Origin of the sequence: Vibrio sp. D54, assembly GCF_021728075.1 — a bacterium.
In the GTDB taxonomy this organism is placed as follows: domain Bacteria; phylum Pseudomonadota; class Gammaproteobacteria; order Enterobacterales; family Vibrionaceae; genus Vibrio; species Vibrio alginolyticus.
Genome location: NZ_JAKKCS010000016.1, coordinates 1 through 57,671 on the forward strand (window position 1 = coordinate 1; position 57,671 = coordinate 57,671).

Below are 57,671 nucleotides of genomic sequence, written 5' to 3' on the forward strand. Positions count from 1 at the left end.
ATGGTAGCAGAGTCCGTAGATATCTATAATCAAATGAGGCCTCATACGGCTTTACAATACAAAACGCCCGATGAAGTACATCGAGCGTTTTAGTTAAAAAGTGTCAACCCATATCAGGACGGGTCATATCACTCTTTTTTCTTCGTCGCTCTTTCTAGTGACTTGGCGAAACGTTGCTTTGTTCTGCCTCTTCTTTATCATCTATTATCTCGCGTAAAAAACTTGCAGCGTTTAGATTACTTTTATGCTCTAATACCGCGCTTACCAAGGGATGGTGTTAAACAGCTCAGCTTAGATGGAGTTATCAAGTTGACCGAATCCCTGATTGATCCCTAAATCCCTTAGGAAATGAAAGAAATGTCTAAGAATCCAAAATTTGCTATCCGCGTCACTGAAAAACGTAACGGCTGGAGCGCAGAAATCACTCGCCAAGTGACATCTCGTAAGACTGTAGTATCAAAGCGTGAAACAGGCTTTGACAGCGAAGAGAAAGCACAAGCTTGGGCTGAACAAGAACTGGCTGGATTTATCCAAAACCAAGTGGTTCGTAACGAGCGTAAAGCAGCGCAACGTCAAGAGCGTGAAGCAGAACAACTAGCGGCAAAAGTTCGTAAAGAAGAAGCCCGCAAAGCACGTGAAACCGAAGTAGACACTGACGAAGAATAAGTTTAAATCGGTGAGATGGTGACGTTACCCATCAAACAAATAGTGAAAATGCCCTGAGTTTTGTCTCAGGGCATTTTTTATTTATATCGGCTAAAAACAATCCGACGATACGGACAAGCTAAACGTGCCGTCTTCAGGGGCTGCAAATTGTTTATTGCCAGGAAGAAGGTGAGGGTTATTAGCATAAGTGCGATGTGTCGATTTGACCTTTGCAGAATGTCTCTCTGGTAAATCAAAGTGTTGTAAGCCGTCAGATAGATCGTTTGCTTCACCGTAGTCGAAATGTGTTGCGACGTCTTTGGGCTGCTTGGCGTAACGACAGTGATCCGGCTTACCATCTTCGTGCCAAGTTAAAGAGTTAGTTTTTGCATCTAGATTCAGGTTATTTGCTGTTGGCTGTGCGTAAAAATCTTCTGAAACTTGGTGCTTGCTTTGTTCTTGTAAGTAGTCTGCAATGTTCTCAGAAGCTTGCGCTAGGCTACCTAGAGGGAAGAAGCAAATCAGAAGAAGCCGTGTTTTTAGATTGTTCATAATGTGTATGCAAGCAAAAGGAAATGATAATACTGATAAATAAAACGGCGTGCAATTATGGCCATTGGATACGATATAACAGGGCAGTTAATGTCTGCCCTGCATCTTTTAGGTATGGTTAGTATTGATAAGTGAGGTGCAGTTTGACTTCGCGACCAGGCGAAGGCACGCCATTAGATAGGTATGCTTCGTAGTAACGATCGGTTAAGTTTTTCACAACCGCGCCAACGCTCAAGCCTTCGACTTGTTGTATTTCCCAAACCACGTAAGCGTTTTGTAGCGTGTATTGCTCACTTGGCGATTTCACTTTTAAATTATTACCGCTTGCCTTGGTTTTGGTTTGCGCATCATACCAACGGACTTCCCAGCCCGTACGTAAACCAGGAATCCATTCGTAACCTAAACCCAGATTAATGTTTAATGGCGGTACATCAGGATGATCATCATCTGAACCTGTAGAGTCAGATAGGCTACCTTTGTTTTTGCCGCGAATGTAACTTGCTGAGAAATTACTGTAGAAATCTTCAATCCGGTATTGTGAAATTAGCTCAAAGCCATAGTTTTTAAAGCCATCTAGGTTTGTATTCCAGCTTTGTAACTCAGTAGTATTTTTGTCGAGGTTTTCGCCCGTTCGTATATCAACTGTGTCGCTAACATCGTTATAGAACATAGTTAACTCTGTTGCGAGGTTATCGCGAGAGTTCACCAGCCCTTCCGTTAAGTTGATAACGCTTGCTTGATAAGCATGGATACGAGACACGTCCAGATTCAAAGCAGTAGCCGTAGCGGTAGCTCGCGCATATTGCACTGAGTAGATGTTATCAACGGTTGGTGCTTTTAAAGCGTAGGCGTAGGAGGCGTTTAAACGCGTATTATTGCTCGCATCAAAGTCGATATCCAAACGTGGGCTAAAGCCTTTATGCGTCGTTTCACCATAGTCATGTCCGGCAGCTGGATCATTATAATCCGGCGCTGCGTTCCCTTTTCCTTCACTCTTGATGTATTCGTAACGCAGAGAAGGTGTGATTGTTAGGCGGTCTGTTGCTTGATAGTGATCAGCAATGTAAGCGGCATAAATTGACTGCGTGCCAGATGGTTCGTAGTAAGGGGTGTACCAACCGTAGTTTTTCGCTTCATTACTGTCGTATGATGCGTTGAATACTAACGAGTCTCTATCGGTTTTTTGATATTGAAGCCCAGTGACTAGAGTGTGGTCTCCGAATTGTGCTTGGTTAAACACATCAACGTAGTCACGCTCGTAACTCAGCCATGACTCATGACCGTAACTGCCAACAGAAACGAACATTTTCTCGAATGCTACGTCAGGGCGAACCCAATGACGATCGTTTTCGGAACGTGCCATTTTGATATTGAAATCAATATACGGGTTAGTCGGCATGTAGTGGTAAGAGATGGTTGTGGTGTTGTCCGTGTATTTGTTATCGACGGTGTAAGCGTATTGGGCTTTTTCTAATGAGCCTTATTTCTTGATATTGTATTCGGTGATGTTAGGCATTTTTCCGCGGCGGTTAGCCCAAGGTTTACGACCTTCATCTTTGTAGCGAGTGTGGCTAATTTCAAACTCGTGATCGTTGTTTTCATAACCGACCTTTACGAGCATGTTTTCTTGCTCATAACCTGAGTAATCCAACGTTTCACCACCTCCGACTTTAATGTCATCAGAATCTTTTACCGAGCCATTCGCTAGAAAATAAAAACCAGTATCGTTTTTACCATAGAGTGTTAGCGTGTAGGCGTTCTCATCACCGTTAGTGTTGTATGCACTTGAGATGCGAGCACCAAAGTTTCTGTCGCCGTAAAGGAGATCATCGACACTTTTGGTTTTAATGCGAATGGAGCCACCAAACTTCCCGTTGAGTGCTCGATAGTCGTGCGCGCCCTTGATAATTTCTGCTTCGCCAATTAAGAACGGATCAAAAAAGAAGGTACCGTAGCGGTATTGTTGAAAGCCAATTGGAGCGCCATCGACAAAGACGGCGATATCGCTTGGATCATCAAAACCACGAATGTTAATACGTTCGCCACCAGAACGACCGCCACCATCTATTGATGCACCGGGAACGGCATCGATCATTGAGGCAAAATTAGAGTACTGTTGCTCTTCAATCTCTGACCAATTAATGGTGGTTTGCGCAGGCTCAGCAATGGTAATAGGTTTGGCATAACGAACGCCTATGACTTCAAGCTCTTCATTTGGCGCTGTCTCGGCATATGAATAAAGAGGGAAGAGCAAAGCCAGTGAAATGAGATTTACTTTGAATGGATGACTTTTTAATCGTTTCATATTGATGATTTATAGTGTTTTTATGAAGCTGGGATTATAAGAACATTATTACGATTAATAAATGATAATGAGATTAATTATCAAATGTGTTTTTGCGACGGATTGTAAAGTTTTTTATCCATTCGTGGAAACTACGATAAGTATCGTTAGCGTACATAAAACAAAAAGCCCAGCATCATGGACGCTGAGCTTATTGGCTTTAAACAAGATAGTGCGAGCACTGTTGCTCCTTTTGAGCTAATCAGGCGCCTACTTGATAGGAATTACTGAGTTTCTAACGGTATCTGTCCGGTTGTCAGCGGCTCGGCATCGAATTCAGTGAGGCCTTCAATATAGCTTTCGACTGCTTGCTCTAAAGCATTATCACCTTGGTTAAAATAGGCAAGGTGGAAAATTGCATCGCCTTCGTTCACCAATGGTAATGTTTGTTGACCGATAACCAAACCACGCTTCGGGGCTTTTAGTTCTATCTCATCATGACCAAGAGGAGAGCTAATATAAGCGAGTGTTTCCCCCTGTTCTACTTTGTCTCCCAGATTAACGACAGTACGCAAAATGCCGTTACCTGACGCGCGAACCCAGCTGGTGGACTTCGCTATGATAGGCTCAGGCAGCTTTTTCCTGCTCGCACGCAACATACCAATGGCTTGCATTACGCGCCGAACCCCGAACACACCAGCGCTGATCGAAAGTGGATCAAAGCGCAATGCTTCGCCAGCCTCGTAGGTGAGCACTGGAATATCACATTTTTCTGCTTCACTGCGTAAAGAGCCATCACGCAATGCTGAATCAACAATCACTGGCGTTGCAAATGCTTGAGCAATACGCAGAGTTTCTGGGTTGCTTAAGTTTGCGCGAATCTGTGGCAAGTTCGTGCGATGAATGGCCCCTGTGTGTAGATCCAAAATGTAGTCACAACGCTTGGCAATGTTGTTAAAGAACCCGTGTGCCATACGAGATGCAAGTGCGCCTTTTTCACTGCCAGGAAAGCAACGGTTGAGATCTCGTCGGTCGGGCAAGTAACGAGATTTATGGATGAAACCAAAAACGTTAACGATAGGTACTGCAATGACAGTGCCTTTCAGTTTTTGTGGATCCAGTTGGTTAATGATCTGACGAACGATTTCTACGCCATTAAGCTCATCACCATGGATAGCAGCATTCACCATTAACACTGGTCCTTCTTGTTTCCCATGGATGATTTCCACAGGAATAGATAAAGGCGAATGTGTATATAGCTTCGCTGCTTCAAATTCGATCTCTAATCGTTGCCCTGGTTGTATTTGATGTCCTAAGAGCTCAAACACTTTGCTTTTTTTACTTCTGGCCATAAACCATCTCTGTCAAATGCGTCATCAGCAATGTAACAATTGCTGCAAAATCGCACTAATCATTCTCATTAAGGACACGACAAATTACTTTAATCGTCATGCGTGAAATTTTGGTATGTGTGAAGTTTTTGTTTTCAATATGATCTTTTCTATCAGTTTAATACATAACAAGACATAGAGAAGAGTGCGCAATAATAGCCTTAAAAAATGTGACTGTATTAAAAATAATACTGTTCATGGAGGACAAAAAAACGGACTTTTAACCCTACTTTTTATCCGATAATATCCGCGCCGAATTTGAGGTTTCACACTTTCTAACTAGAGGTTTTGATGAAAAAGGCAATTGCTAAAATTGGTGCATTGACTGCGGTAGCAGTTTCACTTTCAGGTTGCGTAGGTAGTAATGCCGTGACAGGTTATGTCATGGGATTTAACTTGAAAGCTGTTGACAACCGTTACGCTCGAGGTGGCCTAAATATGCTTTTAGCGCCTGTTTATGGTGTCGCGATCGCAGCGGATTATATCGTGTTTAACTCTCTAGAATTTTGGACGGGTAAGAACCCGTTAAATGGTAAGCCACATATCTTCGATACAAAGGTAGATACTTACATTGATGTCAATCACCAGTTAGATAAGTCGTTAACGACGGCACCAATCGCACCATTAGCGGATAACCGTGTCATTGAGCAGGGGCGAATGCAGCAAATCGATGAGAACACTGTTCAAATGGATATTACTTACAGTAACGGTGAAAAGGCGACACTCATGGGTGTACGCGATGGTGAGTTTGTCACTTACTACATTGATGGTGAAGTTGTTGCACAAACCTCTATGGATGAATTAGCCGCTTACGCGCAAAACCGTGTGTAGTTGGGTTCAACTAAACCAAAAAAAGGGTGCCGTATGGCACCCTTTGTCGTTTTTCGTGATTGAATTATGCTTTCTCTGGAATCGCTTCTAAAAGCGCGACCATCTGATCCCAGTACAACTGAACAGTATCAATCTTCACTTTCTCATCTGGAGAGTGAGGGAATTTTATTGTTGGACCGAAAGAAACCATATCCATGTGTGGGTATGGTTCTTTAAATAGGCCACACTCAAGACCAGCATGGATGACCATGATGTTCGGCTTATGACCGTAAATGCCTTCATACATATCACGGAAAATTGCCATGATCTCGGAATCTGCATCTGGCTTCCAGCCAGGGTAAGCGCCTGAGAACTGAATTTGTGCGCCTGCTAGCTCAGTAATCGAGCGCAGCATGCTTTCCACTTGGCTACGGCCAGAGTCAATGAGAGAACGAATCAAGCAAAGCACGGTGACTTTATTTTCTTCTGTGCTGATCACACCAACGTTTAGAGAAGTTTCAACAACGCCTTCCACCTCATCACTCATACGGAGTACGCCGTTTGGACAAGCGTTAAGTGCCGCGATGAATCGTTGCTGATCGGCGATTGAAAATACTTGCGCGTCAGTCGTGATCACTTCATTAAAGGTTACGATACCTGTTTCGATTTTACCCAATTCAGTTTTAAGCAGCTCAGTGTAGTGGTTGAACAGCTCAGCAAGCTTGTCTTGGTTTTCGACAGGAAGCGCGACAGTAACAAACGCTTCGCGAGGGATTGCATTACGTAAGCTACCACCACGGAATTCGACTAAACGTAAATCAAGCTCTTGAGCATGACCGGCAAGGAAACGACCAAGTAATTTGTTGGCATTACCGCGACCTGTGTGAATGTCACAACCTGAGTGACCACCTTTTAGGCCTTTCAGCGTCAGTTGGCGTGTTACAAAACCTGCAGGCGTTGATTCTCGAGAAATATCGAAAGTCATGGTGCCATCAACGCCACCTGCACAACCCATGTAGACTTCGCCTTCTTGCTCAGAGTCTGTATTTAGAAGAATCTCACCCTCTAACCAACCAGCTTCAAGGCCAAATGCGCCAGTCATGCCTGCTTCTTCATCAATCGTCAGCAGAACTTCGAGTGGACCGTGCTTAATATCTTTAGATGCCAATACAGCAAGGCAAGAAGCCATACCAATACCGTTATCTGCACCAAGCGTTGTGCCTTTCGCAGTTACCCATTCGCCATCTATGTAAGGTTGGATTGGATCTTTGGTGAAGTCGTGTTCAGTGTCTTCGTTTTTCTGCGGCACCATGTCGATGTGTGCTTGAAGTACAACAGCCTTCTTATTTTCCATTCCTGGTGTCGCGGGCTTTTTGATGAACACGTTACCGGTTGGATCACGGCGAACGTCAAAGCCTTGCTCTGTTGCCCAGTTGATAATGTACTGTGCTAATGCTTCTTCATGTTTCGATGGATGAGGGATAGAACAAATCTTATCGAAAAACTGCCAAAGTGGAGCAGGTGATAAGGTACTGATCTCAGAATGGAACTCAGACACGGAGGACTCCTTTTGATGTGCTTTGCCAAATATATACCGTAAAAATATTGTCAAGGTAGCATTAAATGCTAGACGATTTGGCCTTCAAATTGCCGTTAGCATACCACCAGATAAGGAGTACGAGTAGTCGCGATCACAAGGATTTCTCTCAGAACTGTCACAGTTTGTGAATACAATAACAAGCACTATGTGTTCTCTATCATACATTCTGAAAGTGGCTTTATTTTTTAATTCATAAAATTGTAATTTAATTACATATAAACTTTGATAAAGGTCAATTTATGTATTTTTTGTGATTTTAATCACCAAAATGCTTGTAATTAAATTTCTTGGTGGTATATTTGTAACCAGCTTCTGAGAGAAGAATGAAATGCTCAAAGGATGAGTCCGTTTTATCGCCTCCAAGGAACCGAGAAATCAACGAATGTTTAATTGATTTAAAAGGTGATAGTTATGAAAGGTTTACCAAGTACAATGTTCTGGAATAGCAAGTCTGTTTACACCGGTAACTTTGTATACCCAACAAGCTTTGGCTACTAAGTGAAGTCAACGCATGTGACTCGAACAGTTTGTTCACCCCTATAAATTGGAATTTTTTTTCAGTGATAGTGCTGACATGATTCACCGCCACCCAAATTGGGTGGCGTTTTTTTATCTCTATTTTCTCTTCCTGACTCACTTATTGCCATCAAAGCCTTCTTCTATTCCCCATTCTTCGGTTTTATCGACTTTTCCATCAAATCTGTTAGATACCATGTTTAAAATGGGCCTTTTTCATCTGAAAGTTTAGTACATTGCTCAGTTTTCATTCTCTTTTAGGGAACTGTCTTATCTGGGTTACCTATTGTTTTATAAGAATATATTTCTTTACTTGCTTTGATGGGTTAGAGAATGTGTTTCATATCCAAAGAAAAAAAACGCATTAGAGTGAAGATTCTATCTAGAATTTGCTATTTGATAACTTTATAATTCCCGCCAATCGATTACGCAACCGTTTACTTTTTACCTTTACAGGATTCGATCATGCTCGAGAGGCTTTTTAAACTCAGTGAAAATGGCACAAATGTGCGCACTGAGATCATTGCAGGTGTTACGACCTTCCTAACTATGGCTTACATTATTTTTGTAAACCCAGCGATCCTGTCGGACACCGGTATGGACCGTGGCGCCATTTTTGTCGCGACTTGTCTTGCTGCCGCAATCGGCTGTTTTATTATGGGATTTGTTGCCAATTACCCAATCGCACAGGCACCAGGAATGGGCCTGAACGCATTTTTCACTTACTCTGTTGTATTGGGAATGGGTTATACGTGGCAAGTTGCGTTGGCGGCTGTATTTGTTTCTGGCCTTCTGTTCATTCTTTTAAGCGTATTTAAGATCCGTGAGTGGATTATTAACTCGATCCCGCATTCTCTACGAACAGGTATTTCAGCTGGTATTGGTCTTTTCTTAGCGTTTATCGCATTAAAAAATGCAGGTATCGTCGTTGATAACCCAGCGACATTAGTTTCTATGGGAGAGATCACATCATTGCCATCTGTATTGGCCGCGATTGGCTTCTTTCTTACGATTGCACTGGTTCACCGTGGTGTGAAAGGTGCGGTGATGATCGCCATTCTTGGCGTTACAGCGCTTGGTCTTCTATTTGGTGATGTGCAGTGGGGCGGTATTATGTCAACGCCACCAAGCATTGCGCCAACTTTCATGCAACTGGATTTCTCTGGTTTGTTTGAAGTAGGCATGATTTCCGTCGTATTTGCTTTCCTATTTGTCGATTTATTTGACACCGCAGGTACGCTCGTTGGCGTTTCTCAAAAAGCAGGTCTAACTGATGAGAATGGCAACATCCCTCGTTTAAACAAAGCGTTACTTGCAGACTCAACAGCAACGTCAGTAGGTGCATTACTTGGTACCTCTAACACGACATCTTATATTGAAAGCGTTTCTGGTGTGGCTGCGGGTGGGCGTACTGGTCTAACAGCTGTGGTTGTTGGTGTACTCTTCCTACTTGCTCTATTGTTCTCACCACTTGCGGGTATGATCCCTGCTTATGCAACGTCAGGTGCGCTATTCTATGTGGCGATCTTGATGCTGTCTGGGCTAGTAAGCATTGATTGGCGTGACTTAACTGAAGCGTCGCCAGTTGTTGTGACTTGTTTGGTGATGCCGCTAACATTCTCGATTGCAGAAGGTATCACGTTAGGCTTTATCGCATACGCGGCGATCAAATTATTTAGCGGCAAGGGCCGTGAAGTGTCGATGAGTGTATGGGTGATGTCAGCCATCTTCATCGTTAAATACCTCGTCGGTTAATTTCTCGAGCAAAAAGCCAGTGTGGATTTATTCACGCTGGCTTTTTCTTTTTTTACGTTGTTCACAGAAGACGGTTTTTCTGCGGAATAGGCAGAGAATTTTGATATCACCGTTGGTATTAGCGGTGTGTTTCGGTAGAATAATCGTTTGCGCAGCTTGAAATCCTCGTCTCCAAACATTTTGGAGAAGTTAGTGAGCATTCCGCTTTTGAGTGACTTCGCTAGATTTTGAGGATGCATATTTTCAAATTATTAGGTTATTACAATGAGTAAAAAATTCATTATCACTTGGGATGCAATGCAGACTTACTGCCGTGAACTGGCTGAAAAACAAATGCCAGCTGAGCAATGGAAAGGAATTTGGGCGGTAAGCCGCGGCGGTTTGGTTCCTGGCGCTATTTTGGCTCGTGAACTGGGTATTCGTTACGTTGATACAATCTGTATTTCAAGCTACGACCATGATCATCAGCGCGACATGACGGTACTAAAAGCACCTGAAGGTGATGGCGAAGGTTACCTAATCGTTGAAGACCTAGTAGACAGTGGTGATACAGCGCGCAAACTACGTGAGATGTACCCAAAAGCGAAAATGATCGCTGTGTGTGCGAAACCATCAGGCAAAGAGCTGCTGGATGATTACGTTGTAGATATTGCTCAAGACACTTGGATCGAGCAGCCTTGGGATATGTCAATCCAGTATGCTGAGCCAGTAAACCGCAAGCAAAAATAAGCGCGGTTAAAGAATATTGAGAAATGCCCCTTTATAGGGGCATTTTTTTTATTATGATATTAAATCATGCTAATAGCCTAGGGTTCTTCCTATGTCTGAAGACGTCAGTAAAAATCTTTCCGAAACTTTGTTCGTGAAACATAAGCAAGCAAAAGAAACCTCCGCACTTACCCAGTACATGCCGACCAGTAAAAAAATACTTGATGAACGAGAAGCGCAGGGTGATCGTGCTTGGTATCGTCATTTGCGTCGCTTGCAATGGGCTTGGCAAGGATTGTCTCCGATCGAAATGGAAGGCGTACTGTCCAAAATTGCTTCATCTTCTCACTCGCGAACCAATGATGATTGGTTAGACACTGTAATGGGTTATCACAGTGGTAACTGGACATTTGAGTGGATCAAGCTTGGTATGGATCATCAGAAGCGAGCAAATGAAATGCAAGGAGAAGAGGCAGCGGATGAACTCTTCACTGCTTCTTTGTGTTTTAGTATTGCAGGCTACCCACATTTAAAAAATGACAACTTGGCATCGCAGGCTCAAGTACTGGCAAACAAAGCGTATTCTGACGGCGCAGAAAAAACTAAGTACACCATCAAGCAAATTGAAGTGCCTTACCAAAATCGCAAAATCATCGCGAACCTCCATTTACCAAGAACGGATAAACAGTTGCCTGTGGTCATGGTGAGCGCTGGTTTGGATACTCTACAAACCGACATGTGGCGTTTGTTCCGTAATCGTCTTGCTCCGCGAGATATTGCGATGTTAACCGTGGACATGCCTTCAGTAGGGCATAGCTCTCATTGGCCCTTGACCGAGAATTCAAGTTGCCTACATCAAGCGGTATTGAATGAGCTTTACTCGCTACCTTGGGTTGATCATCACAAAGTGGGGTTAGTTGGGTTTCGTTTTGGTGGTAATGCCATGATCAGACTCTCTTTTGTCGAGCAAGAAAAGATCAAAGCTTGTGTCGCTCTAGGCGCACCCGTACATGATATTTTTACTTCCCCTCAGAAGTTACAAAAGATGCCGAAGATGTACCTAGATCTTTTGGCTTCCCGTTTGGGGAAAAATGCGGTTGATATTAATAGCATGGCTGGTCAGATGATGGCGTGGTCATTGAAGGTTCAGGGCTTCCTGAGCAGTCGAAAAACCAAAGTGCCTATTTTGGCTTTGAGTCTTGAGGGCGATCCAGTGTCGCCACACAGTGATAATCAACTTGTTGCTCTATTTAGCCAGTATGGTAGAGCGAAAAAAATCAGTTCCAAAACAATTACAAAAGGATATGAGCAATCCCTCGATTTAGCCATAAAGTGGCTAGAAGATGAATTATTAGGGTGACAATTCTCCTAAATTAGTTAAGAGTGATATATCTGAGCAAAAAATAAGCTCATGATAATTAAAAATAATAATCATTCTTGGGTGTTTACTTTTAACTATGAAAACGGAGATTCATATGTCAGAGACGACTCAGGGCCCGACTCACTTTCGCTTGATGTCAAAGTTGAAGGCGATAGGGCCTTACCTGCGCGAACCACAATCGCAAGAAGGGCGCTATTATTTTGATTGTCTATCTGTTTGTGTAGACGACAAAAAATCGCCTGAGAAGCGTGAATTTTGGGGCTGGTGGATGGATTTAGAATCCATCGAAGGAGGCTTTACTGCCAAATATCATATCGGCAAGTACAACAAAGAAGGGCAATGGGTATCTGAAGCCCTGCCTAAAAAAGCGGTAGAGGAAGTGTATCTGACGCAGAGCACATTCCATCAAAAGCTGGTTGATACTTTAGAAGAACACTTCAAATTAGAAGTCGAATATCACACGGAGTCTTTCGATTTCGCTTAATTTGGTTGTTTTCATTTAATACCAAACAAAAAGGTGCGAAAACGCACCTTTTCTCTTGTTAATTCCCTCTTTGATTGTTAAAACATCCTCTCTTTATTTGTTTTTCACTTCAGAAGACATCATGACAACGAATCAACAAAATGCAGTTGTTTCACAACCACAAACTGTCGTTGTGAAACTGGGTACAAGTGTGCTGACAGGCGGCACTCTGGCACTCGACCGTGCACACATGGTTGAGTTAGCACGCCAGTGTGCTGAGCTTAAAAAACAAGGCCATTCAATCGTAATGGTTTCGTCTGGTGCGATTGCAGCAGGCCGTGAGCATCTTGGTTACCCCGCATTGCCCAACGAGATGGCGAGTAAGCAGTTACTTGCCGCGGTGGGGCAGAGTCGCTTGATTCAAACATGGGAGTCTTTGTTTGGTATTTATGGTATCAAGATCGGCCAAATGCTACTAACCCGTGCCGATTTAGAAGATCGCGAGCGATTCCTTAACGCGCGTGACACTATTAATGCGCTCGTTGCGAACGATATTGTTCCTATCGTAAACGAAAATGATGCCGTTGCGACTAGCGAGATTAAAGTTGGCGATAACGACAACCTTTCCGCTTTGGTAGGCATTTTATGTGGTGCAGATAAGCTCTTGCTTTTAACGGACCAAAAAGGTCTATTTACTGCTGACCCTCGTAAAGATCCGAACGCAGAGCTTATCAAGGAAGTAAAAACCATCGACGATACGCTGCGTAAAATCGCAGGTGGAAGCGGTACAACATTGGGTACTGGTGGTATGGCAACGAAGCTTCAAGCCGCAGACATCGCTCGCCGCGCAGGTATAGAGGTTATTATTGCTGCTGGTAGTGCGCCGAATGTTATCTTTGACTCTTTAAGTGCTGAACCTCAGGGCACGCGCTTCCTACCTTGCGCTGAAGCCTTAGAGAACCGTAAACGCTGGATTCTAGCGGGGCCTGCGGCATCGGGCGACATCGTTATTGATGATGGTGCAGTCAATGCTGTGGTCGGCAAGGGCAGTAGCCTACTTGCTAAAGGGGTCATCAAAGTTAGTGGTGACTTTGCACGAGGCGAAGTGGCGCGTGTAACGAACGCTCACGGTAAGTTGGTGGCTCGTGGCATCAGCGCCTACTCAAGTGATGACCTAACTAAAATTACTGGTAAGCACAGTAAAGATATCATCTCTATTTTGGGTCATGATTATGGCTCTGAGGTGATTCACCGCGATGATTTGGTCGTCATTCAGGAATAGAATTAGAGGGAAGCAAAGTGGATTTAACGAATATGGGTAAAGCTGCTAAAGGTGCAGCTTTCGAATTAGCGACAGCGTCAACTGCGCAAAAGAACCAAGCATTAGCCATCATTGCTGATGAGCTAGAAGCAAACTCTGCTGCTATTTTGGCGGCAAACGCTAAAGACATCGAACTTGGCCGTGAAGCGGGTTTAACCGATGCGCTGCTCGATCGCCTTTTGCTTAATGAAGAACGATTGACTGCAATTGCGAATGATGTTCGCAACGTCATTAGCTTGAACGATCCTGTAGGCAGCGAAATAGACAGTAAGGTACTGGAAAATGGGATGTCACTGTCTCGTCGTCGTGTGCCACTTGGTGTCGTGGGCGTAATTTATGAAGCGCGTCCAAACGTAACCATTGATATTGCAGCGTTGTGCTTGAAAACCGGCAACGCAAGTATTTTACGTGGTGGCAAAGAGACATTTTTCTCGAATATGGAATTAGTGAAGGTTATTCAGTCTGCGCTCGCAAAGGCGAACCTTCCAGCCGCTTCTGTGCAGTACATTGAAAAACCAGATCGTGAGCTTGTTTCTCAATTGCTTAAGTTGGACGATTACGTCGACATGATCATTCCACGCGGTGGTGCTGGCCTACACAAAATGTGTAAAGAAAACAGCACGATTCCGGTGATTATTGGTGGCTTTGGTATCAGCCATATCTTTGTCGACGAATCCGCTGATCTAGAGAAATCCCTGAATGTGGTTGAGAACTCTAAAGTTCAACGTCCATCTGCGTGTAACTCATTAGATACGCTGCTCGTGCATGAAAAAATTGCAGCGCAATTCCTACCAATGATCGTAGAGCGCATGAACGATAAAGTGACCTTCGTGACAGAGCCTAAGGCAAAAGCACTGATGGCTCAAGCAACACAAATTCGCGATGCTGTTGAAGGTGACTTTGATACGGAATGGTTGAGCTACACTCTTGGTGTAAAAGTTGTGTCTGATGTGAAAGATGCCATTGATCATATGCGTGTCCATAACGCGAGCCACTCAGATGCGATCATGACCAATAGTTTGGAAAACTCAGAACTGTTCATCAATTCTGTCGGTTCGGCGGCGGTTTATGTGAATGCTTCAACGCGCTTTACAGACGGTGCGCAATTTGGCCTTGGCGCAGAAGTCGCAGTATCTACACAAAAGCTACATGCACGCGGTCCGATGGGCTTAGAAGAGCTAACTAGCTACAAGTGGGTTGGTAAAGCGAACTACTTAGCACGCAGTTAACACATTCGACGAGATCTTGAGTGAAAAAGGGGCCTTTGCGCCCCTTTTTGTTTTGTCTAACATACCAATTCCGCTACACTACATGAGCTTTTATTTCGGTTTGAAAGCGTTATACCCAAATAGCTTTAATAGAGTCCGTATAACCATGAACGCGTGGTTATCCGTGATTGCTCATGAGGTTATTTTGGTATAGATATGGAGGTGATATGCATTGTCCTTTTTGTTCCGAGAACGATACCAAAGTTATTGATTCCCGCTTAGTGGCTGATGGCCATCAAGTTCGACGTCGCCGTCAGTGCTTGGCGTGTAGCGAGCGTTTCACTACGTTTGAAAGCGCAGAGTTAGTGATGCCTAAAGTGATCAAATCGAATGGCAACCGTGAACCATTTGATGAAGATAAAATGGTTGGCGGTATTCAACGCGCTTTAGAGAAACGCCCAGTGAGTGCCGATTCTATAGAGTTAGCGATCAGTATGATCAAATCACAACTGCGTGCGACGGGTGAGCGAGAGGTTCCGAGTGAAATGATTGGTAATTTAGTCATGGACCAGCTCAAAGAGCTCGATAAGGTGGCTTACATTCGTTTCGCTTCCGTTTACCGCAGCTTTGAAGATATTCGCGAGTTTGGCGAAGAGATTGCCCGCCTAGAAGACTGAGTAGCTCATGACTCAACACTCTCCTGAAAGAGCGTTTTCTGATTTAGATTTCGCCATGATGTCACGAGCTATTAAGTTAGCGAAACGTGGCATTTATACCACCGCCCCTAATCCAAATGTAGGGTGTGTCATCGTTCGTGATGAAGAAATTGTCGGTGAAGGCTATCACCATCGTGCTGGTGAGCCGCATGCCGAAGTGCACGCGATGCGCATGGCGGGTGAAAAAGCAGTTGGTGCAACCGCTTATGTGACGCTAGAACCTTGCTCTCATTACGGCCGTACACCGCCATGTGCCGAAGGGCTGATTAAAGCCAAAGTGGCACGTGTGGTTTGCGCCATGGTAGACCCAAACCCGAAAGTTGCAGGTCGCGGCATCCAGATGTTACGTGATGCCGGAATTGAAGTACAAATCGGCTTGTTAGAGCAAGATGCCCTTGCCCTTAACCCTGGTTTTATAAAGTACATGCGCACAGGCATGCCGTTTGTTCAATTAAAAATGGCAGCCAGTTTGGATGGGCAAAGCGCACTCAATAATGGTCAGAGCCAATGGATCACCTCCCCTGCGGCCCGCCAAGATGTGCAGCGTTATCGAGCGATGAGTGGTGGTATTCTCTCTACCAGCAAAACGGTGATTGATGATAATGCGTCACTCAATGTGCGTTGGGATGACTTACCTACCAGTGTTCAAGCGCAGTATTTACGAGAAGAACTTCGTCAACCAGTACGTGTAATCTTAGACCGTCAGAACCATTTAACGGGTGCGCTCAAGCTGTTCCACACCGATGGAGAGCGAGTTATTATTCGCTCTGATGGAGACTGTATCCCTCTATTGGACAGCGCTGACCAAATTGACTTATCAACGACATTAAAACGTATCTCGGATGAGCACCACATCAATCACTTATGGGTTGAAGCTGGAGCTACGCTAGCGAGTGCGATGATAAAGGCTAATCTTGTAGATGAGCTCATTGTTTACCTTGCGCCAAAACTCATGGGCAGCGATGGTCGGGGGCTTATCGGTGCTTTAGGGTTAAGCGCTATGGCTGACGTCATAGATTTAAACATTACAGACGTTCGTATGGTTGGGGTAGACATTCGCATCACCGCCACCATAAAACGTAATGAAATTAGATAAGAAATAGTATGTTTACAGGAATAGTAGAAGCAGTTGGCAAGTTAGCTGCGATTACGCCGAAGGGCGAAGACATCACCGTCACGGTTGAAACGGGTACGCTTGATATGTCAGACGTTAAGTTAGGCGATAGCATTGCGACCAATGGTGTTTGCTTAACGGTAGTTGACTTCGGAAGCCACTATTACAGTGCTGATCTGTCATTAGAAACCTTGAAGAAAACTGGGTTTGCTGATTACCAAGTAGGCGATAAGGTGAATCTAGAAAAAGCCATGTTGCCAACAACGCGATTGGGTGGACATATCGTTTCTGGCCATGTCGATGGGGTTGGTGAAATTGTCGAACGCAATTCAGTTGGCCGTGCGATAGAGTTTTGGGTTGCAATGCCTGCGGAAATTAGCAAGTACGTTGCAGAGAAAGGCTCGATTACTGTTGATGGTATTAGCCTAACCGTCAACGACTTACGTAAAAATGCTTTTAAGCTGACGATCGTTCCTCATACGAGTGAAGAAACTACGATTGACCAGTTTCAAGTGGGGCGCAAAGTCAACTTAGAAGTTGATGTACTTGCGCGTTATATGGAGCGTTTACTGCAAGGACAACAAGAAGATAAGGCCGAGTCTCGTATCACGATGGACTTTTTACAGCAAAACGGTTTTGCATAAGTCTTGGGAGTGGCTGCGTGAGGCATGCGATAAAGAGCAGACTCACAGAACACCGCGAGATTCATTGACTTGCTTAATGCAAAGCTCAAACTATTGACCTAACTAGCATTCACTGCAACGTAATTTTTCATTGCTGTCGCAATAACAAATTTAGAATAACGGGATAACAGACTATGCCAATCAGTACGCCACAAGAAATTATTGATGATATTCGCGCAGGCAAAATGGTCATCCTAATGGATGATGAAGACCGCGAGAATGAAGGTGACTTGATCATGGCTGCCGAGCATATTACGCCGGAAGCCATCAACTTTATGGCAACCTATGGCCGTGGCCTGATTTGTTTAACCATGACCAAAGATCGTTGCGAAAGTCTAGGTCTGCCACCAATGGTGCAAGACAATAATGCGCAATACACCACCAACTTTACTGTTTCGATTGAGGCAGCAGAAGGGGTAACGACTGGTATTTCAGCCGCAGATCGCGCACGTACCGTTCAAGCAGCAGTCGCGCCAAACGCTAAAGCTGCGGATTTGGTGCAGCCTGGTCACATCTTCCCTCTCGCAGCTCAAGACGGCGGTGTACTGACTCGCGCAGGTCACACTGAAGCTGGCTGTGATTTGGCTCGTCTTGCTGGTTTAGAGCCAGCATCGGTGATTGTTGAGATCTTAAATGACGACGGCACGATGGCTCGTCGCCCAGATCTAGAGATCTTTGCAGAGAAGCACGGTATTAAATTGGGCACTATTGCCGACCTAATTGAGTACCGCAATAACACTGAGACAACGATTGAACGTGTGGCAGAGTGCAAGTTACCGACAGAGTTTGGTGAGTTCACGTTAGTCACTTACAAAGACACCATTGATAACCAAGTGCACTACGCAATGTGCAAGGGCGATTTGAAAGAAAAAGCGCCACTGGTTCGCGTACATCTTCAAGACGTTTTTACCGACTTACTACGTAGCGATCGTAATGCAGAGCGCAGCTGGACACTAGATAAGGCAATGAAACGCATTGGTGAAGAGGGCGGTGTGTTGGTTGTTCTTGGCCATGAAGAATCGACTGATCTACTTATTCATCGCGTGAAGATGTTCGAAGCGCAAGACAAAGGTGAAGCACCAACGCTTGCTAAAAAACAAGGCACGTCTCGCCGTGTTGGCGTTGGTTCACAGATTCTTGCGGATCTCGGTGTACATGATATGCGTCTTCTGTCATCGACCAACAAAAAGTACCACGCGTTAGGTGGTTTTGGTCTGAACGTTGTTGAGTACGTCTGCGAGTAACAACCGAACAATAAGTTCCTAGTCTTTGACGTGCTTAACTCGTCAATGGCTAGGAACCGGTGATTTGCCTCCAATTTCCATTAGATATTGCTCACAAATTTGTGCTAGAATCCGGCGATTCTCACTTGATGAACATATTTCACTTATAAATAGAGTTAAAGGAAAGCTTATGAAAGTGATCGAGGGTGGCTTCCCAGCGCCAAATGCAAAAATTGCTATCGTTATTTCTCGTTTCAACAGTTTTATTAACGAAAGCCTACTTTCTGGTGCGATCGATACACTAAAGCGTCACGGACAAGTAAGCGAAGACAACATCACGGTTGTGCGTTGTCCAGGTGCCGTAGAACTACCTCTAGTAGCTCAGCGTGTTGCTAAAACTGGCAAATTCGACGCTATTGTTTCTCTAGGGTCTGTTATTCGCGGTGGAACGCCTCACTTTGACTATGTTTGTAGTGAAATGAACAAAGGTCTAGCACAAGTGTCTATGGAATTCAGCATTCCAGTAGCATTTGGTGTTTTGACTGTTGATACGATCGATCAAGCGATTGAACGCGCAGGAACCAAGGCTGGTAATAAAGGTGCAGAGGCTGCACTAAGCGCACTTGAAATGATTAATGTACTATCTGAAATTGATTCCTAATGGGGGCCAGTGTGAAACCAGCCGCACGTCGTAACGCACGTCAATTCGCTCTACAGGCGATCTACTCATGGCAAATTACTAAAGAGAATGTTGCCAAGATTGAAGAACAGTTTTTGTCTGGCGACAAATACGATGAAGAAGAACTTCATGCATCTGAGCCAGCGCTTGCTGCTCCAGAGACAGACGTAGCTTACTTCCGTGAACTATTAAGCGGTGTTGTACTTAGCCACGCTGAGCTAGATAGCAAAATTCGTCCATACATCTCTCGTCCTATGCAGGATTTAGATATGATGGAACTTGCTCTTCTTCGCCTTGCTATGTACGAGATGACTCGTCGCGAAGATGTTCCTTACAAAGTTGTTATCAATGAAGCGATTGAACTTGCAAAAGTTTTCGCAGCAGAAGATAGCCACAAGTTTGTGAATGGTGTACTTGATAAAGCAGCACCTCACATTCGTAAGAAATAACGATTTCTTCAATGAAAAGGTCAGCACATGCTGACCTTTTTTGTATCAAAAGCTTTTACATCAAAAAGTAAGTGAATTATGTCTGGTGAATTTAATCTGATAGACAAGTACTTCGTCGGTCGTCAGAGCCAACGTAAAGATGTCCATCTAGCCGCTGGTGATGATTGCGCTTTGGTCAAAGCGCCAGCTAATGTTCAGATTGCGATTAGCACGGATACATTGGTAGCTGGAACGCATTTCTTAGCCGACGCGAACCCAGCATGGGTCGCACACAAAGCATTGGCTTCTAACATTAGTGATTTGGCGGCGATGGGTGCAACGCCTGCGTGGGTGAGCTTTGCATTAACGATGCCTGAGCCAGATGAAGAATGGCTTGCTCCTTTCTGTGATGCATTTTTCGAACTGGCTGATTACTATGGTATTCAGTTAATAGGCGGTGATACCACCAAAGGGCCATTGTGTCTGACACTCACGGTGCAAGGTTTTGTACCTGAAGACAAAGCGCTCACGCGATCCGGAGCCAAGCCTGGGGATTGGGTATACGTAACGGGAAACCTTGGCGATGCAAAAGCTGGCTTGGATGTGATTCTAGATGACTCTCTGCGCAGCAGAGCCGGCGCGGAAGCACTAGAGCGAGCTCATTACCTTAGTTCTCCGCGTGTGCTTGCTGGACAAGCTCTTGTTGGCTTAGCCTCGTCGGCGATAGATATTTCAGATGGTTTAATCTCTGATATTAAGCACATTTTACAGCGATCTCAGGTTGGGGTTAGTATTGATGTCTCTCAGCTACCGATCTCTTCAGAATTAGTCCAGTTTTTAGATGATAAGATCAGCGCGCAGCAGTATGCTTTAGCAAGTGGCGAAGAATACGAGTTGTGTTTTACCGTGCCGGAGCAAAATCGAGGCTCGTTACAAAGCGCTTTATCTCATACTGGCTGTAAGGTCACATGTATTGGTCAAATCCGACCAAATGGAACCTTCGAGCTGCATGATAACAATCAACCACTTGATTGGGACTTAAGTGGCTTCGACCACTTTAAATGATCTGAGCTAAGCTCTAGCCAAGAGCCTGTTACTATTGAGCAACTCACAGGCATGACGATTGAAACCAAACTAGCAGTATAGGTTTAAGGATATGACCAACCCTCTTTCTCTGATTTCATTAAAGAACCCGTGGCATCTATTGGCGACGGGTTTTGGCAGTGGATTATCCCCGTTTATCCCTGGAACAATGGGCACACTGGCGGCCGTGCCTTTCTTTTTGTTGTTGGCACAATTACCATTTACGGCGTATGTCATTGTTGTTCTGATTTCGTGTGTGATCGGCATTCAAATATGCCAAGTGACGTCTGCAGACATGAAGGTGCATGATCATGGTTCAATCGTATGGGATGAGTTTGCAGGCTTTTGGATTACGATGAGCATTGTACCTGCACTGAATATTCCACTCACTGAATGGAAGTGGTTGATCACTGGCTTCATCTTATTTCGTTTTTTCGATATGGTAAAACCTTGGCCAATTGGGTGGCTAGATAAGCGAGTTCACGGTGGGCTGGGTATTATGGTTGATGATATCGTGGCGGGAGTTATGGCCGGTGTTGCCCTGTTTCTAGTCGCAAAATATGCGGGCTGGATGAACTAAACACTGAACGTAAAAAAGGGATGCTATGAACATCCCTTTTTACATTCTATTTTGCTAAATAATCCAAGATGGATTTTTCAATTCCTTTTGCATCGAGACCAAGCTCTTCATGCAGTTCATCTTGTGTTCCCTGATGAATAAACTCATCTGGTAAACCTAGGTTCAACACAGGTTTAATGATTTTATCTTTCATCATGAACTCAACGACACCAGCGCCAGCACCACCCGCGATAACATTTTCTTCTAACGTCACGAGCACGTCATGATCTGCGGCTAGTTGACGAATCAATGCCTCATCGAGCGGCTTCACAAAGCGCATATCAGCAACAGTGGCGTTAAGGTATTCTGCCGCTTCTAGCGCGTTGCCCAAGAAAGTACCAAAGTTCAGAATAGCAACTTTTTCACCTTGGCGAACCATGCGCCCTTTACCGATTTCTAACGCCGTAAACTCAGTTTCGATTTCTACGCCCATGCCGCTACCACGAGGGTATCGAACCGCACTCGGGCCAGAATGCTTATGGCCAGTGTAAAGCATTTGTCGGCACTCGTTTTCGTCGCTTGGCGCCATGATCACCATGTTCGGAATACAGCGCATAAAGCTCAAATCGAACGCACCTTGGTGAGTTTGACCATCTGCGCCAACGAGACCTGCGCGGTCGATCGCAAACATCACTGGTAAGTCCATGATCGCGATGTCGTGGATCAATTGGTCATAACCACGTTGCAAGAAAGTCGAATAGATAGCAACGATTGGATGATCGCCCGCAATTGCCATGCCTGTTGCCAGTGTCACCGCGTGCTGCTCAGCAATCGCCACATCAAAGTATTGGTCTGGGTACTCTTTTGAGAAACGCACCATACCTGATCCTTCGCGCATTGCTGGCGTAATTGCCATTAGCTTAGGATCTTGGGCCGCCATGTCACATAAAAAGTCACCAAAGATCTTTGAGTAAGTTGGCTTACCGCCACTGCTTTTCGGTAGACAGTTATGCGTTGGATCGAATTTAGGAACACCATGGTAGCCGATAGGATCTTTCTCGGCAGGCTCATAACCTTTGCCTTTCTTGGTCATGATGTGTAAGAACTGAGGACCTTTGAGCTCACGCATGTTTTTTAGCGTTTTGACGAGTTCATTGACGTCGTGCCCATCAATCGGGCCAATGTAATTAAAGCCGAATTCTTCGAATAGAGTACCAGGCACTACCATGCCTTTTAGGTGCTCTTCCGTACGGCGAACCAACTCTTTAATAGGTGGAACACCAGACAGCACTTTCTTGCCGCCTTCACGGATAGAAGTGTATAAGCTACCAGAAAGTACCTTTGCAAGGTGGTTATTCAGGGCGCCGACGTTTTCTGAAATCGACATTTCGTTGTCGTTCAAAATCACCAACATATCAGGATGAACGTCGCCAGCGTGGTTCATGGCTTCGAATGCCATGCCTGCTGTAATTGCGCCATCGCCAATCACACTGACAATTTTACGGCCTTTGCCTTCTTTTTGTGCGCTGATGGCCAAGCCAAGACCTGCACTGATAGATGTCGAAGAGTGACCGACAGACAACGTGTCATATTCACTTTCTTCACGCCAGGGGAAAGGGTGTAGACCATCCTTTTGGCGAATTGTTGGCATTTTATCGCGACGTCCGGTGAGGATTTTGTGCGGGTAAGCCTGATGACCAACATCCCAAATCAATTTGTCGATAGGGGTGTTGTAAACATAATGCAGAGCGACAGTTAGCTCTACGGTGCCTAAGCCAGACGCTAAGTGTCCGCTAGATTGGCTCACTGAATTTAGCAGATACGTTCGCAGTTCATCACACAGATTTGGTAATGTTTCTTTCGGAAGAAGACGTAATTCTTCCGGTGTATTTGCTAACGCCAGTGTTGGGTACTTTGAAATATCAAGAGTCATATAAATGCGCGCTTATAGTGTTAATTTTTGCGCTCGATGACATATCGGGCGAACTCTTCGAGTAACTGAGTATTGTATGGGATAGCTTCCAATGCTTGAAGTGCTTCCTGTAACAGAGTGTGAGCTTTCTCTATGGCTCCCTCTAAACCCAGCAGGGAAGGATAAGTGCTCTTATTCAGACCTTGGTCGGAACCTTGAGGCTTACCCAGTGTTTCTGTGTCACTGATGATATCAAGAATATCGTCTTGAACCTGAAACGCCAAACCAATTGCTTTTGAGTAGCGCTCCAATTGAGGTAGAACCTCGATACCTTTCTCACCAGCAGCTAATGCACCTAATTTTACCGCACAATCAATCAGAGCTCCGGTTTTTTTACGGTGTATCTCTTCCATTTCTTCAAGAGAAACTTGGCGATTTTCCGCGCCTAAATCTAAGGCTTGCCCTACACACATGCCGCTGGCACCAGAGGAATGCGCTAAGGCTTTGATCATGCTGATGCGTTGAGCTTCAGCCGCCGGGCTTAATTGACCATCAGCAATAATAGTGAAGGCAAGAGTTTGTAGTGCGTCACCTGTCAGTATTGCGGTTGCTTCATCAAACTTAATATGACAAGTTGGTTGACCTCGACGCAGTTCATCATCGTCCATGGCTGGCAGATCATCATGAATGAGTGAGTAGGCATGTATACATTCGATAGCAGCGGCGGGGGTGTCTAAGTCTTCAGGTTTACAGCCGAGCATTTGACCTGTGATGTAAACAAGAAAAGGGCGAACGCGTTTTCCACCTAGCAAAAGGCCGTATTTCATTGCTTGAATCAATGGCTGCTCTTGATATGGAAGCTGATCGAGCCACAAATTCAATTGCTGATTGTTTCTTTGTTGAAAAGACGTCAATGTCTGTTGCATCACATTGCTCACTACTGATTGTTATTCTGAATCTGGTTTGAAGTCACTCAGTGGTGCTTCATCATCTTCATTAAGAAGAATGCTCACGCGCTGTTCGGCGTCGCTTAATTTAGTTTGGCCTGCACGAGCTAAGGCAATGCCTCGTTCAAACTTACGCAGGGCATCATCTAGAGCAAGATCGCCATTTTCTAATTGATCAACCAAGCTATCAAGCTCTTCAATGGTTGCTTCAAAGGTCATGTTTTCTGGTTTCTTGACCGCCATCTTTTTTCTGCCTTAATCAAGCCTCGGGTAAGATGCACGAAAGTTACCTTAGCCTAGTAACTTGGTCAAATTTAACCTTATATAATTGTCACAAAATTAGCGTTCAACGAGTCTAAGCGGTGAAACCCCATATTTTGGTTGAGGTTGTTAGGTGTAATTTGTGATCCATTAGCTAAGATTTTTCTAAAAATTCTGCGCGAGTTGTCGATACAGGTAATAATCCGCCCAATGGCAGTATTTGAGTATAGCGTGAGGAGTGCTTTGTGGATTTAGCAACCCTATTAGGTTTGATTGGTGGTTTTGCATTCGTCATTATGGCGATGGTGCTTGGTGGCAGCATCGGCATGTTTGTCGATGTCACGTCGATCCTTATTGTCGTTGGTGGCTCAATATTCGTCGTGTTGATGAAGTTCACAATGGGACAGTTTTTTGGTGCGACAAAGATTGCAGGCAAAGCTTTCATGTTTAAAGCGGATGAACCCGAAGACCTGATCGCAAAAATTGTGGAAATGGCCGATGCGGCGCGTAAAGGTGGTTTTCTTGCTCTTGAAGAGATGGAAATAAACAACACATTCATGCAGAAAGGCATTGATCTACTGGTTGATGGCCATGATGCCGACGTTGTGAGAGCGGCACTCAAAAAAGACATCGCGCTTACGGATGAACGACATACGCAAGGTACTGGTGTATTTCGCGCCTTTGGCGACGTTGCTCCTGCTATGGGAATGATTGGCACCTTGGTTGGTCTTGTTGCGATGCTTTCAAACATGGATGACCCTAAAGCGATTGGACCAGCAATGGCCGTTGCACTCTTGACCACATTGTATGGCGCGATCCTGTCCAATATGGTGTTTTTCCCTATTGCGGATAAGCTTTCTCTTCGCCGTGACCAAGAAACGCTAAATCGCCGTTTGATCATGGATGGCGTATTAGCGATTCAAGATGGCCAAAACCCGCGAGTGATCGATAGTTACTTGAAGAACTACCTCAATGAAGGTAAACGTGCCCTTGAGATTGACGAGTAACTTGGAGAGTCGTGATGGATGATGAAGATAACAAATGCGATTGTCCGCCACCTGGCCTCCCGTTATGGATGGGGACATTTGCAGATTTGATGTCGCTACTGATGTGTTTCTTTGTTCTTCTGCTCTCGTTTTCTGAGATGGATGTACTGAAGTTCAAACAAATTGCAGGATCAATGAAATTTGCCTTCGGTGTGCAAAATCAGCTTGAAGTGAAAGACATTCCCAAAGGTACTAGCATTATTGCCCAAGAGTTTCGACCGGGTCGGCCGGAACCAACTCCGATTGATGTCATCATGCAGCAAACCATGGACATCACTCAGCAGACGCTCGAATTTCATGAAGGGGAGTCTGAGCGAGCTGGTGGCACAAAACGTGATGAAGGCAAGTTAACGGGTGGGCAATCGCCAGAAACGTCAACTCAAAACAATGAGTCTGCCGAAGCGGACATGCAACAACAGCAATCTAAAGAGATGTCGCAAGAGATGGAAACCTTGATGGAAAGCATCAAGAAAGCCTTAGAGCGAGAGATTGAGCAAGGCGCCATTGAAGTTGAAAACCTCGGTCAGCAGATTGTTATACGTATGCGTGAAAAAGGTGCATTCCCTGAAGGATCGGCCTTCTTGCAGCCTAAGTTTCGTCCTTTAGTTCGTCAGATTGCAGAGCTAGTAAAAGACGTGCCAGGCATTGTTCGAGTATCTGGCCATACAGACAATCGACCGCTAGACTCGGAACTTTATCGTTCTAACTGGGATCTCTCTTCTCAGCGCGCAGTATCAGTCGCGCAAGAGATGGAGAAAGTGAGAGGCTTCTCTCATCAACGTTTAAGAGTACGAGGCATGGCGGATACGGAACCCTTGTTACCGAATGATTCTGATGAAAATCGCGCGCTTAACCGACGGGTTGAAATCAGCATTATGCAAGGCGAGCCTCTCTACAGTGAAGAAGTGCCGGTAATTCAATAACTAGGCTTTAGTTTTAAGTCAGTAAAGAGATAAGAAAGCGAGCAGATTGCTCGCTTTTTTTGTTTTTCCAATCCGCTTGGGTGTATAATCTTGCGCCTTAAAAGTGAGCTCAGACTACTTTTTGTGACTGAAACGCGGTTTTACTGCGTATGAAGTATTGAAGTTGAGTGTCACTCTTTGTTGATTGCGAAACTAACCTGCGAATTAGACTATGAAATTTATTGTAAAGCCCCATCCAGAAATTTTTGTAAAAAGTGAATCTGTGCGTAAGCGCTTCACAAAGATTTTAGAGTGCAACATTCGTAACATCATTAAGAGCCGCACGGAGTCTGTCGCGGTATTTAACCGTCGTGATCACATTGAAGTGACCTCTGAGAGTAACGAATTCCACGCTGAAGTTCTTGAGGTTTTGACTCATACACCAGGCATTCACCACGTACTGGAAGTGAAGCAAACTGAATTTAAAGACTTGCACGATATCTTCGAGCAAGTGCTAGAACTCAACCGTGCTGCACTCGAAAATAAAACCTTTGTTGTACGTGCGAAGCGTCGTGGCAAGCATGACTTTACCTCCATTGAACTAGAGCGTTATGTAGGCGGTGGTTTAAATCAAGCGATTGAAAGCGCTAGTGTTAAGCTACGAAACCCAGACGTGACGATCAAGGTAGAAGTCTCGAACGACAAGCTAAACCAAGTATTGTCTCGTCATAAAGGCCTAGGTGGTTTCCCTCTGGGTACGCAAGAAGACGTGTTAAGCCTGATCTCGGGTGGTTTCGATTCTGGTGTTTCAAGCTATCTTCATATCAAGCGTGGTTCAAAAGTACATTACTGCTTCTTTAACTTAGGTGGTCCAGCACACGAAATCGGCGTTAAGCAGGTTTCTCACTACCTATGGAACAAATACGGTTCTTCAGCAAAAGTACGTTTTATCTCAGTTGATTTCGAGCCTGTGGTTGCGGAAATCCTAGAGAAAGTCGATGACGGCCAAATGGGCGTGATCTTGAAGCGTATGTTTATGCGTGCAGCAGGCATGATCGCTCAGAAGATGAAGATCGAAGCATTGGTAACAGGTGAAGCACTAGGTCAAGTATCGAGCCAAACGCTAACCAATCTACGCCACATCGATAACGTAACTGACACGCTGATTCTGCGTCCACTTATCAACTGGGATAAAGAAGACATCATCAATCTAGCACGTGAAATCGGCACAGAAGATTTCGCCAAGACAATGCCAGAATACTGTGGTGTTATCTCTAAGAAGCCAACCGTGAAAGCGGTGAAAGGCAAGCTAGAAGCTGAAGAAGAGAAATTCGACTTTAGTATCCTTGAGCAAGTGGTTCAAGAAGCTCGCATGATGGACATTCGTGATATCGCGAAAGAGTCTGAGCAAGCCGCACCAGAAGTAGAGCAAGTTCAAGCGGTAGAAGAGCACGCGGTTGTGCTAGATATTCGTAGTCCTGAAGAGGAAGACGATAACCCACTTGAAATCGAAGGTGTGGATGTGAAACATATCCCTTTCTACAAGCTGGGTACACAGTTTGGTGACTTAGACCAGTCTAAGACATACTTACTTTACTGTGACCGCGGTGTGATGAGCCGTCTGCAAGCGCTTTACTTGCAAGAGCAAGGCTTCAGCAACGTAAAAGTTTACCGTCCATAGCTGACTGTTAAAATACGTTAAAAGGCGCAAATTGAGACATCAATTTGCGCCTTTTTTGTTTTTGATCGCGTTACAGACAACCATTACTTAGCATAATGTTGAGGCTCATCGCAAAGCCATACACTTTGTGTTGATATAACGATAATTAATCCGAAAGAAGAGTAATAAAGTGATATTGCTGCCAGATATGCGGATGAGATTTTTGATAGATAAAAAAACACCGCCTAATTTAGGCGGTGTAACAAATTTGACAGACAGGTCAAAAATAAATACAGGAAGTATATGTTTTGTCACAGGGAGTGTGGACAAAACATTATGGTAGAAATCTACCTAACTCGAAATACGAGTTTGCAAACACAACATCGCAACAACGAAGCCAATTGATTTCCAAAGAAATCAAGCCGTTCAGGCCCGTGTTGCGGGGTGAAATATAGAATTTATCTGGCTGTTCGACAACGGACATTTTATAATGTTTCAGATTAAAAAAACTAATCCTATTAGAGGTCCCATATGTCTCGCAGATTGCCTCCATTAAATTCGCTTCGAGTCTTCGAAGCGGCTGCTCGTCATCTCAGTTTTACACGAGCAGCAGAAGAGTTATTTGTTACTCAAGCCGCGGTCAGTCACCAGATTAAAGCGCTTGAAGAGTTCTTATCATTGAAGCTCTTCCGTCGACGTAATCGTTCTTTGTTGTTAACAGAAGAAGGCCAAAGTTACTTTCTCGATATCAAAGATATTTTCACCTCGATTGCGGAAGCGACAGATAAGGTGTTGGAACGTAGCGAAAAAGGGGCATTGACGATTAGCCTACCGCCGAGTTTTGCTATCCAATGGCTTGTACCTCGTTTGGCCGATTTTAATGCTCAAGAGCCCGATATCGATGTCCGTATTAAAGCCGTAGATATGGATGAAGGCTCACTGACTGATGATGTTGATGTGGCGATCTACTATGGCCGTGGGAACTGGCCAGGTTTGCGAGCAGATAAATTGTACCAAGAGTTTTTGATCCCACTTTGTTCACCTTCATTACTTTTGGGTAACAAACCATTAGAATCTTTAAGTGACCTCAAATTACATACTTTGTTACACGATACTTCGCGTAAAGACTGGAAGCAGTTTGCTCGTCATTACAACATTGAAGGCATCAACGTAAACCACGGTCCTATTTTTAGTCACTCAACGATGGTGCTACAGGCTGCTGCGCACGGTCAGGGGGTCGCGCTCGGTAACAACGTACTCGCCAAACCTGAAATGGAAGCCGGGCGACTCATTGCACCATTCGACGAGGTGTTGATATCTAAGAATGCATTCTATGTGGTGTGTCATGAACAGCAGGCAGATATGGGCCGAATCGCAACGTTTAGAGATTGGATGTTAGCAACCGCGAGAAAAGAACAAGAGGAAGTATTGGATGAATCACTGGATAGCTGAGGGACCTGAAAACGGACCGCTGTTTATTTTCGCTCACGGCGCAGGTGCGGGGATGGAGCATGACTTCATGACAGCGGTCGCCAAAGGATTAGTGGAGCAAGGTATTCGTGTAGTGCGTTTTAATTTCCCTTACATGGTGAAACGTTCGGAAGATGGCAAAAAGCGTCCGCCCGATCGCGCGCCAAAGTTGCTCGAAGCATACAGCGAAGTGATCGCTCACTTTACTTCTTCTCCCGTGGTTATTGGTGGTAAGTCAATGGGCGGTCGTATGTCGAGCTTGTTGGCTGAAAATGAGCTGGTGGCGGGCATTGCCTGTTTAGGGTTTCCATTTCACCCGCCAGGAAAGCCAGAGAAATACAAAGGCGAGCACTTAGCAACCATTGAGAAACCTACGCTGATTCTTCAAGGGGAACGAGACACCTTTGGTAAGCGTGAGGAATTCGATGATTTCGTCCTTTCGTCACAAGTAACGGTGAGCTTTTTACCTGATGGTGACCACAGCTTCAAACCGCGCAAGATCTCAGGTCATACTGAAGTAGGTAACATTACACTCGCGATAGAGCAGTTAGCGGCGTTTATAAAAGAGGTGTACAGTGAAAAGTAAGTGGTTACTCTCATTCTCTGGATTGTCTGGGCTGCTTTCGGTCGCTCTTGGAGCATTTGCTGCTCATGGGCTAAAAGCGACACTGGCCCCTTATTTGCTCGGTGTATTTGAGACCGGAGTTCTGTATCAATTTATTCACACGTTGGCGATTGTGTTTTGTGCCATTCTGCTTCTGCTCAATTTGGGACAAAAAGCACAAAAATATTTTTTCATTGCGGCGATTTGCTTTATTATCGGCATCTTTTGTTTTAGCGGCAGTCTTTACGCGCTGGCGCTGACGGGCATTAAGTGGTTTGGGCCAATTACTCCTGTGGGAGGATTACTGTTCATGATTGGTTGGTGTCTGTTCTTTTTTGCTGCGTTCAATATCAAAGAGGTCTCCAAGTGAAACAACTAATGCTCTATTGCCGTTCTGGCTTTGAGAAAGAGTGTGCTGGTGAAATTCAGGACAAAGCGACACAGTTGGAAGTGTATGGCTTCCCTCGTGTGAAGAGAAACTCAGGTTATGTTGTCTTCGAGTGTTACCAAGATGGAGATGCCGACAAACTTGCGAGAGGTTTAGACTTTAAGTCTTTAATTTTTGCTCGACAAATGTTTGCGGTAGCAGCTGAGTTTCAATCGTTGCCAAGTGATGACCGCATTAGTCCAATTTTGAATGAACTAGCAGACATTGAAGCATTCCCTCGTTGTGGTGATTTGAGAATTGAAACGCCAGATACAAATGAAGCGAAAGAGCTACTGAAATTCTGCCGTAAGTTTACCGTCCCAATGCGTCAAGCGTTGCGCGGCAAAGGCTTAATGCTGAACAAAGATAACGCGAAAAAACCAGTACTGCACATTTGCTTTGTTGAGCCTGGCCACTGTTACGTTGGTTACTCTTACACTGACAACAACTCACAGTTCTTCATGGGTATCCCTCGCCTTAAATTCCCAGCAGACGCCCCAAGTCGTTCAACACTTAAACTGGAAGAAGCATTTCATGTCTTTATTCCACGTGAAGAGTGGGATGAGCGTTTGGCACCAGGTATGTGGGGTGTGGATTTAGGTGCATGTCCAGGCGGTTGGACGTACCAATTAGTGAAGCGCTCAATGTTCGTTCACTGCGTTGATAACGGCATGATGGCAGACAGTTTGATGGAAACTGGCCAGATCAAGCACCATATGGTGGATGGCTTTAAGTTCGAACCAGACCGCAAGAACGTAACATGGATTGTTTGTGACATGGTGGAAAAGCCAGCTCGTGTTGCTCACCTGATGGGACAGTGGCTGTTAAAAGGTTGGGCAAAAGAGGCCATCTTTAACCTTAAGCTGCCAATGAAAGGGCGTTATGACGAAGTGCTGCAAGACCTTGAAAATCTGAAGCAGTTCCTCATTGATAATAAGGTAAAGTTCAAGCTACAAGCTAAACATTTGTATCATGATCGTGAAGAAATCACGATTCATATCCAATGTCTGTCGAATATTTCACCTTACTAACTTTATTCCCTGAGTCTTTTGGGGATAGTGATTAGAATAGAAAAAGCGCCTTCAAATGGCGCTTTTTTAATATCTGCCGGATTTCATTGTGTGAAACTACCATCGGGCACTACTCCGCTTTGTTTGGCCCTAAAAAGCGAATATCTTGCAAGTTAAAGCCTAGTTCTATATCGCACTTTAAAGCGGCGACGCGTTTACATAAACGAGCAGACTCAATGTGCTCATCCAATTTTTTACGGTATTTCGGTACGAGATCTTCACTAGCGTAGGCAGCTTCAATACTCTCAAACTGAGTGAGAATCTCTTTCGCTGCTTTCGGGCCAATTCCAGGTACGCCCGGAACCTGGCTAGAGCTTATCCCTGTCAATCCCCAGTAATCCGCTAGTTGACTTGGTTTTACGCCGAACTCTTTTTCGATAAATGGTTCATCTAACCAACGATGTTGGAAATAATCACGGATTTGTAGGGTAGGGGAAAGTAGCTGGCAGTAACCTTTGTCAGTCGAAACGATGGTGACTTTTTCACCATGGCTGGCCACTTTCGTTGCGAGTGTAGCAACCAAATCATCTGCTTCATCGCCTTCAGACAGCAATGAATCAATACCTTGCTCCCACCACGCTTGTTGAATCGCATCTAACCCTTGCAGTAGTGGCAGAGGCATTGGTTTTCGGTTTTGCTTATAGTCAGGGAGAATTTCAGCGCGCCAACCTCTGTCTTGTTCGTGGTGATCAAAAACTGCGATGATGTGTGTCGGGTTGGCCTCTGACAGAATGCGAGTGAGGGTTCTTTGCGTTGTGGTTATGGTTCTTGCTATGTCGGTTGGATCTGGTTGTGCTGAGTGCACTCGGCGGATCAGGTTTAGGGCATCAATGATAACAAGATGAATAGACATAATGACTTAGCAATAAAAAAGGGGCGTAATGCCCCTAGTGTAACGAATGCTAGCCTGACTATCGACCACCAATTTCCGGGTGAGCGATTCGATAACACGGTTCGTAGTCTGAACCGCCAGGTAATTTCATTCGGTGCTGTTCGACAAAGTCTTTTAGCAACTTATCGAGTTTTTTCATGAGGACTGCGTCGCCATGAATGGTGAAAGGCCCTCTACGTTCTATTTCTCGAATGCCTTCAGCCTTTACGTTACCTGCCACTATGCCAGAGAAGGCTTGACGCAAGTTGGCCGCTAAAACTTGCGGTTCTTGATCTAGGCTTAAATCCAATTGTTCCATCGACTCATGAGTAGGCTCGAATGGCAGTTGGAAGTTTGGCTCAATTTTCAATGACCAGTTAAAGCTGTACGCATCGCCTTTCTCTTTTCGGTGAAGGCGTACCGAGTCCATGGAGCGTTTCATAATACGAGCGACTTCTGCCGGGTCGTCAATGATGATCTCGTAGTGCTTTTGCCCTTCCTCACCAAGTGTGTCGCGAATGAACTCATCAATAGAGCGGAAGTACTCTTCACTCTCTTTTGGTCCTGTTAATACGATAGGCATTGGTTGATCGGCGTTATCCGGGTGCATCATGATGCCAAGAATGTACAGTAGCTCTTCCGCTGTGCCCGGGCCTCCTGGGAAAATAACGATACCATGAGCCATACGGACGAAAGCTTCCAAGCGCTTTTCGATGTCGGGCATGATGACCAGTTCATTTACTATTGGGTTTGGTGGCTCGGCAGCAATAATCGAGGGTTCGGTTAAACCAAGATAACGTTGCTGAGTATAACGTTGCTTTGCGTGCCCAATTGCTGCACCTTTCATCGGCCCTTCCATTGCACCAGGGCCGCAACCTGTGCAGATGTTAAGTTCACGCAGGCCCAGTTCGTTACCCACTTCACGTGTGTACTGATACTCCACTCCATTGATAGAGTGACCACCCCAACATACGACAAGATTAGGTGCGATACCTGGAGTTAATGCTCTGGCATTACGAAGAATGCCGAACACGAGGTTCGTAATGTGAATTGGGTTAGTAAGGTTGAGCCGTTGGGCGTCTGCCAAATGCATGTTTACGTAAACGATATCACGCAATACGGAGAACAGATGCTCTTGGATACCTTTAATTATTTCGCCGTCAACAAAAGCGTGCTCTGGCGGATTAGTCAGCTCAAGCTTAATACCACGCTCACGACGCACGACGTTGACATCAAACGATTGGTATTTATCGAGCAGTTCTTTCGAGTTATCGGTATGGCTACCGGAGTTCAACACCGCTAATGTGCAATTACGGTATAGCTGATAAAGTTCACTCGAGGCTGTGTTCTTTAAGCGCTCTACTTCTAGTTGAGATAGCAAGTCCATGCTACCAGCGGGGCTTATATGGGTAATCATAACGCCTCCTTGTGTTGCATTAATTTGAGGGAAAGTACCAACTTACCTTTTTGGTGTTATACGTATGGTTTGATGAAAGGTAGTTGGCCGATTTGGTTTTATGGTTATCAACTCCCAAGCAACCTCAAGATGATACATTTGCCTTTTATAAATACATCATCTTGAAGTGACTTGGGTTTTTACAGCTTAGCAGACTAAAAGGGAAGAAATGTGATAACTCGTTGAAAATGGGTGGTTATAAAGCGCAGATTGCACCAAATTTGGTTTGTTTGCTCGCTTTTTGTACGAATCTTAGCTCCAGTTAAGCTGGTTTGTTCCACGTTTTTTAGCGTCCGCAAGCATCTTGCCAAGACGATCGAGCACATACTCTGGCGTATCGGACTCTTTGAAAGACGTCGATACAGCAGCTAAGGTAATCATGATATTTTGCTCACGGAACTTAAAGGGTAATTGGCTAATATCACGCTGGATATGCTTAATCAGATCCAGTGTGTATTCTTCAGATTGTTCCGGGACGAGTAGAATGAACTCCTCGCCACCAAAGCGAGCCACTGTTTCTGTTTCTGATACGCGTTTGTTAATAGTACGAGCGATGATCTTCAGCGCTTTATCGCCAGCCGTATAACCATAGCTATCATTCACCGCTTTGAAATTGTCTACATCAAACAGCACAACACGAAGGTTTTGCTGAGAGCGAATCCAACGGCGATACTCTAGCTCTAGTCGATCGTTAAATGCAGTGCGGTTATAAACTTTAGTCAGCGGGTCAAGCAACATGCGCTGAGCTTGGTCATCTAAGCGTCGACGATAATCTTGCGTAGTTTCAAATACCGCTTCGAGTTGGTTCTTACTGTAACTTAACCGTTCTTGCAGCGCTTGCTCTCGCTCTTCCGTCATTTTCAATCGCTCTGTCAGCGACGCCATTTTTTCGAGAAGAGGTGTGATTTCTTTTTTCACAACCGCGATATCTTGAGCTTGATTAAGTGACTTTTGGCTCAATTCAACCAAGCTGTTCATTTCTGTGTTGAGCTCTTGGCGGTGTTTAAAGTAGGTATGATGCTGGTCGACGTTCTGATGAACGGTTTTTAGGTTACTTGCGAGAGAAGTGTTCAGCTGTTCAAGGAATTGGCTAGACGCCTCGCGCTCGAACTTTGTTGCTTCGACAACCAATTTCAGCGTTGAGAGCGTAAGCTCAATGAGAGACTCGGCACTCACGCCAAGGAGCAACTTAGCGCGAATATCCAGCAATCTATCGCCTGATTCTCCCTCGAAATCCAGCTCTGTAATAGTATGTTGAAGGTCGCTGGCCAAGCATTCAAGTTGAGATCTGTCAGGATTGTTTTCAAATTCACTAAGATGTAGACGTGAATTAGACGTAATGATTTTCAGAGCGCGTTCGTAAATACTCAGTAGCTTAGTGGCTTGATCAGATTTATTGCTGGCGTGAACTTCAGAGAAACTCATCAGGTTCCGTAGTTCACGTTTTAACTGCGCAGGTAAGCCCGTGACACGTTGCAGTGTTTCACCACTGTGCTTGATTTGTTCGTCAAGGTAACCGTTTTGTTTATCCATCGTCTTCGACTGCTGTTTGAGCATCCTCTCTAATACCGCTAAACGCGGGATAAGAGTGCTGATATCTTTTTGATGTTGCAGCTCTTGTTGGATTTCAAATAGGTAGTTGGATACCTGAGTGTTCGAACCCTGGCAAGCTGAAGACAATGATGCCACAACGCGTTTAAGAACTTGTTGTTCACGTTTGAATTTGAGTGAAGTATCACGATGAGTCAGTCTGAGTTGGTCAAGTTGACAACTCAGCTGATGCAGCTGCGACTGAATATCGGATTCCAAGATTCCCATGAAGTGACTACGGTTAAGTCCATGTACTACTGATAATTATCTGATAATAACAAAAAACTTTATAGCGTCATTAGTTATTACGTTCAACAGGCGTTTAATTATCCATTTTTTAATATTTTCTTGATGTCGTCCTCATTCTTGTAGGACGAATGGATCTTGATCAGGCCTTGGCTAATGGCATGTTGACAGGCAGTTCTTATGTTACCTGTTGCAAAGCTAGCAGCAGGCGCATTATCGATGGCTTTTAAGAACACCCAGTGGCTTTGCTTATCCTTCAAGCTGACTTCTCGTGCGATGTGAGTCGCAAGCAACAACAGATCGAGTAATTCCTCATCGTTAATTGCAGTGTAGGCTCGGGGTAAGAACGGATAATCGCTGATGCCCATACGAATAATACGATTGACGTTGTGCTGCTGTGCGAACTCATCCACCCAAGTCTGGAATTTTTCGAACATGACTTCGGCAGAAGCATCACGGTCAGCGTTCGGTTCTATGTAGAGTAAGTTCGCATCTGAGAAATGGTAAAGACGCGACGGTTTTTCTATTTTTTCCGCAAGGAAGTCGCCAAATGCACGTTCTAGTTCTAGACCTGCCTTATAGCCGTTATGGACGTACATGCTTCGTAAGAATGGCAAATCGATCATAACAAAGCGTAGGCGATCATTAAGTGGTTCGTGGATCAATTCACCCATTTGCCATTGCTCGAAAGTTTCGCTCGACTTTTTCAATGAGCGAGACAGCTTAACGTTCAGCATACGCAAGTTACGTAAACGAGAGCGAGAGTGGGTGAAGAGGTCGTTACGCAGTTTTTCGATTTCACTTGCTTGGCGCTGCATAATGACACCACGGCGCATAATGAACAAAAACATGACCAATACAGTAATAAACAATGCAAATGAGATTTTCTGGAATTTACGATGCTCTCTTTCCACTTGCTCCAAGCGTTCTGATTGACCGATGTAATGGATGGTTTGTTCGGCAAATTCTTTTTGCTGACGGAACGCATCTTCACTGATTTGGTTAAGCTGCTTTTGTTCTAGACGAACGAGGTTGGTGTATTTTTTATAAGCTTGCAGAGAAAGTTTGTATTCGCCTGCCTGCTCGTAACCCAACCCAAGTAAACGGTATGACTGCTGCTTAATGAAGTTGTTATTTTCAGGTGACTTTTCAGCAAGCGCTAACGCCAGCTTTGCATTAGTAATGACGTCTTTACTGTCATTTTGATGATAAGCCAGACCTGACTGAAGCAGGGCAGCCTTTGCTTCAAGCTTAGGAATATTGGTGTATTCTAAAAGCTCTTTAGAGCGGTCTAAGTACTGCTCTGCTAGCGCGTAGTTATAGAGTTGTAGGTAGGTAGCCGCCAAGCTTAAGCGAATTTTAATGATTCTATTGATGTTCTTACTGGTACTTTCATGGTCAAGCACGTTGAAGTAATGCACTAACGCAAGGTTAAACTTACCCTGATAAAAGTAGATGTCGCCCATTTGCTCTAGGACGTCCGCTAGGATCGGAGAGCTAGGGTAAGAGTCATAAAAATCTGCGGCTTGAGATAAGTATTCGATCGCTTTGTCGTACACTCGTCGCTCCTGGAAGAGCCTAGCCAAAAGGCGATTCACTTTTGCTAATCTTGCACCACTGTTACTTTCAATAGATTGCCAATAACCGTATAGCAGTTCTGACAAAGCCAAATTGTATTTCTTGCTATTGAGGTAAAACTCGCCGACGGCAGTGTAGTAGTCGATCAAGGCTAACTCAGAGCGGCTATCGTCAAGCATGGTCTTTGCTTCAGAGTACAAGTTTTCCGCTTTAATGATATCGCCACTATGTGAAGCGAGGAGTGCTCTTTGCATCACTAGTCGGTAGCGAACGCTGTCGGTGCGTTGTAATACGGCATCGGCTTCATCGAGCTGTTGTTCAATTTGGTTAAGCGTGTCTTCCGCTTTTGAGTAGTTTTCGTCGTACATCCAAATCATTTGGTTGCGCATCAGCTGGAGATCTAAGTCCATGTACGGCAATTGATATTCTTGCGCTAAGCGTTCCGCTTTATTTAGGTGCTCGATAGCCGAACGAACATTACCCATGGCGTAATCTGCCTGAGCGATAATCTTGTGCGCTTCGATGGTGCTGCTTGGTGTGCGAACGCTACGATCTGTTTCGTCGCGAGACATGGCTGAAGGGCTGTCACTTTCTTTGCGTTCTGTTAGTTCACGCTGTGACAAATAGTTGGTTGCCGCTTGTTTTGCTTGTGATGGCTCTATTTCCGCCAATTGTTGTGCTTCGTTGAGTAACGCGGACGATAAAATGGTTGCATGAAGTGGCTGTACAAACAGCAAGCAAAGAAAGCCAATCAATTTGAATAGACGCGAACTGTCCCAAAACATCCTTTCGTTCCCTCGAACTGTTTTTAGATATGGCGATAACGGTGAAAAGCCTCAATTAGCCGTTTAAATACGGGTTGAAGCCATTTGATATAGTAACATGCTTGGACAATAAAAACGTCCGGCAACCCTTTAGATTGCCGAACTTATTTCTGTTGCCTATGCGCTTACTGACGAGCCATACGGTGATTGTGAGCTGGCTTATCTTGTTCCGTTGAGCGGTAAGGGTTGATATCCAAGCCTCCACGGCGCGTATAGCGGGCAAATACGGTCAGTTTGCTTGGTTGGCAGTATTTCATTAGATCCGTAAAAATACGCTCTACACACTGTTCGTGGAACTCATTGTGCTCGCGGAAAGACACTAAGTAACGTAACAGCTTCTCACGATCTATTTTTGCGCCTTGGTAGCGAATTTCTACACTGCCCCAGTCTGGTTGGTTAGTGATCAAACAGTTTGATTTCAATAGGTGGCTATGTAGCACCTCTTCAACTTGTATTTCACCTGCCGCACCTTCAAGCAAATCGGCATCAAAATCGTAACTGGTGATGTCAATGTCTTGGTCATCTATACATTCACCGTCCATTGTCACGATAGGTTGATTGGTATAGTGGGTCACTGGATTCACCTCAACCAGCACCTTTTCACCTGCGCATTCAGAAAGGTCTTGTGTTAAACGCTCAGTCACTTCTTCCCAGCTTGCAAAGCGGGTTTGGTTATAGCTGTTTAAGTACAGTTTGAAAGACTTCGATTCAATCAAGTTTGCGCTGGTGGCTGGAATGTATACTTCGCCAACGGCCACTTGTGGTAAACCTTTACTATTTAACCAAGACAGTTCGTACAGCGTCCAAATGTCGTGCCCCATGAAAGGCAGAGTATCGCCTAACTGGAGGTCATCTCGGTTCAGGCTGCGAGGGACTGGTTGCAGCAAGCTTGGGTCATACTGGTTCGCATACTCGGTCGTTTTACCTAGTGTTAGGCCAGCAAGCTCTTTAGAGTCAGAATATTTGCTCATACTTTGTGGTCGTTTTCGATTAGAATGGCGAGAATTTTACTGAATCCGCTGGTCAATTGCCATCCGGCAAGTACGGCTATCTGATAAATAAGGAATGAGGAGACCTTCATGACCCCAAACGTTACTCAGGCGCTACAAGAGTTCAGCCTGCGCTACCAACAAGCTTGGCAAGCTAAGCACAATGAGTTGCCAAGCAGTGAAGAGCTTGCAGAGCTTGTTTCTCCTTGTGTCGAAGAGAAGCGTGATGGAAAGGTGCTTTGGAAAGCGGTCGCACGTGATGAAATGGCCGATTTCACCAATGTGGAAAATGCGATTGAGTTGTCACTGCAAGATGATGTTAAAGCCTTTTATGGTTCTCAATACTGCGCTGATATGGAGGCAACTTGGCAAGGTAATTCGTTGACGCTGCTGCAAGTCTGGAGCGATGACGATTTCGTGCGTCTACAAGAAAATATTCTTGGTCATTTGGTGACGCAGCGCCGCTTGAAACTTAAACCAACAGTATTTATCGCAGCGACAGATGAGGAAATGGATGTGATTTCTATTTGTAACCTCACTGGCAATGTGATTCTAGAGCGTTTGGGCACCTCTAAACGTGATGTATTGGCAGATTCATTGGTTGAGTTCTTGAATAAGTTAGAGGCTGCCGTCTAAGTATGTATGTTGTTGAGTTGCAGTTTGAGTGTTTTGATAACACCACCGTCAGCGCGGTAGACAAAGCCATTAATGGCTTGATGGATGCTCTGCGTTACAACGGCCAAGTATTAGGTCGTGAATTTCCGATAGTGATGGGAGAAGGTGAATTTTTCGTTCGTGTTGTTTGCCCAGAACAAGACAGCTTGCATCCACGTTATCACTCAGATTTCGTCAAAGTGTGCATGAACCGTTTGTCGGATGCGTCTTTGCTTGCACCGAAAATGCGTATGCTGGGGCGTGATTTGAATTCAGAACAAGCAGCCGAAGAAGAGACACCTAGCTGGCAAGTGTTGTACACGACTTATGTTCATACGTGTTCGCCTTTGCGAAGTGGTGAAACCCTGTTGCCAATTCCTTTGTATCGTAATGAGCCAACACTTAATGGAGACCATAAAGCCGTCATTAAGTGGCAGACTGAGTGGCAAGCGTGTGATGAAATCCAAATGGCAGGGGGTTGCCGAGCGGAACATGCGGCGCTGCACGAAATTTGCGATGTGGATAGTGTGCTGTTTCGCCGAGGTTGGGACTTACGTGGCCGTATCGAATACATCACGAAGATCCCTACGTACTATTACCAGTATCGTGTCGGTGGTCAGTCGCTGGAGAGCGAGAAAGCGCGCAAGTGTCCAAAATGCGATGGCGAGTGGCTACTCGATGAGCCACTACATGACATATTTCATTTTAAGTGTGATGACTGCCGAATCGTGTCGAATATCTCTTGGGACCATCTTAAGTAGCGAATTGAAGCTACTTAAATGGGTAGATAGACAAATAGAAAGGGCTGATGTTTTCACATCAGCCCTTTTGTGTTTAGAACGTTGTTTTCAGTCATGTTTTGAAAAGTGGGATTACCAACCTTTCACAACACCGCCTTTGAACAGTTCTTTTGCCGCTTCGTAAACTTCTTCCGTTTGGTAAGCTTTTACGAAGTTTTGTACGTTTTGCGCATTAACATTTTCTTCGCGAGCGACAATTAGGTTTACGTATGGTGAGTCTTTATCTTCAACGAACACGCCGTCACGCTCTGGCGATAGGTCGATAGAGCTTGCGTAAGTGGTGTTGATGATAGATAGCGTTACGTCATCCAATGAACGCGGAAGCTGTGGAGCTTCTAGTTCAATGATTTCGATATTTTTAGGGTTGCCTACGATGTCACGTACTGTAGCGAGTAGACCAACGCCATCACGTAGCGTAATTAAACCTTGCTGCTCAAGAAGCAGTAGTGAGCGACCTAGGTTAGTTGGGTCGTTTGGTACTGCGATGCGTGCGCCATCTTGAATTTCATCAATTGATTTTACTTGCTTTGAGTAACCAGCAATAGGGTAAACGAATGAGTTACCCGCGATAGCCAGTTTGTAGCCGCGGTCTTTCACTTGTTGGTCTAGGTATGGTTTGTGCTGGAACGCATTCGCGTCTACTGAACCATCATCCAGAGCGGCGTTTGGTGTTACGTAATCGGTAAATGTTACTAGCTCAACATCTAGGTTGTATTTCTCTTTTGCTACTTTAGCGGCAACTTCGGCTACTTGTGCTTCAGCACCAGCAATAACGCCAACTTTTACTTTGTTTACGTCTACTTCTTTGTCGCCGCAACCCGCTAGAGCAAGAGCAGAGGCGGCCGTTGCTACAGTCAAAAGACCTTTAAGGCTAAATTTCATCTTTATCTCCTTATAATTTGTATTTTTGATGCTTATCTGTGGTCTACACGGCGCACCACTGCGTCACCGATAGACTGAATAATCTGTACTAGAACAATCAACATCACGACAGTCACGGCCATGATAGTTACATCGTAGCGGTGGAAACCGTAACGAATGGCTACGTCGCCTAGGCCGCCGCCGCCTACCGTACCCGCCATAGCTGAGTAGCTAACGAGAGTGACCAAGGTAATCGTTACTGAGTTAACAATAGTCGGCATTGCTTCAGGTAGTAGAACTTTTGTGATGATCTGTGTTGGTGTCGCCCCCATTGACTGCGCTGCTTCCACCAAGCCTGTCGGTACTTCTAATAAAGCACCTTCAATAAGACGAGCGACAAAAGGAATGGCGCCAATAGTCAGTGGGACGATTGCTGCGGTTGTGCCGATAAAGGTTCCAACTAGCATTTTTGTCACTGGAATAATCGCAACCATCAGTACGAGGAATGGCACTGAGCGACCAATGTTAACGATAGCGCCTAAGCCGCTATTTAGTTTGGTGTTTTCAAGTAGGCCGCCTTTCTTAGTAATATGGAGGATTACGCCTAATGGAATACCCACAGCAAAGCCGACTAATCCGGCAACCGCAACCATGTAAAGCGTTTCCCACGTTGCACCTAAAAGTAGTTTGCTGTTTAAACTCAGCCATTCAGAAATCGTATTAAAGGACATAACCAAGTACCTCTACTTTTACGTTGTGCTTACGCAGGTATTCAAGAGCTGCGTTGTCATCTTCTTCGTTACCAAATAGCTCTGCGACCATCATGCCGAATTTCACGCCACCAGCGTAATCAAGGTCGGAACTCAAAATACTCACATCAATATTGTATTTACGAGAAATTTGCGACATTAACGGTGCATCGACGGTTGCGCCAGTAAACTCTAAGCGAACCAACGGGTAGCTGCCATCAACACGCTCTGCTTGCAGACGAGCTTGGTAATCTTCAGGAATGGAAAGATCCAGCGTTGAGCGAATGAATTGGTGCGCTAGCTCTGTCTTAGGGTGCGCAAAAATATCGCCAACGGTGCCTTTTTCCACCAGCTCACCACCACCGATGATTGCTACTTCGTGACAGATACTTTTTACGACTTCCATTTCGTGAGTGATAAGTAAAATCGTGATGTTGAGTTTGCGGTTGATCTCTTTCAATAACTCAAGGATAGATTGAGTCGTTGCCGGGTCTAGCGCACTAGTGGCCTCATCACAAAGCAGCACGCTAGGATCGGATGCCAATGCACGAGCAATTGCCACACGCTGTTTTTGTCCGCCACTTAAGTTAGATGGGTAGCTCTCGTGTTTGTCGGCTAAGCCTACAAGCTTTAGCAACTCAGTTACTTTTGCTGTGATTTGCGATTTGTCTTTACCTGCCAGTTCTAGTGGCAGTGCTACATTATCAAACACAGTACGAGACGAAAGCAGGTTAAAATGCTGGAAGATCATGCCAATGTTACGGCGTGTTTCGACTAGTTGTTTTTTGCTGAGTTTGGTTAGATCCACACCATCAACGATGATGGAACCAGAGGTCGGCGCTTCTAACATGTTGACACAGCGGATCAGCGTACTTTTACCAGCACCTGATGAACCGATAACACCAAAGATAGTGCCTTTGTCGATGTGTAGGTTAATGTCTTTCAGGGCAAGGATTTCCTTACTGCCTTGGTAGAACACTTTATTGACGTTTTTTATTTCTATCATGTTTCAACCTGCCCAAAGATACGGGGAACTTCGCTGTCAAAAACGGCCTTTGACAGAACTTAATGTTGAGCTTTATCTCAATTTTCAGTTGATGCTATGGGTTAAGCAGAATGAAGTCAATAGATATTTTTACGTCTAGACGTCTAAATGTATGGATGTTCTGTTTTGAAACGAAGATGTATAGATAACAAGCAGGAGGTAGACGGCGGGGCACCCTCAGATTTACCGATTCTTGCCCAACAAATCAACCGTTTTGTCGAGGCCTAGAATGAATTAGATAGTGTTGAAGTTTATAAGGTATGTAATAATCTGATTAAACCGAGTTAATAGAGAAATACGTTTTGGCAAAACCTGCTGTTTTTATCGATCGTGATGGCGTGATAAACGTTGACCACGGCTACGTTCATGACGAACATGATTTTGAGTACATTGATGGTGTATTTGAAGCGACGAAAGCGCTAAAAGATAAAGGCTACCTTCTAGTGTTAGTGACGAATCAATCGGGCATCGCACGCGGTAAATTCAGTGAAGACCGTTTCTTGTCTCTGACTCAATGGATGGATTGGAACTTTGCTGATAATGGTGTTGAGTTCGATGGTATCTATTACTGTCCACATCATCCAGAACATGGCATTGGCGAGTACAAGCAAGATTGTGAGTGCCGTAAGCCAAAACCAGGCATGTTCATTTCTGCGCGTGACTTCTTGAAGATCGACATGGAGAAATCTGTGATGATCGGCGATAAAGCTGAAGACATGATGGCAGCAGAAGCGGCAGGCGTTGGCACTAAGATTTTGGTTCGCACTGGTAAGCCAGTAACGGAACAGGGCGAAGCCATTGCAACGGTAGTATTAGATAGCATTGCAGATGTGCCTGCGTACTTAAACAAGTAATCTTCATTACTGACTGAGATAAGGGAAGCCACTGCTTCCCTTTTGTTTGATTCCTTCTTTTAATCTGAACACTTATGAGCAAAAAACTCACCATTCTTGATATCGCAAAATTGGCAGGCGTGGGCAAATCGACAGTAAGCCGTGTGCTTACTAACGATCCAAAAGTGAAACCCCAAACGCGAGAGAAGGTTGAGCAAATCATTCGTGAATCTGGTTATGTGCCGTCCAAATCTGCGCAATCAATGCGTGGCGGCAGCCAAAAAGTTATTGGGGTTATCATCTCCCGTTTAGATTCACCATCAGAAAATCGCGCCGTTGGTACAATGCTCAATGCTTTGTATTCCGCTGGTTATGATGCGGTGATCATGGAGAGCCAATTCGATCGCGATAAAACCAATGAACATTTGGATGTGCTTAAACGTCGCAACGTCGATGGGGTGATCGTGTTTGGCTTTACTGGATGTGATGAGCGAGCATTGGCGGAGTGGGGGAATCGTATCGTCGTGATCGCGATGGACACGCAAATGGTTTCCTCGATCAACTACGATAACCAAGGTGTGATAGACATGGCTTTGTCTCACCTTGAGCAGCAATCTTTATCTCGCATTGCTTATATTGGTGTTGATCCTGAAGACAAAACCACTGGCTTAGCTCGTCTAAATGCTTATAAAGCTTGGTGTCAACGCAAGCAAATTGCACCTTGTTTCCAAACGGGTAAGTTGAGCCATGAAAGTGCTTATCAGTTGGTAGACAAAGTCCTTCAATCTGACACTCAGGCCATCGTGTGCGCCAGTGACACTATCGCGTTGGGCGTGATTAAGCGTCTTCAAGAGTTAGGACGTGAAGACGTGGTTGTGACAGGTGTTGGTGGTAATGAATTGCTCTCTTTCCTTTTTCCTAAAGTGTTTAGTGTCGACCCAGGTTATACCCTTGCAGGTGAGAAGTCCGCTAACATGCTGATCAATCAATTAAATGGCGATGAGGAAGTGGTTCACTTTACTCAACAGCCTATCGTTTGTTAATCCACACTAAAACGATCTGCTCTAAAATTATACTGTGATCATTCTCAATTAATGGGACTGTTCCCATTTTGTTTTTTGTCTTCGAATGGCAATATTAAAATTAAGAAATGGGAATGTTCCCATTTATAAAAACAAAATGATGAATCGAATGTATCCAATACAGGGTGGACAAAATTATGAGTAAGATTGCGCGTAAAGACGTGGAGCGTCTTATTGAGCTGGTCGGGGGGCCGGACAATATTGCCAGTGTAAGTCACTGTTTAACTCGCTTGCGTTTTGTTCTAAATGATACGGACAAAGCAGATACGAAACAGTTAGAAGCATTACCGATGGTGAAGGGCTGTTTTACCAACGCAGGCCAGTTCCAAGTGGTTATCGGTACTGAAGTGGATGAAGTTTACAAGGTACTGATCGGACTGACGGGTAAAAGTGAAGCCAGCAAAGACGAAGCGAAGAACGCTGCTCGTCAAAACATGAATATCGTTGAGCGTGGTATTTCCCACCTTGCAGAAATCTTTGTACCACTGCTACCAGCGATCATCACCGGTGGTCTGATCCTTGGTTTCCGTAACGTTATTGGCGACATCAAGATGTTTGATGGTCAAACGCTAACGGAAATCAGCCAGTTTTGGGCAACGGTACACTCTTTCTTATGGCTGATTGGTGAGGCGATCTTCTTCTTCCTACCGGTTGGCGTGTGTTGGTCGACAGTGAAAAAGCTCGGCGGTACTCCGATTCTGGGTATCACGCTTGGTGTAACATTGGTTTCGCCACAGTTGATGAACGCCTACCTGATTGGTAAGCAAGTACCCGAAGTGTGGGACTTTGGCTTATTTGCCATCGAGAAAGTGGGCTATCAGGCGCAAGTGATTCCAGCAATGCTTGCTGGTATGGCTCTGGCGTTTATTGAAACCAACTTAAAACGCATCATTCCGTCTTACCTTTACCTAGTGGTCGTGCCGTTTGTCTCAATCATTGTGTCTGTGATTCTTGCGCACTCTATCATTGGTCCATTCGGTCGTATGTTGGGTGACGGCGTGGCATTCGCAGCAAAAGCAGCCATGACGGGTGACTTCGCAATGATTGGCTCAACCATCTTCGGCTTCCTATACGCGCCATTGGTCATTACTGGTATTCACCACACCACCAACGCGGTTGACCTTCAATTAATGCAAGAGCTAGGCGGCACGCCAATTTGGCCTCTGATTGCGCTTTCAAATATTGCTCAAGCGTCTGCGGTCGTCGGCATCATTATCATCAGTAAAAAACACGGCGAGCGTGATATCTCAGTGCCTGCGGCTATCTCTGCTTACCTTGGCGTGACTGAACCGGCGATGTACGGCATCAACTTGAAATACAAGTTCCCAATGTTGAGCGCGATGATCGGTAGTGCGTGTGCTGCTGCTATTTGTGGTAGTGCGGGCGTAATGGCGAACGGTATCGGTGTGGGCGGTTTGCCGGGCATCTTGTCTATCCAACCGCAGTTCTGGGGCATTTTTGCTTTGGCTATGTTAGTCGCAATGCTGGTACCTGCTGCATTAACGTTAATTCTTTATAAGCGTGCACAAGCCAAAGGTGAGCTTGAGCCTGCAAACGCGTAATTCTATTTGAGGCAGTGACTTGGCTGCCTCCTCCTATTTTTCTTTTCAAATTTTAAGTTTCCGATTACTGGTAAGTGAGTGTTAGAAATGGCTATGACCAAGCATGATGAGAGCTGGTGGAAAACCGCAACCATCTATCAAATTTACCCAAAAAGCTTTTGTGACAGTGGCAGTAAAGGCACGGGCGACATCAAAGGGATCATTTCTAAGCTGGATTATCTTAAGCATCTTGGTGTGGATGCGATTTGGCTGACGCCGGTTTACCAATCGCCAATGATCGACAACGGTTATGACATCTCCGATTACTACTCGATCAATCCACAGTTCGGCACTATGGAAGATTTCGATACTTTGCTAGCAGAAGCGCATCAGTTGGGCATTCGTATCATCATGGACATTGTAGTGAACCACACGTCGACAGAACACAAGTGGTTCCAATCCGCACTGGGTGATAAAAACAGCCCATACCGTGATTACTACATCTGGAAAGATCCGGTAGATGGTGCTGAACCAAACAACTGGCAATCAAAGTTTGGTGGCAACGCTTGGGCGCTGGATGAAAAAACAGGCCAGTACTATTTGCACCTTTTTGCTAAAGAGCAAGCGGACTTAAACTGGGAAAACCCAGTAGTGCGTGAAGAAGTGAAAGAAGTCATCAGCTTCTGGGCAGAAAAAGGAGTGGATGGTTTCCGTCTCGACGTTATCAACCTGATTTCCAAGCAGCAAGATTTTCCAAGTGACGATATTGGTGATGGTCGTCGTTTCTACACGGATGGTCCACGTGTGCACGAATACCTTCAAGAGATTAGCGAATCTGTGTTTCAAAAATACGGCAGCGTGACGGTGGGTGAAATGTCTTCCACCACGCTAGAGCACTGCCAGCAATATTCTTCGCTAGACGGCAAAGAGCTATCCATGGTGTTCAACTTCCATCATCTGAAAGTCGATTATCCAAATGGTGAAAAATGGACCAAAGCGCCGTTTGATTTCATTCAGTTAAAACAGATCTTCAATCATTGGCAAACCGGCTTAAATGGCAAAGGGTGGGGGGCGTTGTTCTGGTGTAACCACGACCAGCCACGCGTTGTCAGCCGATTAGGTAACGAAGAGCAATACCGTGTTGAATCTGCCAAGATGCTTGCGGCATCAGTGCACATGATGCAAGGCACACCTTATGTTTACCAGGGGGAAGAGATCGGCATGACCAACCCGGGTTATACCGAAATCAGCCAATATCGTGATGTTGAAAGTACTAACATGTACGACATCATGGTCAACCGTGATGGTGTATCTCATGACGATATGATGGCGATCTTGGCACAGAAGTCGCGTGATAACTCACGTACACCAATGCAATGGAACAGTGCAAAACACGCGGGCTTTACTGAGGGCACGCCTTGGCTTGAAGTGGCGAAGAATTACACTGAAATCAATGCTGAAGCTGCGGTTGCCGATTTAAACTCGGTGTTCTACTTTTACAAGCGTCTGATTGAACTGCGTAAACAGGTTCCAGTGATCACCGATGGTCGTTACGAGGACCTGCTGCCAGAGCACAAACGTATTTTCGCTTACGCTCGTCAGAACGATAAGCAAACGCTGCTGTGTATCAATAACTACTATGCTGAAGAGGTGGAATGCGTTCTGCCAGAACGTTTTGATATGAGTAAAGCGAAAAACTTGCTATCTAACTATCAAAACTCAGCGAGCGCAGTCGCGTCAAACCATCAAGTGTTACGACCTTACGAAACTCGTATTTTATTGATAGAAGAATAAACTCGGGTGTCATCACCCCTAAGATTGATATTCGAGATGAAGGCTTTGGTGTGCTCCCCAAAGCCTTCTTTTATTGAGATATCTCTAAAAAATGCGAGCTTATTTTGTTTCAATCGCTGTTAGCTGCACTTTCTCTTCGTTGATTTGTACTTGTTGTACTTTCAGCAGTTCAATTTTTTCAATCAGACCTAAGCTCGGATTAAACCAACGTTCTGCCGAAGTGGCGAACTCCATTGAGTCCATATCATCACAGTTTAGGTTGTAGATGTTCTCTTCCATCAGGTATGCCGCTTCAATTTTCTTGCCTGAGATCGAGAACGCTTTACGCACACCAGTCTCTCGGATTTGCTGTTGCCAAACCACTTGGCAAGATGCTGTCATAGGAAGGTTTTGTACCCACTCATGATCTTCAAAACGGTCTAGAAGGTTGTGAACTGCGTAGCCTGTAAGAGTGGTTTGCAGAGACATAGTTTCTTCACCGATGTCAATATTCGGGCTTTTCTCTTTTACGTCGTCACCGTTTAGGCGGAAAATCGGACTGCTGTGCATAAGCATGGCAATAAACTGATGACCAATGAAATAAGCGTCAGTGATTTCATGGAGTGCACCATCTGATCCTACAAAGTAAAGCGTATTGCTCTCTTCGTCGTCGTTGTACTGCTCGTCTGAATAGTAGAACTGTTCGGCGCCGTAGTTCACCAAGTCATTAACCAACTGGACCATTGCCTCGCTGTTTGGGATTTGTGCCAATGCTGCCAATATTTGCTCGCGATCCATCGCTTGGAAGCTCAGTTTCATGTCGCCTTCTGGTTGGCCATCCAAGCTAAATGCGTAGTTTAGCTGTGTGCTTGGCGTGGGAGCGAAGATTGAGTTGTGAATCGAGACGTCGAAACTTTCTTGAGGCACTTTGTTTGGATTCGCACTGCCAGAAGACGAACCTCCGCCACAGCCGTAAAGAGCCAGAGTTGCTGCTGCGATAAGCGTCATTTTGTTTAGCATGGTTTACATTCCTGATTGATAAGGCCGCTTCATGTTGGGCCGTTGCTTGAATGCGAGCATGCTAAGTTCAGCGAGAGAAAAAGGGCAAAAAACAAAAGCTAACAGGGGTTAACGAAAGCTTAATTTTATATTTAGGTCTTTGTTTTATTGGTGGTTATTTCGTTGGCCACATTAGTGCAATACTCGTTAATGAGCGCTTTCCATCGGCTTATGATTTCTTGATCGGTCACACTAACATGCAACGTTTTCCACGGTTGGAGGCAAGTCTCTTTTGATTCAGATTGAGAAAGACGCTCAAACAAGGTTTCGGAAGGTAAAACGCGCAGCAGCGCCACCAGTGATTCCATGTAGTTGAGACGGAACTGTTCAAGTTTGTTCTGCTTATAAGCAATGTGAGACACAAAGGTATAAATCAGTGCGTTTTGGATACGTGAGTCGCCATCTGGTGTCGTTAACAGAGCTTTTGCCCTGTCTAAGTTACCTAATTTGAAATGCAATAGACCTAACCAGAGGCTCAGCTCATCTGGCAAAACATCAAACGACGATTGTACTTGAGTTAAATACGCTTCCAGCTTTTGATGTTCGTGCTCGTATAAGGCGAGATGTCTTGCCGTTGTTATAGCCGCAAACTCATCAGATTGTCTGAGAGGTTGGCTAGAAAAGGCATTCTCGAATAACATTTTTTTGTGAATATTCGAAAGCTGCCACGAACTTGCCGAAGGTGCAGGCAGATTGAAGTATTGCGCGACATCCGAATGCATTTGGAAAATATCCGATTGTAAGTCAGATAAACGCAGTGTGTACTCATTGCGAAACGCCAACTTGCCCGTCGCAGGATAAATAAGGTTCATCTGCGCTTTCAAGATGCCCTGTTTTGTGCCGTCTTTTAACTCGATATTGAGCTCGTAGTCGCTGGTCTGCATGTTTCGTGCGCCAGGGAAATATGGCGTATGACCGATAGGATCAAGAAAGTAACTGGGAGCATCTTGGTTGGCGATGTCGGTGTATGGATATTCGACCTGTTGTTGCAGCAAGATGGCTTTGACCAGTATGCGGTATTTTCGCGCCTGAGAGCCGATTGAATCGACACGGTTGAGTAGTAGCTCGACTTTGGGAATCAGTAGTTGATGACGCGTTTGTTGTGTTGAGATTTCTTGGCGTTGCCATAACAAGCTTGCGAGCGTCATGCTACATACCGCAAGTATGGCACATAAGCTGTAAGCGAAAATCAGCTTGAAGTTCTTATTACTCGCCACCTGGGTTGAGATAACGCGCCGATGGTTTTTCGCTGGTGGCACTAAACGAATATTGGCAGGGTTAAGAAAGTAGCCTTTGCGGGGGTAAGTGACTAAAAGCTTAGCGGCATCGTATTCGGGTAAGTACTGCTGTAGCAGTGCACGTAAGGTGCTAATGCGGTTCGTGAGCACATTCTTAGAGATGAACTTGCTCTGCCAAATGGTTTCAATAATGGTGTCAGCAGAGAGTGGGTGGCCAACGCTTGTTAACAGCAGTTCTAATAATTCAATGGTGCGAGGTTCAAGATCAATCGCGATAGCATCTTGATGAAGGGTCTGTGTCTTCGGGTAATAGATCAGCTCTCCAATCGCAATACAACTGTGAGTCTGTTTAGCTTGTTGCAGAAAGTCGCGCATACCGTACCGATCTATTTGGAAATCGCGAAGTATTATATAGCGATTGGAGCGCGAAATCTTATAAATCGCGCTTCAATCATTATCAAAAATTTATGAACCGTAGGTCACGGAATAGCGGTGCGGTTTGTGGTTCATCGCTAACACGAGATTGAGTGCAAACGCCCCCAAAATTGAAAGGCCAATCACTTCTGGTGTGACAAAGAAGAATGAAGCAAACAGGATACATGCATCGATTGCCATTTGGCTTTTGCCAACTGAAATGCCAAATTTGTCTTGGATAAACAAACACAGCACGTTAAAGCCACCCAAGCTGGAGCGATGTCGGAATAGGATCAGCATACCGAGCCCCATTAAAAGTCCGCCTGCGACGGCGCAATAAACTTCATTTACCGATTCGAGCGAGATTAGCAAATAAAGATGATCGGCAAAGATAGAAACCAACGCGCCAGAAATGGCACTATTAATGGCGAAATGACGGCCGAAGCGTTTCCATGCTAGTAAGTAAAAAGGACTGTTTGCTAAAAAGTACAGCACACCAAAGGTAAAAGGTGTAAATTGGCTAATAAGCAGAGCCAATCCAGTCGTGCCTCCCGTTAGAAGGTTCGCGGATTGGAGAAAGAAAACGCCTTGAGCTACTAAAAAGGTACCCGTGAGAATCGCTATCCAGTCTTCTTTTAATGAGTGTTTTTCCATCAATGTTGCAGTCATTAGTGATAAATAAGGCGTGCATAGTAGTAAAAAGATGATCTTTTCGGTAGCTAGAGGGTAAAATTTACGGTAAACCTATGTAATTGCTGTTTTACAGGGTGTAAAGCACAAATTTGACAGGCAATAGATTGTCGTTATGCGATTGCAATGCTGGCATGATAAACATTGCTTGTCATCATGAAAAAACTGCATGAGAAAAATTGTAAATTTCTCTTTATGACCTAAATCAAATTATGTAGAATGCGCGCCATTAGGGTGACGAAAACGTTTGCGTCGGGTCATTCAACAGTTTTTTTGCAACTTTCAGTACTAATCTGAGTCAGGAGATACAGATGCTTAAGCGTGATATGAACATCGCAGATTACGATGCGGAACTGTTCGCAGCTATCCAGGAAGAAACTCTTCGCCAGGAAGAACACATTGAACTTATCGCTTCTGAAAACTACACAAGCCCACGTGTAATGGAAGCGCAAGGTTCTCAGCTAACGAACAAATACGCTGAAGGCTACCCAGGTAAGCGTTACTACGGCGGTTGTGAGTACGTAGATAAAGCTGAAGCACTAGCAATTGAGCGTGCATGCCAACTATTTGGTTGTGAGTACGCTAACGTACAGCCTCACTCAGGTTCTCAAGCAAACAGCGCAGTTTACATGGCGCTTCTTAACCCAGGCGATACAGTTTTAGGCATGAGCCTAGCGCACGGTGGTCACCTAACTCACGGTTCACCAGTAAACTTCTCTGGTAAGCACTACAACGTTATCCCTTACGGTATCGATGAAGCTGGTCAAATCAACTACGATGAGATGGAACAGCTAGCACTTGAACACAAACCTAAGATGATCATCGGTGGTTTCTCTGCTTACTCGCAAATCGTTGATTGGAAACGCATGCGTGAAATCGCTGACAAAGCAGGTGCTTACTTATTTGTTGATATGGCGCACGTAGCTGGTCTTATCGCTGCCGGTGAATACCCAACACCAGTACCGCATGCTCACGTGGTAACAACAACGACGCACAAAACACTAGCAGGTCCTCGCGGTGGTCTTATCTTGTCAAATGCTGGCGAAGATATGTACAAGAAATTGAACTCAGCAGTGTTCCCTGGTGGTCAAGGTGGCCCTCTAATGCACGTTATCGCTGGTAAAGCAGTAGCGTTCAAAGAAGCGATGGAGCCAGAGTTCAAAGCTTATCAAGCTCGCGTAGTGAAAAACGCAAAAGCAATGGTTGGTCAGTTCCAAGAGCGTGGCTACAAAATCGTATCTAACGGTACAGAAAACCACTTGTTCCTTGTTGACCTAATCGACAAAGATATCACTGGTAAAGACGCAGACGCGGCACTAGGTGCAGCAAACATCACTGTAAACAAGAACTCAGTACCAAATGACCCACGCAGCCCATTCGTAACGTCTGGTATTCGTGTAGGTACGCCAGCGATCACTCGCCGTGGCTTCACTGAAGAAGATGCAAAAGAGCTAGCAAACTGGATGTGTGACGTTCTAGATAACATCGGCAACGAAGAAGTTATCGAAGCGACTAAACAGAAAGTGCTCGAAATTTGTAAGCGTCTACCGGTTTACGCCTAACTATTCTTCATAGAATGAGTCAATTTCGGTGTCGAACATACTCACTTGCTCGCGCAAACTCCGTGTGTTCTCCTAGAACTCGACTCATCTATTTTGAACATTGATATACTAAAGGTCCTCAATTGAGGGCCTTTTTGTTTGTCTGGCGTTTGGAATGAGATATAGCGAAGAGTGTGTGATAAGGAGATGGCTACCAACACTGTCCCTTTCAATATATCCAAACCGCGTCATTCCGACGAGCCTAGGCGAGAGCAGGAATCTTGTTGAGGCACACTCTTTTACTCAGCGTTTCCCAAAAAATCATCAGTACGTTGGAAACTGATTCTCAATCACGCTCGTTCCTCGCTGTTCAGAATGACGGAGGTAGAATGGCTTTTTATCATCATTTGACAGATACAAAAAAGGTTGGCACTGAGCCAACCTTTTCTCTTCAAAACAAGCTTTTCAAAACAAGCGAGAGCTTATTTAATCTCGATACCTTGAGCTTGCATATCGGCATGGTAAGAAGAGCGAACAAATGGACCACACGCTGCGTGCGTGAAGCCAAGCTCTAGTGCAACTTCTTTTAGCTCGTCAAACTCTGATGGCGGAACGTAACGCTCTACTGGCAAGTGGTGACGGCTTGGCGCTAAGTACTGACCTAGAGTCAGCATCGTTACGCCGTGTGCGCGTAGATCTTTCAGTACTTCGATGATTTCTTCTTTGGTTTCACCAAGACCCATCATCAAACCAGATTTGGTCGGTACATTTGGATGCTGCTCTTTGAACTTCTTAAGAAGCTCCAGCGACCACTTGTAGTTTGCACCTGGGCGAGCTTTACGGTAAAGACGTGGCGCTGTTTCTAGGTTGTGGTTGAAGACATCTGGCGGGTTATCTTTCATTAGATCAAGCGCTACGTCCATACGACCACGGAAGTCAGGAACCAGAGTTTCAATCTTAATATGCGGGTTCAACGCACGGATCTCGCGGTTACAGTCGGCAAAGTGCTGTGCACCACCATCACGCAGATCGTCACGGTCTACAGAAGTGATTACTACGTATTTCAGCTTCATATCGGCGATGGTTTTCGCCAGTTTTTGAGGCTCTTCTGCTTCCGGTGGTAATGGGCGGCCATGAGCAACGTCACAGAAAGGACAACGACGAGTACAAATAGCACCTAGGATCATGAAGGTAGCTGTACCGTGGTTAAAACATTCCGCTAGGTTAGGGCAAGATGCTTCTTCACATACGGAGTGAAGTTTATTCTTGCGCATCGCCGCCTTGATGTCTTGAATTCGTTGGCTGTCGGCTGGTAGCTTGATCTTCATCCAATCAGGCTTACGTAGCACTTCTTTCTGCTCTGTAGGCATGTTCTTTACGGGAATCAATGCCATTTTATCGGCGTCACGATATTTAACGCCTTTTTCCATCTGGATTGGTTTGCTCATGCTTTATTACCTTGAGAAGGTGCTTCTGTGCTGAATTCTACTTGCTCATAGTCGAGCAAAGTAACGAGTTCTTCTATTAATTGTTTTTCTACGGCTTCTACATTGTCTGGGCCGCCAAATTGGCTGACCTGAACCATTTCCATACCTTCATAACCACAAGGGTTAATACGCAGAAACGGTGTTAAATCCATATTTACGTTCAAGGCTAAGCCATGAAACGAGCATCCTTTACGAATGCGTAAACCGAGAGAGCATATTTTTTTACCGTCAACGTAAACGCCTGGTGCGTCAGGTCGCGCGGCCGAATCGATATTGTATGCTTTTAGCGTGTTGATCACGAGGTTCTCGATAGTGGTAACGAGATCTCGTACACCTAATTTTTTGCGGCGTAAGTTGATCAAGAAATAGGCGACCAACTGACCAGGGCCATGATACGTAACCTGGCCTCCGCGATCACTTTGTACAACAGGAATGTCACCAGTGTTAATAAGGTGCTCAGCTTTACCTGCCTGACCTTGGGTAAATACTGGGTTATGTTCTACCAACCAGACTTCATCAGGGGTTTCTTCTGTGCGTTGGTCGGTGAACTCATGCATCGCCTTCCATACAGGCTCATAGTCTTGGCGGCCAAGTCGTTTTACAACAAGTTGGTGTTGCATGGGAATTCCTGTTGCTAATATATAAAGTTTTTGGATTATAAACCGGATAACCCTGATGCTCTACCGCTGAGTAACAGATTTTTAACTGAAAGCGATGTAAAGTTTTGTTATCTAGTTGATAAATAAAAAGAAAGCAGCCGAAGCTGCTTTCAAAAAAAATTTAATCTATCAAAAAATTATAGAACCATGCGCACGATGTCAATTTCACCTAACTCTTTGTATAGCGTCTCAACTTGCTCGATAGACGTTGCAGTGATGTTGATTGATACCGAGTGGTAGTTGCCCTTAGCACTTGGTTTAACGGTCGGGCTGTAGTCACCTGGAGCATGGCGCTGAATAACTTCAAGAACAAGCTCTGGAAGTTCAGGCTTTGCATGACCCATTACCTTGTAAGTAAATGAACAAGGGAACTCAAGCAGGTCTTTTAATTTTGCATCAGAGTTGATGGTTAGCATATCGATAACTCCAGTAGATATTCGTTGCGGTGCGAAATAGTACAGTCAAATTAGGGGGAACTCAAGACGAGGATCTCAAACTTAAAAAGCCGCCCTTTCAGGCGGCTTTGCGAATAAGTTTGCTACTCTAACGTCCTTCTTAGAAGAAGCTCTTGAATAACAATACGATGTAATCCCACATGCGGCTAAATAGACTACCTTGCTCTACGGTTTCTAGTGCCATTAGTGGGTATTCGGCAATATCTTCACCATCGATCTGATAGTATAGCTTACCAACTACATCACCTTTATTAATTGGGGCTTCTAGCTCTTTTTCAAGGACGAAGCTGGCTTTTAGGTTTTTCGCTTCACCACGTGGTAGTGTTACGTAAGTATCTTGGTCAAGGCCTAACGCTACAGTGTCTTTGTTACCCATCCACACTTTTTCTTCAACGAACGTTTCACCTGCTTTGTGCGGTGCTACTGTTTCGAAGAAACGGAAGCCGTAGCTTAGTAGCTTTTTGCTTTCTGACTTACGAGCATTGGCATCTTTAGTACCCATAACGACCGCAACCAAGCGCATTTGACCTTCAGTTGCTGAACTTACTAGGCTGTAACCCGCATTACTTGTGTGACCCGTTTTGATGCCGTCAACGTTCATGCTCTTATCCCAAAGTAGACCGTTACGGTTGTATTGGGTGATGCCGTTGTAAGTAAATTTCTTCTCTGAGTACACTCGGTACTCATTTGGTACGTCACGGATAAGTGCTTTACCCAGCAGTGCCATGTCGTATGGTGTTGAGTACAACTCTGCGTTATCTAAGCCATGAACGTTGGCAAAGTGCGAGTTAGTCATACCCAATGTGTTGGCCCAAGCGTTCATTAGGTCAACAAACGCATCTTCTGAACCTGCAATATGTTCTGCCATCGCAACACAGGCATCGTTACCTGACTGGACGATGATACCTCGGTTCAGGTCACGTACTTTAACTGTTGTGCCTACTTCAATGAACATCTTTGATGAATCAGGGAAGTTTTTCGCCCACGCATTTTTACTGATGGTGACATCATCATCTTCTGAGATATTACCACGCGCTAGCTCTTGGCCGATTACATAGCTGGTCATCATCTTAGTCAGACTAGCTGGAGACAATTTTGTGTTCATCTCTTTCTCTGCCAGTACTTTACCTGAATGGTAATCCATCAGCACGTAGCCCTTCGCCGCGATTTGAGGGGCATCTGGAACAACGATAGGTGATGCAAGAGCAGATTGAGCGAAAGTTGCAGAAAGGGCAACCGAAGAAACGAGAATAGATTTCACAAACTTATTTTTATTCATGGTAATTCAAATTTTTGGGTTAACTGCAGACATCTTATCAGAATCCCTAGTTATGTAAGAGGGGGATCAAAGAGAAATTCATGACACGAGGTCATTTGGCAGTGTTGTGTTTTTTAATAAATGCAGACGAATAGCCGAGCAACTTTACTTTATCTAGTGTGGCTTGCGTCAGGGAATAGTCAGTAAATGGCCCTAACAACAAGCGATAAGACTCTTTCGCACTCTCTAGGAAAGTTTCTGTATCCAATTTTTGACCAAGCTCGGTACCTAAAGTTCGCGCGCGCTCTTCATTTTTTGATGATGCTACTTGAATAACGTACCTAGGGTGCGCTTCTAATGACTTTTTATCCGTGGGCTGATTGATACTGATCACTTCAATTTCCACGTTTGCGGTGCCTGTTTTTATGACATCTAACTTGTGCGCGGCGGCATAGCTTAAATCAATGATACGGCCATCGTGAAAAGGACCTCGGTCATTAACTCGTACTATGGTGGTTTTGCCGTTGTCAGTATTGGTAACTTTTACGTAACTTGGTAAC

53 protein-coding genes and 1 pseudogene (1 of these 54 running past the window's edge) are annotated in these 57,671 nt (G+C 44.9%); 31 read left to right on the forward strand and 23 right to left on the reverse strand.

The genetic code is table 11. From position 1 onward, the window contains the following. Positions 1 to 93: integrase core domain-containing protein (locus tag L3V37_RS18300; RefSeq protein WP_237306775.1), on the forward strand; the 93-nt coding region annotated here is incomplete at its 5' end. Positions 94 to 357: 264 nt separating this feature from the next. Beyond that, complete coding sequence (locus tag L3V37_RS18305) at positions 358 to 666, forward strand: DUF3622 domain-containing protein (protein ID WP_025998700.1); 309 nt, start codon at positions 358 to 360, stop codon at positions 664 to 666. Between the two features lie 90 nt (positions 667 to 756). Here L3V37_RS18305 and L3V37_RS18310 read toward each other — a convergent pair whose 3' ends face one another. From L3V37_RS18310 to L3V37_RS18325, 3 genes and pseudogenes are all read right to left on the reverse strand, one after another. After that, positions 757 to 1,197, reverse strand: a complete 441-nt coding sequence (locus L3V37_RS18310) for a DNA-directed RNA polymerase subunit beta (RefSeq protein ID WP_213967778.1) — start codon at positions 1,195 to 1,197, stop codon at positions 757 to 759. Between the two features lie 118 nt (positions 1,198 to 1,315). Next, positions 1,316 to 3,502 (reverse strand): annotated as a pseudogene (locus L3V37_RS24255) (TonB-dependent receptor). A gap of 263 nt (positions 3,503 to 3,765) precedes the next feature. Then, positions 3,766 to 4,833 carry a succinylglutamate desuccinylase/aspartoacylase family protein gene (locus L3V37_RS18325; protein WP_054576939.1) on the reverse strand — a complete coding sequence of 356 codons (1,068 nt, stop codon included), beginning with the start codon at positions 4,831 to 4,833 and terminating at the stop codon, positions 3,766 to 3,768. A gap of 330 nt (positions 4,834 to 5,163) precedes the next feature. Here L3V37_RS18325 and L3V37_RS18330 point away from each other — a divergent pair, with 330 nt between their 5' ends. Beyond that, the gene (locus L3V37_RS18330; RefSeq protein ID WP_005383765.1) at positions 5,164 to 5,703 is read left to right on the forward strand and encodes a DUF3332 domain-containing protein; all 540 of its coding nucleotides are present in this window, start codon (positions 5,164 to 5,166) and stop codon (positions 5,701 to 5,703) included. A 64-nt stretch (positions 5,704 to 5,767) separates the two neighbouring features. Here L3V37_RS18330 and L3V37_RS18335 read toward each other — a convergent pair whose 3' ends face one another. Continuing rightward, a complete protein-coding gene (locus L3V37_RS18335; protein ID WP_237306738.1) occupies positions 5,768 to 7,240 on the reverse strand; it encodes an aminoacyl-histidine dipeptidase in 1,473 nt (490 codons plus the stop codon). Positions 7,241 to 8,263: 1,023 nt separating this feature from the next. Here L3V37_RS18335 and L3V37_RS18340 point away from each other — a divergent pair. From L3V37_RS18340 to pgpA, 14 genes are all read left to right on the forward strand, one after another. Next, on the forward strand, positions 8,264 to 9,553 hold the full coding sequence (locus L3V37_RS18340; protein ID WP_005381592.1) for an NCS2 family permease: 1,290 nt from the start codon (positions 8,264 to 8,266) through the stop codon (positions 9,551 to 9,553). A gap of 264 nt (positions 9,554 to 9,817) precedes the next feature. Further along, the gene (tet(34), locus tag L3V37_RS18345; protein WP_005381590.1) at positions 9,818 to 10,282 is read left to right on the forward strand and encodes an oxytetracycline resistance phosphoribosyltransferase domain-containing protein Tet(34); all 465 of its coding nucleotides are present in this window, start codon (positions 9,818 to 9,820) and stop codon (positions 10,280 to 10,282) included. Positions 10,283 to 10,373: 91 nt separating this feature from the next. Next, positions 10,374 to 11,621, forward strand: coding sequence for an esterase FrsA (gene frsA, locus L3V37_RS18350; protein WP_005381586.1), 1,248 nt, complete (start codon positions 10,374 to 10,376; stop codon positions 11,619 to 11,621). A 115-nt stretch (positions 11,622 to 11,736) separates the two neighbouring features. Beyond that, on the forward strand, positions 11,737 to 12,126 hold the full coding sequence (gene crl / locus L3V37_RS18355; protein ID WP_005391414.1) for a sigma factor-binding protein Crl: 390 nt from the start codon (positions 11,737 to 11,739) through the stop codon (positions 12,124 to 12,126). A 121-nt stretch (positions 12,127 to 12,247) separates the two neighbouring features. After that, positions 12,248 to 13,387 carry a glutamate 5-kinase gene (proB, locus tag L3V37_RS18360; RefSeq protein WP_005383771.1) on the forward strand — a complete coding sequence of 380 codons (1,140 nt, stop codon included), beginning with the start codon at positions 12,248 to 12,250 and terminating at the stop codon, positions 13,385 to 13,387. A gap of 17 nt (positions 13,388 to 13,404) precedes the next feature. Further along, positions 13,405 to 14,655, forward strand: coding sequence for a glutamate-5-semialdehyde dehydrogenase (locus L3V37_RS18365; protein ID WP_237306739.1), 1,251 nt, complete (start codon positions 13,405 to 13,407; stop codon positions 14,653 to 14,655). 206 nt (positions 14,656 to 14,861) lie between these two features. After that, a complete protein-coding gene (gene nrdR / locus L3V37_RS18370) occupies positions 14,862 to 15,311 on the forward strand; it encodes a transcriptional regulator NrdR (RefSeq protein WP_005381578.1) in 450 nt (149 codons plus the stop codon). A 7-nt stretch (positions 15,312 to 15,318) separates the two neighbouring features. Beyond that, positions 15,319 to 16,446, forward strand: a complete 1,128-nt coding sequence (gene ribD / locus L3V37_RS18375; protein ID WP_005383627.1) for a bifunctional diaminohydroxyphosphoribosylaminopyrimidine deaminase/5-amino-6-(5-phosphoribosylamino)uracil reductase RibD — start codon at positions 15,319 to 15,321, stop codon at positions 16,444 to 16,446. Positions 16,447 to 16,454: 8 nt separating this feature from the next. Continuing rightward, a complete protein-coding gene (locus L3V37_RS18380; protein WP_005383626.1) occupies positions 16,455 to 17,108 on the forward strand; it encodes a riboflavin synthase in 654 nt (217 codons plus the stop codon). Positions 17,109 to 17,281: 173 nt separating this feature from the next. After that, complete coding sequence (gene ribBA / locus L3V37_RS18385; RefSeq protein ID WP_005381573.1) at positions 17,282 to 18,391, forward strand: bifunctional 3,4-dihydroxy-2-butanone-4-phosphate synthase/GTP cyclohydrolase II; 1,110 nt, start codon at positions 17,282 to 17,284, stop codon at positions 18,389 to 18,391. Between the two features lie 169 nt (positions 18,392 to 18,560). Then, positions 18,561 to 19,031 carry a 6,7-dimethyl-8-ribityllumazine synthase gene (gene ribE, locus L3V37_RS18390; protein WP_005381572.1) on the forward strand — a complete coding sequence of 157 codons (471 nt, stop codon included), beginning with the start codon at positions 18,561 to 18,563 and terminating at the stop codon, positions 19,029 to 19,031. Next, a complete protein-coding gene (nusB, locus tag L3V37_RS18395) occupies positions 19,031 to 19,498 on the forward strand; it encodes a transcription antitermination factor NusB (RefSeq protein WP_005381571.1) in 468 nt (155 codons plus the stop codon). The genes ribE and nusB overlap by 1 nt, the downstream gene beginning before the upstream one ends. A gap of 78 nt (positions 19,499 to 19,576) precedes the next feature. After that, positions 19,577 to 20,542: a thiamine-phosphate kinase gene (thiL, locus tag L3V37_RS18400; protein WP_005381570.1), complete on the forward strand. Its 966-nt coding sequence runs from the start codon at positions 19,577 to 19,579 to the stop codon at positions 20,540 to 20,542. A 91-nt stretch (positions 20,543 to 20,633) separates the two neighbouring features. Beyond that, positions 20,634 to 21,140, forward strand: coding sequence for a phosphatidylglycerophosphatase A (gene pgpA / locus L3V37_RS18405; RefSeq protein ID WP_031780838.1), 507 nt, complete (start codon positions 20,634 to 20,636; stop codon positions 21,138 to 21,140). Positions 21,141 to 21,186: 46 nt separating this feature from the next. On the opposite strand, the gene dxs is transcribed toward pgpA, so the two are convergent. The 3 genes from dxs to xseB are packed head-to-tail and all read right to left on the reverse strand — an operon-like array spanning position 21,187 to position 24,221. Further along, positions 21,187 to 23,052, reverse strand: coding sequence for a 1-deoxy-D-xylulose-5-phosphate synthase (dxs, locus tag L3V37_RS18410; protein ID WP_206958413.1), 1,866 nt, complete (start codon positions 23,050 to 23,052; stop codon positions 21,187 to 21,189). A gap of 20 nt (positions 23,053 to 23,072) precedes the next feature. Further along, on the reverse strand, positions 23,073 to 23,957 hold the full coding sequence (gene ispA / locus L3V37_RS18415; protein WP_017635683.1) for a (2E,6E)-farnesyl diphosphate synthase: 885 nt from the start codon (positions 23,955 to 23,957) through the stop codon (positions 23,073 to 23,075). Between the two features lie 21 nt (positions 23,958 to 23,978). After that, on the reverse strand, positions 23,979 to 24,221 hold the full coding sequence (xseB, locus tag L3V37_RS18420) for an exodeoxyribonuclease VII small subunit (RefSeq protein ID WP_017635682.1): 243 nt from the start codon (positions 24,219 to 24,221) through the stop codon (positions 23,979 to 23,981). Between the two features lie 263 nt (positions 24,222 to 24,484). Between xseB and pomA the strand changes: the two genes are divergently transcribed. The 7 genes from pomA to rlmM all read left to right on the forward strand — a co-directional run bounded on the left by pomA (position 24,485) and on the right by rlmM (position 31,379). Continuing rightward, positions 24,485 to 25,246, forward strand: a complete 762-nt coding sequence (gene pomA / locus L3V37_RS18425; protein ID WP_005381564.1) for a flagellar motor protein PomA — start codon at positions 24,485 to 24,487, stop codon at positions 25,244 to 25,246. 14 nt (positions 25,247 to 25,260) lie between these two features. After that, the gene (locus tag L3V37_RS18430; protein ID WP_017820608.1) at positions 25,261 to 26,208 is read left to right on the forward strand and encodes a flagellar motor protein MotB; all 948 of its coding nucleotides are present in this window, start codon (positions 25,261 to 25,263) and stop codon (positions 26,206 to 26,208) included. Between the two features lie 211 nt (positions 26,209 to 26,419). Then, positions 26,420 to 27,868: a tRNA uracil 4-sulfurtransferase ThiI gene (gene thiI / locus L3V37_RS18435; protein WP_005383617.1), complete on the forward strand. Its 1,449-nt coding sequence runs from the start codon at positions 26,420 to 26,422 to the stop codon at positions 27,866 to 27,868. Positions 27,869 to 28,378: 510 nt separating this feature from the next. Continuing rightward, on the forward strand, positions 28,379 to 29,299 hold the full coding sequence (locus tag L3V37_RS18440) for a transcriptional regulator GcvA (protein ID WP_005383616.1): 921 nt from the start codon (positions 28,379 to 28,381) through the stop codon (positions 29,297 to 29,299). Then, positions 29,280 to 29,903 (forward strand): alpha/beta fold hydrolase, encoded by a 624-nt coding sequence (locus L3V37_RS18445; RefSeq protein ID WP_017820609.1) that lies wholly within the window; start codon positions 29,280 to 29,282, stop codon positions 29,901 to 29,903. The genes L3V37_RS18440 and L3V37_RS18445 overlap by 20 nt, the downstream gene beginning before the upstream one ends. Further along, a complete protein-coding gene (locus L3V37_RS18450; RefSeq protein ID WP_047010151.1) occupies positions 29,893 to 30,291 on the forward strand; it encodes a DUF423 domain-containing protein in 399 nt (132 codons plus the stop codon). The genes L3V37_RS18445 and L3V37_RS18450 overlap by 11 nt, the downstream gene beginning before the upstream one ends. Next, positions 30,288 to 31,379: a 23S rRNA (cytidine(2498)-2'-O)-methyltransferase RlmM gene (rlmM, locus tag L3V37_RS18455; protein WP_017820611.1), complete on the forward strand. Its 1,092-nt coding sequence runs from the start codon at positions 30,288 to 30,290 to the stop codon at positions 31,377 to 31,379. Before L3V37_RS18450 ends, rlmM begins: the two co-directional genes overlap by 4 nt. A gap of 109 nt (positions 31,380 to 31,488) precedes the next feature. On the opposite strand, the gene xni is transcribed toward rlmM, so the two are convergent. From xni to queF, 5 genes are all read right to left on the reverse strand, one after another. Continuing rightward, entirely contained in the window at positions 31,489 to 32,271 is a 783-nt protein-coding gene (gene xni / locus L3V37_RS18460; protein WP_005381982.1) for a flap endonuclease Xni, read from the reverse strand. A 58-nt stretch (positions 32,272 to 32,329) separates the two neighbouring features. Beyond that, entirely contained in the window at positions 32,330 to 33,706 is a 1,377-nt protein-coding gene (ppnN, locus tag L3V37_RS18465; RefSeq protein WP_005383611.1) for a nucleotide 5'-monophosphate nucleosidase PpnN, read from the reverse strand. A 291-nt stretch (positions 33,707 to 33,997) separates the two neighbouring features. Beyond that, the gene (locus L3V37_RS18470; protein ID WP_130545263.1) at positions 33,998 to 35,563 is read right to left on the reverse strand and encodes a diguanylate cyclase; all 1,566 of its coding nucleotides are present in this window, start codon (positions 35,561 to 35,563) and stop codon (positions 33,998 to 34,000) included. 98 nt (positions 35,564 to 35,661) lie between these two features. Further along, positions 35,662 to 37,944, reverse strand: coding sequence for a hypothetical protein (locus L3V37_RS18475; RefSeq protein WP_017635678.1), 2,283 nt, complete (start codon positions 37,942 to 37,944; stop codon positions 35,662 to 35,664). 164 nt (positions 37,945 to 38,108) lie between these two features. Continuing rightward, positions 38,109 to 38,954, reverse strand: coding sequence for an NADPH-dependent 7-cyano-7-deazaguanine reductase QueF (gene queF / locus L3V37_RS18480; protein WP_237306740.1), 846 nt, complete (start codon positions 38,952 to 38,954; stop codon positions 38,109 to 38,111). A gap of 108 nt (positions 38,955 to 39,062) precedes the next feature. Here queF and syd point away from each other — a divergent pair, with 108 nt between their 5' ends. Together syd and L3V37_RS18490 are read left to right on the forward strand one after the other, a co-directional pair. Then, entirely contained in the window at positions 39,063 to 39,608 is a 546-nt protein-coding gene (gene syd / locus L3V37_RS18485; RefSeq protein WP_025768899.1) for a SecY-interacting protein, read from the forward strand. Between the two features lie 2 nt (positions 39,609 to 39,610). Further along, on the forward strand, positions 39,611 to 40,387 hold the full coding sequence (locus L3V37_RS18490) for a Zn-ribbon-containing protein (protein WP_005383605.1): 777 nt from the start codon (positions 39,611 to 39,613) through the stop codon (positions 40,385 to 40,387). Positions 40,388 to 40,498: 111 nt separating this feature from the next. Here the strand turns inward: L3V37_RS18490 and L3V37_RS18495 are convergent, their stop codons facing one another. The 3 genes from L3V37_RS18495 to metN are packed head-to-tail and all read right to left on the reverse strand — an operon-like array spanning position 40,499 to position 43,042. Next, a complete protein-coding gene (locus L3V37_RS18495; protein ID WP_005381966.1) occupies positions 40,499 to 41,308 on the reverse strand; it encodes a MetQ/NlpA family lipoprotein in 810 nt (269 codons plus the stop codon). Between the two features lie 32 nt (positions 41,309 to 41,340). Next, complete coding sequence (locus L3V37_RS18500) at positions 41,341 to 42,018, reverse strand: methionine ABC transporter permease (protein ID WP_005383604.1); 678 nt, start codon at positions 42,016 to 42,018, stop codon at positions 41,341 to 41,343. Next, on the reverse strand, positions 42,008 to 43,042 hold the full coding sequence (gene metN, locus L3V37_RS18505) for a methionine ABC transporter ATP-binding protein MetN (protein WP_053306522.1): 1,035 nt from the start codon (positions 43,040 to 43,042) through the stop codon (positions 42,008 to 42,010). The genes L3V37_RS18500 and metN overlap by 11 nt, the downstream gene beginning before the upstream one ends. Before the next feature lie 341 nt (positions 43,043 to 43,383). Between metN and gmhB the strand changes: the two genes are divergently transcribed. The 4 genes from gmhB to treC all read left to right on the forward strand — a co-directional run bounded on the left by gmhB (position 43,384) and on the right by treC (position 48,331). Further along, positions 43,384 to 43,935, forward strand: a complete 552-nt coding sequence (gene gmhB, locus L3V37_RS18510) for a D-glycero-beta-D-manno-heptose 1,7-bisphosphate 7-phosphatase (protein ID WP_005381961.1) — start codon at positions 43,384 to 43,386, stop codon at positions 43,933 to 43,935. Between the two features lie 74 nt (positions 43,936 to 44,009). Then, the gene (gene treR, locus L3V37_RS18515; RefSeq protein ID WP_005381960.1) at positions 44,010 to 44,957 is read left to right on the forward strand and encodes a trehalose operon repressor TreR; all 948 of its coding nucleotides are present in this window, start codon (positions 44,010 to 44,012) and stop codon (positions 44,955 to 44,957) included. A 176-nt stretch (positions 44,958 to 45,133) separates the two neighbouring features. After that, positions 45,134 to 46,558 carry a PTS trehalose transporter subunit IIBC gene (gene treB / locus L3V37_RS18520; RefSeq protein ID WP_005381959.1) on the forward strand — a complete coding sequence of 475 codons (1,425 nt, stop codon included), beginning with the start codon at positions 45,134 to 45,136 and terminating at the stop codon, positions 46,556 to 46,558. An 87-nt stretch (positions 46,559 to 46,645) separates the two neighbouring features. Continuing rightward, positions 46,646 to 48,331, forward strand: coding sequence for an alpha,alpha-phosphotrehalase (treC, locus tag L3V37_RS18525; RefSeq protein ID WP_086046562.1), 1,686 nt, complete (start codon positions 46,646 to 46,648; stop codon positions 48,329 to 48,331). 99 nt (positions 48,332 to 48,430) lie between these two features. Here treC and L3V37_RS18530 read toward each other — a convergent pair whose 3' ends face one another. The 3 genes from L3V37_RS18530 to L3V37_RS18540 all read right to left on the reverse strand — a co-directional run bounded on the left by L3V37_RS18530 (position 48,431) and on the right by L3V37_RS18540 (position 51,675). After that, positions 48,431 to 49,330, reverse strand: coding sequence for a hypothetical protein (locus L3V37_RS18530; RefSeq protein WP_237306741.1), 900 nt, complete (start codon positions 49,328 to 49,330; stop codon positions 48,431 to 48,433). A gap of 131 nt (positions 49,331 to 49,461) precedes the next feature. Beyond that, complete coding sequence (locus L3V37_RS18535; RefSeq protein WP_237306742.1) at positions 49,462 to 50,982, reverse strand: winged helix-turn-helix domain-containing protein; 1,521 nt, start codon at positions 50,980 to 50,982, stop codon at positions 49,462 to 49,464. A gap of 90 nt (positions 50,983 to 51,072) precedes the next feature. Continuing rightward, positions 51,073 to 51,675, reverse strand: a complete 603-nt coding sequence (locus L3V37_RS18540) for a YitT family protein (protein WP_017635671.1) — start codon at positions 51,673 to 51,675, stop codon at positions 51,073 to 51,075. A 347-nt stretch (positions 51,676 to 52,022) separates the two neighbouring features. Here L3V37_RS18540 and glyA point away from each other — a divergent pair, with 347 nt between their 5' ends. After that, positions 52,023 to 53,273, forward strand: a complete 1,251-nt coding sequence (glyA, locus tag L3V37_RS18545) for a serine hydroxymethyltransferase (RefSeq protein ID WP_005381985.1) — start codon at positions 52,023 to 52,025, stop codon at positions 53,271 to 53,273. Between the two features lie 461 nt (positions 53,274 to 53,734). Here glyA and lipA read toward each other — a convergent pair whose 3' ends face one another. The 5 genes from lipA to L3V37_RS18570 form a co-directional block, all read right to left on the reverse strand. Beyond that, on the reverse strand, positions 53,735 to 54,700 hold the full coding sequence (gene lipA, locus L3V37_RS18550) for a lipoyl synthase (protein ID WP_005384139.1): 966 nt from the start codon (positions 54,698 to 54,700) through the stop codon (positions 53,735 to 53,737). After that, the gene (lipB, locus tag L3V37_RS18555) at positions 54,697 to 55,359 is read right to left on the reverse strand and encodes a lipoyl(octanoyl) transferase LipB (RefSeq protein WP_005391320.1); all 663 of its coding nucleotides are present in this window, start codon (positions 55,357 to 55,359) and stop codon (positions 54,697 to 54,699) included. The genes lipA and lipB overlap by 4 nt, the downstream gene beginning before the upstream one ends. A 176-nt stretch (positions 55,360 to 55,535) precedes the next feature. Then, positions 55,536 to 55,814 (reverse strand): DUF493 family protein YbeD, encoded by a 279-nt coding sequence (ybeD, locus tag L3V37_RS18560; RefSeq protein ID WP_005384135.1) that lies wholly within the window; start codon positions 55,812 to 55,814, stop codon positions 55,536 to 55,538. A gap of 139 nt (positions 55,815 to 55,953) precedes the next feature. Then, a complete protein-coding gene (locus L3V37_RS18565) occupies positions 55,954 to 57,132 on the reverse strand; it encodes a serine hydrolase (protein WP_005384132.1) in 1,179 nt (392 codons plus the stop codon). A 91-nt stretch (positions 57,133 to 57,223) separates the two neighbouring features. Continuing rightward, on the reverse strand, positions 57,224 to 57,671 hold the 3' portion of the coding sequence (locus L3V37_RS18570) for a septal ring lytic transglycosylase RlpA family protein (protein ID WP_017635670.1). Its footprint extends 356 nt past the window's final position; only the last 448 of its 804 coding nucleotides appear in the window; its start codon lies off the right edge, out of view — the gene reads right to left on this strand; its stop codon occupies positions 57,224 to 57,226.

What these genes read in the sequence shown, in the direction of transcription:
- L3V37_RS18305 (WP_025998700.1), top strand. Translation starts at nt 358, where the DNA reads ATGTCTAAGAATCCAAAATTTGCTATCCGCGTCACTGAAAAACGTAAC.
- L3V37_RS18310 (WP_213967778.1), bottom strand. Translation starts at nt 1,197, where the DNA reads ATGAACAATCTAAAAACACGGCTTCTTCTGATTTGCTTCTTCCCTCTA.
- L3V37_RS18325 (WP_054576939.1), bottom strand. Translation starts at nt 4,833, where the DNA reads ATGGCCAGAAGTAAAAAAAGCAAAGTGTTTGAGCTCTTAGGACATCAA.
- L3V37_RS18330 (WP_005383765.1), top strand. Translation starts at nt 5,164, where the DNA reads ATGAAAAAGGCAATTGCTAAAATTGGTGCATTGACTGCGGTAGCAGTT.
- L3V37_RS18340 (WP_005381592.1), top strand. Translation starts at nt 8,264, where the DNA reads ATGCTCGAGAGGCTTTTTAAACTCAGTGAAAATGGCACAAATGTGCGC.
- frsA (WP_005381586.1), top strand. Translation starts at nt 10,374, where the DNA reads ATGTCTGAAGACGTCAGTAAAAATCTTTCCGAAACTTTGTTCGTGAAA.
- crl (WP_005391414.1), top strand. Translation starts at nt 11,737, where the DNA reads ATGTCAGAGACGACTCAGGGCCCGACTCACTTTCGCTTGATGTCAAAG.
- proB (WP_005383771.1), top strand. Translation starts at nt 12,248, where the DNA reads ATGACAACGAATCAACAAAATGCAGTTGTTTCACAACCACAAACTGTC.
- nrdR (WP_005381578.1), top strand. Translation starts at nt 14,862, where the DNA reads ATGCATTGTCCTTTTTGTTCCGAGAACGATACCAAAGTTATTGATTCC.
- ribD (WP_005383627.1), top strand. Translation starts at nt 15,319, where the DNA reads ATGACTCAACACTCTCCTGAAAGAGCGTTTTCTGATTTAGATTTCGCC.
- L3V37_RS18380 (WP_005383626.1), top strand. Translation starts at nt 16,455, where the DNA reads ATGTTTACAGGAATAGTAGAAGCAGTTGGCAAGTTAGCTGCGATTACG.
- ribBA (WP_005381573.1), top strand. Translation starts at nt 17,282, where the DNA reads ATGCCAATCAGTACGCCACAAGAAATTATTGATGATATTCGCGCAGGC.
- ribE (WP_005381572.1), top strand. Translation starts at nt 18,561, where the DNA reads ATGAAAGTGATCGAGGGTGGCTTCCCAGCGCCAAATGCAAAAATTGCT.
- nusB (WP_005381571.1), top strand. Translation starts at nt 19,031, where the DNA reads ATGGGGGCCAGTGTGAAACCAGCCGCACGTCGTAACGCACGTCAATTC.
- thiL (WP_005381570.1), top strand. Translation starts at nt 19,577, where the DNA reads ATGTCTGGTGAATTTAATCTGATAGACAAGTACTTCGTCGGTCGTCAG.
- pgpA (WP_031780838.1), top strand. Translation starts at nt 20,634, where the DNA reads ATGACCAACCCTCTTTCTCTGATTTCATTAAAGAACCCGTGGCATCTA.
- dxs (WP_206958413.1), bottom strand. Translation starts at nt 23,052, where the DNA reads ATGACTCTTGATATTTCAAAGTACCCAACACTGGCGTTAGCAAATACA.
- ispA (WP_017635683.1), bottom strand. Translation starts at nt 23,957, where the DNA reads ATGCAACAGACATTGACGTCTTTTCAACAAAGAAACAATCAGCAATTG.
- xseB (WP_017635682.1), bottom strand. Translation starts at nt 24,221, where the DNA reads ATGGCGGTCAAGAAACCAGAAAACATGACCTTTGAAGCAACCATTGAA.
- L3V37_RS18430 (WP_017820608.1), top strand. Translation starts at nt 25,261, where the DNA reads ATGGATGATGAAGATAACAAATGCGATTGTCCGCCACCTGGCCTCCCG.
- thiI (WP_005383617.1), top strand. Translation starts at nt 26,420, where the DNA reads ATGAAATTTATTGTAAAGCCCCATCCAGAAATTTTTGTAAAAAGTGAA.
- L3V37_RS18440 (WP_005383616.1), top strand. Translation starts at nt 28,379, where the DNA reads ATGTCTCGCAGATTGCCTCCATTAAATTCGCTTCGAGTCTTCGAAGCG.
- L3V37_RS18445 (WP_017820609.1), top strand. Translation starts at nt 29,280, where the DNA reads ATGAATCACTGGATAGCTGAGGGACCTGAAAACGGACCGCTGTTTATT.
- xni (WP_005381982.1), bottom strand. Translation starts at nt 32,271, where the DNA reads ATGTCTATTCATCTTGTTATCATTGATGCCCTAAACCTGATCCGCCGA.
- ppnN (WP_005383611.1), bottom strand. Translation starts at nt 33,706, where the DNA reads ATGATTACCCATATAAGCCCCGCTGGTAGCATGGACTTGCTATCTCAA.
- L3V37_RS18470 (WP_130545263.1), bottom strand. Translation starts at nt 35,563, where the DNA reads ATGGGAATCTTGGAATCCGATATTCAGTCGCAGCTGCATCAGCTGAGT.
- L3V37_RS18475 (WP_017635678.1), bottom strand. Translation starts at nt 37,944, where the DNA reads ATGTTTTGGGACAGTTCGCGTCTATTCAAATTGATTGGCTTTCTTTGC.
- queF (WP_237306740.1), bottom strand. Translation starts at nt 38,954, where the DNA reads ATGAGCAAATATTCTGACTCTAAAGAGCTTGCTGGCCTAACACTAGGT.
- syd (WP_025768899.1), top strand. Translation starts at nt 39,063, where the DNA reads ATGACCCCAAACGTTACTCAGGCGCTACAAGAGTTCAGCCTGCGCTAC.
- L3V37_RS18490 (WP_005383605.1), top strand. Translation starts at nt 39,611, where the DNA reads ATGTATGTTGTTGAGTTGCAGTTTGAGTGTTTTGATAACACCACCGTC.
- L3V37_RS18495 (WP_005381966.1), bottom strand. Translation starts at nt 41,308, where the DNA reads ATGAAATTTAGCCTTAAAGGTCTTTTGACTGTAGCAACGGCCGCCTCT.
- L3V37_RS18500 (WP_005383604.1), bottom strand. Translation starts at nt 42,018, where the DNA reads ATGTCCTTTAATACGATTTCTGAATGGCTGAGTTTAAACAGCAAACTA.
- metN (WP_053306522.1), bottom strand. Translation starts at nt 43,042, where the DNA reads ATGATAGAAATAAAAAACGTCAATAAAGTGTTCTACCAAGGCAGTAAG.
- treR (WP_005381960.1), top strand. Translation starts at nt 44,010, where the DNA reads ATGAGCAAAAAACTCACCATTCTTGATATCGCAAAATTGGCAGGCGTG.
- treB (WP_005381959.1), top strand. Translation starts at nt 45,134, where the DNA reads ATGAGTAAGATTGCGCGTAAAGACGTGGAGCGTCTTATTGAGCTGGTC.
- treC (WP_086046562.1), top strand. Translation starts at nt 46,646, where the DNA reads ATGGCTATGACCAAGCATGATGAGAGCTGGTGGAAAACCGCAACCATC.
- L3V37_RS18530 (WP_237306741.1), bottom strand. Translation starts at nt 49,330, where the DNA reads ATGCTAAACAAAATGACGCTTATCGCAGCAGCAACTCTGGCTCTTTAC.
- L3V37_RS18535 (WP_237306742.1), bottom strand. Translation starts at nt 50,982, where the DNA reads ATGCGCGACTTTCTGCAACAAGCTAAACAGACTCACAGTTGTATTGCG.
- L3V37_RS18540 (WP_017635671.1), bottom strand. Translation starts at nt 51,675, where the DNA reads ATGGAAAAACACTCATTAAAAGAAGACTGGATAGCGATTCTCACGGGT.
- glyA (WP_005381985.1), top strand. Translation starts at nt 52,023, where the DNA reads ATGCTTAAGCGTGATATGAACATCGCAGATTACGATGCGGAACTGTTC.
- lipA (WP_005384139.1), bottom strand. Translation starts at nt 54,700, where the DNA reads ATGAGCAAACCAATCCAGATGGAAAAAGGCGTTAAATATCGTGACGCC.
- lipB (WP_005391320.1), bottom strand. Translation starts at nt 55,359, where the DNA reads ATGCAACACCAACTTGTTGTAAAACGACTTGGCCGCCAAGACTATGAG.
- ybeD (WP_005384135.1), bottom strand. Translation starts at nt 55,814, where the DNA reads ATGCTAACCATCAACTCTGATGCAAAATTAAAAGACCTGCTTGAGTTC.
- L3V37_RS18565 (WP_005384132.1), bottom strand. Translation starts at nt 57,132, where the DNA reads ATGAATAAAAATAAGTTTGTGAAATCTATTCTCGTTTCTTCGGTTGCC.